The following is a 53,950-nucleotide window of genomic DNA, read 5'->3' as shown; positions in this document are numbered from 1 at the left end:
ACCGAACCGCCCCTGCAGCCCAGCTGCAGGGGCGGTTCTCTTTGTGCGTGAGAAAAAGTCGTGCTCGGCAAGAGTCGTGTGCGAGACAAAAGCTGCGCTGAGTAAAGAGTGCTGAGCCGGGCGTGCTGGGAACACGCGATGAGAAAAGGTCACGCGTCCCTAGGGTAGCGTTTCTCCCGGACGGCCGCCCCACGGATGGCCGCCCCACGACCGTCATGAAAAGCTCGTCAGGCACTTATACTGAACCGCCCCTGCAGCCCAGCTGCAGGGGCGGTTCTCTTTGTGCGTAGGAAAAAGTGGTGCGCAGGAAAGTGATATGCAGATCGGGGTGGCGTGCACCCCGCTGAGTCATCCATACGAGAGTTCTGTCCCTGTCGCCTCGACGTGAAGCCCGATTCCTTCTGGAGTCGGGCTTTTTCGTGGGTTGACCTTGATTGTGCAAAGACGGTGCTTTGCCCCTCGTGGCATGAGCCGACGATCAAAATGCCGTAGTCTCTAGGCATATCTCTTTGATGACAGGGAAGGCAATGGACGAGTTGATCGTGGTCGGTGCCGTGTTTGCGGTTCTGGTCATCGGTGGGGCGCTGACGGGTTGGCTCAGTCTGCTCAAGATCAAGGGGCTGGAGCAGCGTGTTCTCAAGCTGGAAGCACAGCTGCGAGAGGTCGGGCCACAGCTTATGCACAGCACCTCAAGGCGCCAGGGTGTGGATAAGTCGAGTGATGGCTCTACCGCGAATGACGATGCCGAGGGGGACTTGTCACCTGATGGGAAGAGGGCTGCAGCGAGCCGAAGTCCTATTGACGAGGCATCCTCTCATCAGGCGGATGCGGATGCGGGTGCCGCTCCCTTGAAGCTACTCGAGTCGCTATGGACACGCTTGCTGCATGGTGCGTCTGGCAGGCCCAGGGGGGAGGGGCGTGAGACCGGCAGCACGGAGCGCGCCGGTGGCACCCCCATGGCGCGGAGCTTCGCGGTAATGCGCGAGCATTGGATGATACTTGTCGGTGCCCTGTCTCTGGTCATGGCGGGCGTGATGCTGGTGGGTTACTCCCTTGAGCAGGGGCTGCTGGGGCCGGGCATGCGACTGGCGCTGGGGCTGGGCTTCGGCATCGGCATGATCGTGCTGGCTGAATGGCTACGTTGGCGCACGACGCAATCTCCCAGCTTGACCGGAGCCGTGAGCGGTGCGGGAAGTCTGGTCACCGCAGCAAGTCTATTGGCCGGTCACTACCTGCTGTCGTTGGCTTCTCCACTCGTCACCTTCGTGCTGTTGGCTCTGCTGAGCCTGTGGACGCTGGAGCGTGCCCGCCATCATGGCCCATGGCTGGCCGCGCTGGGCATGCTGGGTGGTTACGCCCTCCCGCTTGCCTTGCCCCTTCAGGCACAGTTGGGAGGAGCCGCCAGCCTGATGCTGCTGGGGCATCTAGGGGGCATCGCCCTGGCATGCCGCCTTCTGCACCGGAAGATCGGACTGAACTGGCTGTATTGGGGGGGATTGTGCGGTGCCTTGCTATGGTGGATGGCGCTGCTCCCCCTGGAGGCGGGAACTGTTGACCTGCGACCTGTCTCGGGCGAGCTGGAGCGCGGACTTGCGGGTCTCTGGTTGTGCCTGTTGGCTATTGCGTACCTCCATACCTGGCGAGACGAGTCTGGACGATCCGAAGGCCGGGTGGTGGCAGATGGCGCGCAGGGTGGCGTGAGTGCCACCGGGGAGGCCATGACCTGGTGGCCATGGCGTGCCACCCCGCGGGTGCAGCGTCATTGGATCGCGGGTCTGCTGCTGGGGGCCGTCAATGCCATGAGCCTGTTGCTGCCCCATGTTGGGGGACTGGAGGCTGCCAACGACATCGCGCCCGGTGACTGGTTGCCGAGTGTCCTGCTGCTGTGGGTCACGGGATGGACCGCACGACACATGGCGGCTAGCTGGTCGATGATGGTGGGGGCGGTAGCGTTCTGGTTGTTGGCATGGAGATGGAGCCCACTGACGGCGAGCGGGATCTGGGTGATGACAGGGCCGATGGCGCTGTGTGTCGGGTTGGTTGGCCTTGCCTGCTGGAAACCGCAGGCCTCGCAGGCACCTGCCAAGCAGGCGCACATGCTGTCTGCCTGCTGGTGGGCCATGGCGACTCTGGTACCGCTGGTCGCGTGGGGACTGGCCGTCTGGAACGGCACCATCCCTGTCGAGGCGGAGGGTGGAGCGGCCCCATGGCTGAACACCGCCATGCCACCCTTGATCTGGGGGCTGGTATGTTGGATTGGCGCCAACCGTTTCCATTCGCGAGAAGGAGTGCGTCTGGCTGCCGGCCTGTGGCTGCCCGCTCAATTCGGGATTGCGCTGGCGCTGGTGATCGCGCTTGACGGTCCATCGCTGACACTGGCGTTGGCATTGCAACTGCTTGGGTTGACGGGGTGTGAGTGGCGTTGGTGGCGACTCCAGGCTGATGAGGATGGCGCCGGACGCTCCCTGTTTGCCGAGTTGGCGCGCCTGCTTGCCTGGGGGTTGGCCCTGCGTCTGGCCTGGGGTGTCGTCACTGGCACGTATGACGACATCAGTCACTGGCCGTTGCAGGTCTTTCTGCCGGTGCTTGTCTGTGTCGCCCTCAGCAGTCATGGCATGCGACACCGCAAGTCTATCCAGCGCTGGCTGGAAGGGGTCGTGGTTCAGCTTGCGCTCGCCACGACAGTGCTGGAGATTCGTTATCTGCTGACAGACGGTCAGCCTTTCTCCGGCCCTCTTTCACTGGCGGAACTCTCCCTGCAGGTGTTGGCGCTCGCTGGTGTGGCGGCGGGCTATGCCTGGCGCGGGCGTGGTTCGGCGACGAATGTCGCGCTATACCGCCTGCTGGCCTCCGTCGTGGGCGGCCTGGCAGGAATCATCTGGCTTGCCGGCATCGTTCTGGCATTCAATCCGCTGTGGCAGGACGGTGATGTCGGTCGCTGGCCATTGTTGAACTGGCTATTGCCCGCTTATGCGCTGCCGGCGCTGGGAGCCGCCCTGGTATGGCGTCTTTCGCAGCATGCTGCCTTGCTGCGTCGTCTCTGCGAGGTGGTGGGTCTGCTGGCTGTCGGGCTATGGATTGGGCTCAGCTTGCGCCATGTCTGGCATGGTGGCGCGCTCGGGCTCTGGCTCGGGGTCGAGCAGGCGGAGCTTTATGCCTATAGTCTCGCCTTGCTGGCCGTTGCGGCGAGTCTCGTGATCGGTGGTGCCAGAATGGGGCAACCGCACTGGCAGCGCGTCGGACAGGGGCTGTTGGTCGTGACGATTCTCAAGGTCGGACTCTGGGACACGGCGACTCTGGATGGCCTGTGGCGAGTGGGGTCATGGCTCGGGCTTGGAACCGTGCTGATGCTGCTGTCAGCGTTGTTCAAGCGCCTGGCAGGGGCCGGTACGCGAAGGGAGGAGCAGGAATGAGTGAAAAGCCCCCGAACTTTGGTCGTTGTTCTTGGCTCGCAAGCCCATGAATCCGATAGAATGTGCCCTTTTGCACAGGGACGCTCCCCGCATGACCATCCGTGATCTCATTCGCCTGCTCGGAGATGGTGACTACCACTCCGGAGAGGCCCTGGGCGAAGAGCTCGGGGTGTCGCGTACGGCGGTCTGGAAGCAGCTCAAGAAACTTGAGGCGCTTGATATCCCGCTTGAGGCTGTGAAGGGGTTGGGCTATCGACTGGCCAACCCTATCGAGTTGCTTGATGGACAGCGGATCATCGAAGCGCTGCCACGCGAGACTCGCAAGCATCTGAAGCGCCTGTTCATCGAGGAATCGCTGGATTCCACCAATACCTTCATCCGTGAGCGCTTTCGCCAGGGAGCGGGTCATGCAGAGGTCTGCCTGGCTGAGGTGCAGTCTGCCGGGCGGGGTCGTCGTGGTCGCGAGTGGCAGACGCCATGGGGCCGCAGCCTGGTCTTCTCACTTGGTTGGCGCTTCGAGTCAGGTGCCGCGTCACTGGAAGGCTTGAGCCTGGCGATCGGCGTGGCAGTCGCCGAGGTGCTGGAGGCGGATGGGTTGCCTGCGCGCCTGAAGTGGCCGAATGATGTCCTGCTTCAGATACAGAAGGACCAGCCGAAGATTGCCGGCATTCTGGTCGAGGTGACAGGTGATGTCTCCGGGCCTTGTGATGTCGTGATCGGTATCGGGTTGAACATCGAGTTGCCGGCGAGTCATCGCGAGGATATCGGGCAATCGGTCGCGGCGGTACGTGACATCATCCCGGGCGCTTCACGCAACGCTTATGCGGCTCGCCTGATGGAGTCGCTGCTGGCCCTGTTGCCTGAGTTCGAAGCTGAAGGGTTCTCTGCCTGGCAGCAGCGCTGGAATGAGCGCAATGCGTTCAAGGGGCGCGATGTGGTGATTCTGCGAGGCGACAAGCGGGAGGAAGCCATCGCTGAAGGTGTGGATATCAACGGAAATCTCGAGGTGCGCATGAATGGCGAAACCATCACACTCGCCGGTGGCGAGATCAGTCTGCGCGCTGTCTCATGATTCTGGATCTTGATATCGGCAACACCTTGTCCAAGTGGCGTCTCAAGGACACTGTCTCCAGCGAGATCCGCTCACGCGGCGCAGTATGGACACGTGAAGAGTGGCGTCCAGGGGAGGATATTCCCGATCTGGACGTCGTCACGGCAGTGCGCATTTCCAGCGTGGCGCGCAAGCAGGTATTGGATGAGACCGTCGAGCTGCTGCGCAAGCAGGTCGGGGCAGTGCATGTGGCACGCTCGACACGTGAGGCGCTGGGGGTCACCTGCGGGTATGAAGAGCCGCAGCGATTGGGGGTGGATCGCTGGCTTGGTGCGCTTGCCGGGCATCATCTGACCGGCGGATGTTGCAGTGTGGACTGTGGAAGCGCCATTACCGTGGACTTCGTGTTGCCGGGCGGGAAGCATCTCGGGGGCTATATCATTCCCGGGCTACGCCTGATGAAGGAGAGCCTCAAGCTGGGGACGCGCAACGTGGCCATCGACCCGGACAGTGAGGTGGACAGCCTGCTGGCGCCGGGACGCAATACGGTGGAGGCGGTCAATCACGGGATCTACATGGCGGCGGTCAGTGCCGTCAATCGGTTGTATGCCGAGGTGTGTGATCGTGAGGGGGTCGCGCTGCCGCTGTTGCTGACAGGAGGGGATGCACGCGTGGTAGCGAGAGGCCTGCGGGTTCCTCATGCATTATGGCCGGACATGGTCTATGCCGGTCTCGAGGCGCTTTTCCCGCTGACAGCGGCGGAGCGTGCCGGACGCCTGTCAGGCGCGCCGGAGCAGCCGCGCGTTGCTGATCTGGAAAAACTTCGCTCAGGGCTTGCACTTACCCAGATGCTTTGACATACTACGCCCCGTTCTGAGGAGATACATTCCCTCAAGTGCTTGAAGTCAAAAGAAATCAAGCGCTTGACAGCGTATCCCAAGCGACGTAAGATTTGTCGCCATAGAAGAGGTGGGGTTCCCGAGTGGCCAAAGGGAGCAGACTGTAAATCTGCCGCGAAAGCTTCGAAGGTTCGAATCCTTCCCCCACCACCAGATTCGCTCATGATGGCATGTTCATCTGGGCAGCAAGAGTTGGAAAGCGGGCATAGTTTAATGGTAGAACCTCAGCCTTCCAAGCTGATGACGCGGGTTCGATTCCCGCTGCCCGCTCCAGTTCATCTCGTCTGACGAGATTGCGCAAAGGTTTTGCTCGTGTAGCTCAGGGGTAGAGCACACCCTTGGTAAGGGTGAGGTCGGCGGTTCAAATCCGCCCACGAGCTCCATACAACGGAAAGGCGAGTCGCAGTTTGGCTCGTCTTTTTCGTTTCCGACGACCTCCCAGGTCGCGGTCAAAGATAAGGCTTGTCAGTATGGGTTGTCTCAGCTATGATGGCGCCCGCTGTTAATTCAGCCTTGTTTTTAGTCTCTGGAACACGCAAGTGTTACAGGCCAGTAGCTCAATTGGCAGAGCAGCGGTCTCCAAAACCGCAGGTTGGGGGTTCGATTCCCTCCTGGCCTGCCATCCTTCCCCAGGATGGTATTCGACTTCTTACCGATTCTCGATTCTAGCGATCGCTGCACCCTTGAGGAGTCTCTTTGATGAAACAGAACGCCGAGGTGCAGGAAGCGCGCCACGACGGATTCAAGTGGTCGGTCGTTGTCATTCTTCTTGTGCTGGCTGTTGCTGGCAACGCCTATTTTGCTGACCAAGCGCTGCTTTATCGCGTGCTTGGCGTCGTCGTGCTTGGCGTTGCAGCGGCTGCTCTGGCCATCACGACCAACAAGGGTCGTGATGTCGTCGAGCTGGCAAGCAGTGCGCGCCGCGAGATCCAGCGCGTCGTTTGGCCGACCCGACAGGAAACTGTCCAGACAACTGCCATCGTGCTGGGTGCCGTGCTTATCGTGGGCCTGTTGCTATGGCTCATCGATACCACCCTCGGCTGGCTGATGTCCGGCATCGTCAGTTAACGGAGTTTCCATGTCCAAGCGTTGGTATGTCATACACGCCTATTCCGGTTTCGAAAAGCAGGTCATGCGCTCCCTGAATGAGCGTGTGAAGCTGTATGCCATGGAAGAACACTTCGGTGAGATCCTGGTGCCTGTGGAAGAAATCGTCGAGATGCGTGACGGCAAGCGCCGCAAGAGTGAGCGCAAGTTCTATCCAGGCTACGTGCTGGTCGAGATGGACATGAATGATCAGTCCTGGCACCTGGTGAATGAAACCCCGCGCGTCATGGGGTTCATCGGTGGCACGCCGGAGAAGCCGGCTGCGATCACCCAGAAAGAAGCCGACGCCATGTTGCGTCGCGTTCAGGACGGTACTGACAAGCCGCGTCCGAAGACTCTCTTCGAGCCGGGCGAGACAGTGCGCGTCACCGACGGTCCTTTCGCCGATTTCAATGGCGTCGTCGAAGAAGTGAATTACGAAAAGAGCCGTCTGCAGGTCAGCGTGCTGATCTTCGGGCGTGCTACGCCAGTGGAGCTCGAGTTCTCGCAGGTCGAGAAGGACTGATCTCTGGATCACCTTTCCTGTCTGGATACGAGCATCACGGCAACACGACGGGTCGCCTGAGGCGGCCCGGTTTCACGGGGAGCCGCAAGGCGCTACCACCCAAAATGGAGTCCTATCATGGCCAAGAAAGTACAGGCTTACATCAAGCTGCAGGTCGCAGCCGGTAAAGCTAACCCGAGCCCGCCCGTGGGTCCTGCCCTCGGTCAGCACGGTGTCAACATCATGGAGTTCTGTAAAGCGTTCAACGCCGCTACCCAGAACGTCGAGCCGGGCCTCCCGACTCCTGTGGTCATCACCGTGTATTCCGACCGCAGCTTCACCTTCGTCACCAAGACGCCGCCTGCCGCCGTCCTGCTGCTGAAGGCTGCTGGTCTGAAGTCCGGTTCTGGCGAGCCGAACAAGAAGAAGGTCGGTACCGTGACTCGCGCTCAGCTCGAAGAGATCGCGACCACCAAGGAACCGGATCTGACAGCTTCCAATCTGGACGCTGCTGTTCGCACCATCGCCGGTACTGCCCGTAGCATGGGCCTGAACGTGGAGGGTCTTTGATCATGGCCAAGATTTCAAAGCGCGCCCAGGCGATCAACGCAAAAGTCGAATCCGGCAAGGTCTACAGCGTCGAAGAAGCTGTCGCCCTGCTGTCCGAGCTGTCCACCGTCAAGTTCAAGGAGACTGTTGAAGTCTCTCTGAACCTGGGTGTCGATCCGCGTAAATCCGACCAGGTCGTTCGCGGCGCTACCGTCATGCCGAACGGCACCGGTAACGACGTGCGTGTCGCTGTCTTCACCCAGGGCGCCAACGCTGAAGCAGCGAAGGAAGCCGGTGCAGACGTCGTCGGCATGGACGATCTGGCTGAGCAGGTCAAGAAAGGCGTGATGGACTTCGACGTCGTCATCGCTTCTCCGGACGCCATGCGCGTCGTCGGTCAGCTGGGTCAGATCCTCGGCCCGCGCGGCCTGATGCCGAACCCGAAAGTCGGTACCGTGACGCCGGACGTCGCGACTGCCGTGAAGAATGCCAAGGCAGGTCAGGTGCGTTTCCGTACTGACAAGAACGGCATCATTCACGCCGGTATCGGCAAGATCGACTTCAGTGCAGACGCGATTCAGGGTAACATCGACGCCCTGGTCGCCGAAGTGAAGAAGCTGAAGCCGAGCACTTCCAAAGGTATCTACCTGAAGAAGATCACCCTGTCCAGCACCATGGGCCCGGGTCTGACCGTCGATCACGCCAAGTACGCGTAAGGCAGTCACAGAATGTTTCACTTTGCGGTCCCCGTGCTCAGCCGCGGGGCGCCGTCAAAGACCGCAGGTGCCAGCCTTGTCGCTTCGGTGGCAGGGCTGGCTTAATCGCGACGTGATGCCTGCATCGCGCGCAGCCTGCGCAGATGGTGTCCCAGCCTCGCTGGTGGCAGCCATCCTCCAAGACTCTCCCGCGCAGTTCAGGTGAGAGAGATGGTAAACCACTGGGGAATTCGTTCCCCGGCACGAAATGGAGTCAACACCGTGGCTTTAGGTCTCGAAGACAAGAAGGCAATTGTTGCTGAGGTCAGCGAAACCGCCAAGGGTGCTCTCTCCGTAGTCGCTGCCGACTCTCGTGGTGTAACTGTTGGCGCAATGACCGAATTGCGCAAGCAGTGCCGCGAAGCGGGCGTCCAGCTGCGTGTTGTTCGCAACACCCTGGCTCGCCGTGCGCTGTCCGGTACCTCTTATGAGGTGCTGAACGAGTCCTTCGTCGGCCCGACCCTGCTTGCATTCTCCATGGAACACCCGGGCGCTGGCGCTCGTCTGTTCAAGGAATTTGCCAAGAAGGTCGAGGCATTCGAAGTCAAGGCACTGGCCTACGAAGGCGAGTTCATCCCGGCGGCCAACATCGACCGTCTGGCATCTCTGCCGACCCGCGACGAAGCACTGTCCAAGCTGCTGTCTGTCATGAAGGAAGCTTCTGCAGGCAAGCTGGTCCGTACTATCGCAGCACTGCGCGATCAGAAGCAGGAAGCCGAAGCCGCCGCGTAAGCGTCGCTTCTTCCTCCTGGCTGTCTCGTGCAGCCTGAATCGATTTCCGTTTGACCGAGCATCTTTGCTCCGCAAAGTTTAGGATTGCTAAAATGGCACTGACCAAAGAAGACATCATCAACGCCGTCGCTGACATGACCGTCATGGAAGTGGCTGAGCTGATCGAAGCAATGGAAGAGAAGTTCGGCGTTTCTGCCGCTGCCGCCGTCGTTGCTGGCCCGGCCGCTGCAGGTGAAGCCGCTGAAGAACAGACCGAGTTCGACATCGTTCTGACTGCTGCTGGTGACAAGAAAGTCAACGTCATCAAGGCTGTTCGCGAACTGACTGGCCTGGGCCTGAAAGAAGCCAAGGCAGCTGTTGACGGCGCTCCGGCCACCCTGAAAGAAGGCGTGAGCAAGGAAGACGCTGAAGAAGCGAAGAAGAAGCTGGAAGAAGCTGGCGCGTCCGTGGAACTCAAGTAACTCGTGTTCCAGGCTACGCACGCTGCGTAAGCTTCCTGGCTGGTGGCGGACTCCGCCACCAGCCTTTTTCTGTTGCAAGACGAATTATGACGGCGAGCCAGCCCGCAAGGGAGGCTTGCCGTCCGCGCCTGATGGACATCGCCGCGCCATCAGGTATGAGCCGACCACGCATCGGTCACCCAAGGTGAACAAGCTGGGGAATACAGATGGCTTACTCATACACTGAGAAAAAACGCATCCGCAAGGATTTTGGCAAACTGCCCCAAGTGATGGATGTGCCTTACCTGCTGGCCATCCAGCTTGATTCCTACCACGACTTTCTCCAGCAGGACAGGGCGCCAGAACAGCGCCTGGAAGTCGGCCTTCACGCTGCCTTCAAGTCCGTGTTCCCGATTGCCAGTTTCTCTGGCAACGCAGCGCTCGAGTATGTCAGCTACCGTTTCGGTACGCCGGCGTTCGACGTAAAGGAATGTCAGCTGCGCGGAGTGACCTACTCTGCACCGCTGCGCGTGAAAGTGCGCCTGATGATCTACGACAAGGAATCGTCCAACAAGGCGATCAAGGACATCAAGGAGCAGGAAGTCTACATGGGGGAAATCCCCCTGATGACAGAGAACGGTACCTTCGTCATCAATGGTACTGAACGTGTCATCGTGTCTCAGCTGCATCGCTCGCCGGGTGTGTTCTTCGATCACGACAAGGGCAAGAGCCACTCGTCCGGCAAGTTGCTGTACTCCGCACGTGTGATTCCTTACCGCGGTTCCTGGCTGGACTTCGAGTTTGACCCGAAGGACAACGTCTACGTCCGTATCGACCGTCGTCGCAAGCTGCCGGCCTCCGTGCTGCTGCGTGCCATGGGCATGACCAGCGAAGAGATCCTCGGTACCTTCTTCGATACCACCATGTACCACATCGAGCGCAGCGGCTTCTCCGTTGAGCTGGTGCCGTCACGCCTGCGTGGCGAGACTGCCGCCTTCGACATCAAGGATGCCGATGGCAGCGTGATCGTGGAAGAAGGTCGTCGCATCACCCAGAAGCACGTCCGTCAGATGGAAAACTCCGGCCTTGAGCGTCTCGAAGTGCCGATGGAGTACCTCTACGGCAAGGTGCTGGCCAAGGATCAGATCGATCCGGCCACCGGTGAGCTGGTGTGCGAATGCAACAGCGAGATCACCCCGGAACTGCTGGAGAAGATGGCCCAGGCCAAGATCACCCAGTTCGAGGTCATCTACACCAACGATCTGGATTGCGGTCCGTTCGTGTCTGACACATTGAAGCTGGATACTACGCGTAACCAGCTCGAGGCACTGGTCGAGATCTACCGCATGATGCGTCCGGGTGAGCCGCCCACCAAGGACGCGGCAGAATCACTGTTCCAGAACCTGTTCTTCAGCGAAGACCGCTACGACCTGTCGGGCGTGGGTCGCATGAAGTTCAACCGTCGCCTGCGTCGCGAAAGCGATACCGGCAGCGGCGTGCTCGATCAGGACGATATCCTGACCGTCATGCAGGAACTGATCAGCATCCGTAACGGCAATGGCGATGTCGATGACATCGACCACTTGGGCAACCGTCGTATTCGCTCTGTGGGCGAAATGGCGGAAAACCAGTTCCGTGTCGGTCTGGTCCGTGTCGAGCGTGCGGTCAAGGAGCGTCTCTCCATGGCCGAGAGCGAAGGCCTGATGCCGCAGGATCTCATCAACGCCAAGCCGGTTGCGGCGGCGGTGAAGGAATTCTTCGGTTCCAGCCAGCTCTCCCAGTTCATGGATCAGAACAACCCGCTGTCCGAAGTGACGCACAAGCGCCGTGTCTCCGCGCTTGGTCCGGGTGGTCTGACCCGTGAGCGCGCCGGCTTCGAAGTTCGTGACGTTCACGCCACGCACTACGGCCGTCTGTGCCCGATCGAGACGCCGGAAGGCCCGAACATCGGTCTGATCAACTCCCTGGCGACCTACTCCAAGACCAATAGCTATGGCTTCCTCGAGACGCCGTACCGCAAGGTCGTGGATTGTCAGGTCACCGACGACGTCGTCGATCTGTCCGCGATCGAGGAAGGCGATTTCATCATCGCCCAGGCCTCCGCGACCGTCGACGAGAACAACCGTCTGGTCGACGACCTGGTTCAGGTGCGTCACCGTGGCGAGACTACCTTCATGGCGCCGGAAAAGGTCACCATGATGGACGTGTCTCCGCGTCAGGTCGTCTCCGTCGCTGCGGCATTGATCCCGTTCCTCGAGCACGATGATGCCAACCGCGCCCTGATGGGTGCGAACATGCAGCGTCAGGCCGTTCCGACCCTGAAGGCTGACAAGCCGCTGGTCGGTACCGGCATGGAGCGCTTCGTGGCGCGTGACTCCGGCGTCTGCGCCGTGGCACGTCGTGGCGGCGTCATCGACTCCGTCGATGCCAAGCGTATCGTCGTGCGTGTGCGGGAAGAAGAGATCATCGGCGGTGAAGCCGGCGTTGATATCTACAACCTGACCAAGTACGTCCGCTCGAACCAGAACACCTGTCAGAACCAGCGTCCGATCGTGCGCCCGGGCGACGAAGTCGCCATCGGCGATATCCTGGCCGACGGCCCGTCCGTCGACATGGGGGATCTGGCACTGGGTCAGAACATGCGTCTGGCGTTCATGCCCTGGAACGGCTTCAACTTCGAGGACTCCATCCTGTTCTCGGAGCGTGTGGTGCAAGAAGATCGCTTCACCACCATCCACATCCAGGAACTGACCTGTGTCGCGCGTGACACCAAGCTCGGGCCGGAAGAAATCACGTCCGATATCCCGAACGTCGGCGAGTCCGCACTCTCCAAGCTGGATGAGTCCGGTGTCGTCTACATCGGTGCCGAGCTGAATCCGGGCGACATCCTGGTCGGCAAGGTCACGCCAAAGGGCGAGACCCAGCTGACGCCGGAAGAGAAGCTGCTGCGTGCCATCTTCGGCGAGAAGGCGTCCGACGTGAAGGACACCTCTCTGCGTGCCCCGACCGGTATGAAGGCCACCGTCATCGACGTTCAGGTCTTCACCCGTGACGGCGTCGAGAAGGATCAGCGTGCGCTCTCCATCGAGCAGATGCAGCTGGCCGAGGTCCGCAAGGACCTGCAGGAAACCTACCGCATCGCGGAAGAGGCGACCTTCGAGCGTCTGCAGCGCAACCTGGTCGGTCAGGCGGTCAACGGTGGTCCGAAGCTCAAGAAGGGCGACGTGCTGACCGATGACTACCTCGAGGCCCTGCCGCGTCAGGAGTGGTTCAAGCTGCGTCTGCAGGACGAATCTCTCAACGAGCTGCTGGCCCAGGCCGATGAGCAGCTCGAGATCCGTCGTCGCGAGATGGACGAGCGCTTCGAAGACAAGAAGCGCAAGCTCACCCAGGGCGATGATCTGGCGCCGGGCGTGCTCAAGATCGTCAAGGTATACGTCGCCGTGAAGCGCCGTATCCAGCCGGGTGACAAGATGGCCGGTCGTCACGGTAACAAGGGTGTCATCTCCGCGATCATGCCGGTGGAAGACATGCCGTTCGATGGTTACGGCGAGCCGGTAGATGTCGTGCTGAACCCGCTGGGTGTTCCGTCGCGCATGAACGTCGGTCAGATCCTCGAGACCCACCTCGGCATGGCCGCGCGTGGTCTGGGCGTGAAGATCGAGCACATGCTGCGCGAAGAGCGTGCCGAGCAGGTCAAGCAGATCCGCGAGTTCCTCGACAAGGTGTACAACACCGTCGGTGGCCGCCAGGAAGACCTCTCCGTGCTCAGTGATGACGAGATCATCACCATGGCGCACAACCTGAAGAAGGGCGTGCCGATGGCGACGCCGGTCTTCGATGGTGCCAAGGAACACGAGATCAAGCAGTTGCTCACGCTGGCCGGTATCCCCGATTCCGGACAGATGGACCTCTACGATGGCCGCACCGGCGAGAAGTTCGATCGCAAGGTGACCGTCGGTTACATGTACATGCTCAAGCTCAACCACCTGGTGGATGACAAGATGCATGCGCGTTCGACCGGCTCCTACTCCCTCGTCACGCAGCAGCCGCTGGGTGGTAAGGCGCAGTTTGGTGGTCAGCGCTTCGGTGAGATGGAGGTCTGGGCCCTCGAGGCGTACGGCGCTGCCTACACCCTCCAGGAGATGCTCACGGTCAAGTCCGATGACGTGGAAGGCCGTACCAAGATGTACAAGAGCATCGTAGATGGCGATCACACCATGCAGGCGGGCATGCCCGAATCCTTCAACGTGCTGGTGAAGGAAATCCGCTCGCTGGGTATCGACATGGAGCTGGAAGGCTGACGCCGAAAAGCCACAAGTATTGACGGTCCGCAAAGCCTGGTGTCAGCAGCCAGGCTTTGCCCATGACAACTCCGCAACGGAGCGACCCATGAAAGATTTGGTGAAAGTTCTCAAATCGCAGGCGCAGTCCGAAGAATTCGACGCCATCAAGATTACCCTGGCGTCTCCGGACATGATTCGCTCGTGGTCTTTTGGTGAAGTGAAGAAGCCTGAAACCATCAACTACCGGACATTCAAGCCGGAACGTGATGGTCTTTTCTGTGCCAAGATCTTTGGCCCGGTGAAGGACTACGAGTGCCTGTGTGGCAAGTATAAGCGGATGAAGCATCGCGGCATCATCTGTGAGAAGTGTGGCGTTGAAGTGACCAAGGCGGCAGTGCGTCGTGAGCGTATGGCTCACATCGAACTGGCCAGCCCGGTCGCGCACATCTGGTTCCTGAAGTCGCTGCCGTCCCGTATCGGCATGCTGCTCGACATGACTCTGCGTGATATCGAGCGTGTGCTGTACTTCGAAAGCTTCGTGGTCATCGATCCGGGCATGACGACCCTCGAGAAGGGTCATCTGCTCAATGATGAGCAGTACTTCGAGGCGCTGGAAGAATTCGGCGATGACTTCGATGCCCGCATGGGTGCCGAGGCCATCAAGGCGCTGCTCGAGGATATCGAGCTGGAAGAAGAGGTCGAGCGCCTGCGTGAAGAGATTCCGCAGACCAACTCCGAGACCAAGATCAAGAAGCTGTCCAAGCGCCTCAAGCTGCTGGAAGCCTTCTACTATTCCGGCAACAAGCCGGGTTGGATGATCATGGAAGTGCTGCCAGTGCTGCCGCCGGACCTGCGTCCGCTGGTACCGCTGGACGGCGGCCGCTTCGCGACCTCGGATCTGAACGATCTGTATCGCCGCGTGATCAACCGCAACAACCGCCTCAAGCGTCTGCTCGACCTCAATGCGCCGGACATCATCGTGCGCAACGAGAAGCGCATGCTTCAGGAATCCGTGGATGCTCTGCTCGACAACGGTCGTCGCGGTCGCGCCATCACCGGTTCCAACAAGCGTCCGCTGAAGTCACTGGCCGACATGATCAAGGGCAAGCAGGGTCGTTTCCGTCAGAACCTGCTGGGCAAGCGTGTCGACTACTCCGGTCGTTCCGTCATCACCGTCGGCCCGACCCTGCGTCTGCACCAGTGTGGTCTGCCGAAGAAGATGGCGCTTGAGCTGTTCAAGCCGTTCATCTACGCCAAGCTGCAGGCCTCCGGTCACGCCAGCACCATCAAGGCCGCCAAGAAGATGGTCGAGCGTGAAGCCCCGGAAGTCTGGGATTTCCTCGCCGACGTCATCCGCGAGCACCCGGTGCTGCTGAACCGTGCCCCGACTCTGCACCGTCTGGGTATCCAGGCGTTCGAGCCGCTGCTGATCGAAGGCAAGGCCATCCAGCTGCACCCGCTGGTCTGCGCGGCGTACAACGCCGACTTCGATGGTGACCAGATGGCCGTCCACGTACCGCTGACGCTGGAAGCCCAGCTGGAAGCGCGTGCGTTGATGATGTCGACCAACAACGTGCTGTCGCCGGCCAACGGCGAGCCGATCATCGTGCCGTCCCAGGACGTCGTGCTGGGTCTGTACTACATGACCCGCGAGAAGATCGGTGCCAAGGGTGAGGGCATGGCCTTCGCGAACCTGGGTGAAGTCGAGCGCGCCTTCGGCACGCACAGCGCTCACCTGCACGCGATGGTCAAGGTCCGTCTGACCGAGACGCTCAAGGATGAAGAATCCGGCGAGCTGTACGAGAAGACGTCCCTGCACGACACCACCATCGGTCGCGCATTGCTGTTCCGCATTCTGCCGAAGGGCATGCCGTTCGAGCTGATCAACCAGGTGATGAAGAAGAAAGCCATCTCCGGTCTGATCAACGAGGCGTACCGTCGCGTCGGTCTGAAGGACACCGTCATCTTCGCTGACCAGCTGATGTACACCGGCTTCCGTCTCGCGACCTGGTCCGGCGCCTCCATCGGCGTCAACGACTTCGTCATTCCGGACGCGAAGAAGGTCATCATCGACGCGGCCGAAGACGAAGTGAAAGAGATCGAAGACCAGTTCTCCTCCGGTCTCGTGACCGCGGGCGAGAAGTACAACAAGGTCATCGATATCTGGGCGCGTGCCAACGACCGTGTCGCCAAGGAGATGATGGCGGGTATCTCGAAAGAGACCGTCGTCAACTGGAAGGGCGAAGTGGTCAACGGCGAAGACGGCAAGCCGATGGAGCAGGAGTCGTTCAACAGCGTCTTCATCATGGCTGACTCCGGTGCTCGTGGTTCCGCGGCCCAGATTCGTCAGCTGGCCGGCATGCGTGGCCTGATGGCCAAGCCGGATGGCTCGATCATCGAGACGCCGATCACCGCCAACTTCCGTGAAGGTCTGAACGTACTCCAGTACTTCATCTCCACCCACGGTGCCCGTAAGGGTCTGGCGGATACGGCACTGAAGACCGCCAACTCCGGTTACCTGACGCGTCGTCTGGTCGATGTTGCCCAGGATCTGGTCATCACCGAAGCGGATTGTGGCACTCAGGAAGGTCTGATCCTGCACCCGGTCATCGAAGGCGGTGACATCATCGTCCCGCTGTCTCAGCGTGTGCTGGGTCGTGTCGTGGCACAGGATGTCGTCGATCCGGTCTCTGATGAGGTCCTGATCGCACGCGGCACCCTGCTGGATGAAGCCTGGTGTGCACAGCTCGATACCATGGGCGTCGATGAGATCATCGTGCGTACCACCATCGGCTGTGAAACCGTGCACGGTGTCTGCTCGGCCTGTTATGGCCGTGATCTGGCGCGTGGCCATCAGGTCAACGTCGGTGAAGCCATCGGTGTCATCGCGGCACAGTCCATCGGTGAGCCGGGTACCCAGCTGACCATGCGTACCTTCCACATCGGTGGTGCCGCCTCGCGTGCTTCTGCCGTGGATAGCGTCCAGGTCAAGCACGGCGGCCACGTGCGTCTGCACAACATCAAGTCGGTCGAGCGCGCGGATGGCAAGCTAATCGTCGTCTCGCGTTCCAGTGCGCTGGCTGTCGCTGACGATCACGGTCGTGAGCGTGAGTTCTACAAGCTGCCGTATGGTGCCGAGCTGTCCGTACGTGACGGTGACAAGGTCGAGTCCGGTCAGTCCGTCGCCAAGTGGGATCCGCACACTCACCCGATCGTCGCCGAAGTGGCGGGTCAGGTGCAGTTCACGGACATGGAAGATGGTCAGACCATCAACCGTACCACCGACGAGATGACAGGCCTGTCCTCCATCGAAGTCATCGAGAGCGCCTCACGTCCGTCCGCGGCACGTGACAAGCGTCCGATGATCATGCTGGTGGATTCCAGTGGCAAGCACGTGACACTGCCGGGCTCCAACACGCCGGTCCAGTACCTGCTGCCGGGCAATGCCGTCGTGTCCGCCGAGAATGGCGCAGCCGTCGGTGTGGGTGACGTCATCGCACGTATCCCGATGGAAGCGTCCGGTAACAAGGACATCACCGGTGGTCTGCCGCGCGTTGCCGACCTGTTCGAAGCACGTCGTCCGAAGGAACCGGCCATCCTGGCCGAGATCTCCGGTACCGTGACCTTCGGCAAGGAAACCAAGGGCAAGCGTCGCCTGACCATCACGCCGGCCGAAGGTGACCCGTTCGAGCTGTTGATCCCGAAATGGCGCCAGATCAGCGTCTTCGAAGGGGAAACGGTCGAGAAGGGTGAGGTCATCTCCGATGGCCCGAGCAATCCGCACGATATCCTGCGTCTGCTCGGCGTCGCGGAAATGACCAAGTACATCACCACCGAAGTCCAGGAGGTCTATCGCCTCCAGGGTGTCGGCATCAACGACAAGCACATCGAAGTCATCGTGCGTCAGATGCTGCGCAAGGTGGAGATCACCGATTCCGGCGATTCCAGCTTCATCACCGGCGACCAGGTGGAATACGCCCGTGTCGTCGAAGAGAACATGCGTCTCGAGGCCGAAGGCAAGTTCCCGGCCAAGTTCGACCGCATCCTGCTCGGTATCACCAAGGCGAGCCTGGCGACAGAATCGTTCATCTCGGCGGCCTCCTTCCAGGAGACCACACGAGTTCTGACCGAAGCCTCTGTCACCGGCAAGCGCGATTATCTCCGTGGTCTGAAGGAGAACGTCGTGGTGGGTCGCCTGATCCCGGCGGGTACTGGCCTGGCTTATCACGATGAGCGTCGCCGCCGTCGTGATGGCCTGCCGCTCGCACCGGCCCCGTCGGCACAGGACGTCGAGCAGGAGCTGGGTGCCCAGCTGACCGCTCTCGACGCGGACGACGACGACCTCTGAGGTCTTGAGCCCCGCCGTCGCTGACGGCGGGGTTGACGCCCTTGTGGCCCAAGCCCTAGAATATGCAGCCTTTAACAGTAGGGCAGGTGCATCCTGTCCGATTGTTGGAAGGCAGTACAACCCATTGGAGCAAGCAAATGGCAACCGTAAACCAGCTCGTGCGCAAGCCGCGCAAGCGTCAGGCGTCCAAGAGTGACGTCCCTGCGCTGCAGGCATGCCCGCAGAAGCGTGGCGTGTGTACTCGCGTATACACCACTACCCCGAAGAAGCCGAACTCCGCACTCCGTAAGGTCTGCCGTGTTCGCCTGACCAACGGCTTCGAAGTCTCTTCCTACATCGGCGGTGAAGGTCACAACCTTCAGGAACACTCTGTTGTTCTGATCCGTGGCGGTCGTGTGAAGGATTTGCCGGGTGTCCGTTACCACACCGTTCGTGGTGCACTGGATACCTCTGGCGTGCAGAACCGTAAGCAGGGCCGTTCCAAGTACGGCGCCAAGCGTCCGAAGGCGTAATTCAAAGTTTAATATCGGTCTGATAAGAGTAAGGTCGGGTGTCGCGTCCATCGCGAGGCATCCCGGGTTTACCTGAAGGACCCTTCTACTGAGGGCTTATCATGCCTAGAAGACGTGTAGCAGCTAAGCGCGAAATCCTGCCGGATCCGAAGTTCGGAAGCGAGCGCCTGGCCAAGTTCATGAACCACCTGATGATCAGCGGCAAGAAGTCTGCAGCCGAGCGCATCGTTTACGGTGCCCTCGACCGTGTTGCCGAACGCTCCAATGATGAGCCGCTGGATCTCTTCGACAAGGCGTTGGAAGCCATCCAGCCGATGGTTGAGGTGAAGTCCCGTCGTGTCGGTGGTGCTACCTACCAGGTGCCGGTCGAAGTTCGTCCGTCCCGTCGCCAGGCACTGGCCATGCGTTGGCTGGTGGACGCTGCACGCAAGCGCGGCGAAAAGACCATGGTGCAGCGCCTCTCTGGCGAGATCCTGGATGCCGCTGAAGGCAAGGGTTCTGCTGTGAAGAAGCGTGAAGACGTGCACCGCATGGCAGAAGCCAACAAGGCCTTCTCCCACTACCGCTTCTAAACAACGGGGATACTCACCGTGGCACGCAAGACTCCACTTAAGCGTTACCGCAACATCGGTATCTGTGCCCACGTCGACGCCGGTAAGACTACCACTACCGAGCGCGTCCTGTTCTACACCGGCCTGTCCCACAAGGTCGGCGAAGTCCACGATGGTGCTGCCACCATGGACTGGATGGAGCAGGAACAGGAACGTGGCATCACGATCACCTCTGCGGCGACCACCTGCTTCTGGCAGGGCATGAACAAGCAGTTCGACGAGCACCGTATCAACATCATCGATACTCCGGGGCACGTTGACTTCACTGTTGAAGTCGAGCGTTCACTGCGTGTTCTCGATGGCGCGGTCGTGGTGCTGTGTGGTTCTTCCGGTGTCCAGCCGCAGACAGAGACTGTCTGGCGTCAGGCCAACCGTTACGAAGTTCCGCGCATGATCTTCGTCAACAAGATGGACCGCGCTGGCGCGGACTTCTTCATGGTCGTCGAACAGGTGCGCAAGCGCCTGGGCGCGAACGCCGTGCCGATCCAGATCAACTGGGGCGCGGAAGACGAGTTCAAGGGCGTCATCGACCTGATCAAGATGAAGGCGATCGTCTGGGACGAAGACAATCACGGCATGAACTATGAGCTGATCGACATTCCGGCTGAGCTGCAAGACACAGCTGCCGAATGGCGTGAGCACATGCTCGAGTCTGCTGCTGAAGCGTCCGAAGAACTGATGGACAAGTACCTTGAAGAAGGCGACCTGACCGAGGAAGAAGTCAAGGCTGCGCTGCGTCAGCGTACCCTGGCCAACGAAATCTGCCTCGTGACCTGTGGTTCTGCCTTCAAGAACAAGGGTGTCCAGGCGGTTCTGGATGCGGTCATCGAATACATGCCGTCTCCGCTTGAAGTCAAGGCCATCGAAGGTGAGCTTGACGACAAGGACGGTACCATCGAGACCCGCGAAGCTGACGATAAGGCTCCGTTCGCGGCGCTGGCGTTCAAGATCGCGACCGACCCGTTCGTGGGTACCCTGACCTTCATCCGCGTCTACTCGGGCGTGCTGAAGTCTGGCGATGGCGTCTTCAACTCCGTCAAGAGCAAGAAGGAGCGTGTCGGTCGTATCGTCCAGATGCACTCCAACTCTCGTGAGGAGATCAAGGAAGTCTATGCTGGCGATATCGCCGCATGTATCGGTCTGAAAGACGTGACCACCGGGGATACCCTGTGTGATCCGGACAACAAGATCGTGCTTGAGCGCATGGAATTCCCTGAGCCGGTCATCTCCGTCGCCGTCGAGCCGAAGTCCAAGGCCGACCAAGAAAAGATGGGTGTCGCACTGGGCAAGCTGGCCCAGGAAGATCCGTCCTTCCGCGTCGAGACCGACGAAGAGTCTGGTCAGACCATCATCTCCGGTATGGGTGAGCTTCACCTGGACATCCTCGTTGACCGCATGCGTCGCGAGTTCAATGTCGAGGCGAACATCGGCAAGCCGCAGGTGGCTTACCGTGAGACCATCCGCACCAAGGTCGAGCAGGAAGGCAAGTTCGTTCGTCAGTCCGGTGGTCGTGGTCAGTTCGGTCACGTCTGGCTTCGCATTGAGCCTCTGACTGCAGAGGACAAGGGCGACGACGAAGAAATGACCTTCAAGTTCGAGTCCGAGATCGTCGGTGGTGCGGTTCCGAAGGAATACGTGCCGGCCGTCGAGAAGGGTGCCGCTGAGCAGCTCAAGAATGGTGTCATCGCCGGTTATCCGATGATCGACGTCAAGGTCACGCTGTTCGATGGTTCCTACCACGACGTCGACTCCAACGAGACCGCGTTCAAGGTTGCCTCTTCCATGGCGATCAAGGCCGGTGCCCCGAAAGCGGGTGCAGTGCTGCTTGAGCCGCTCATGAAAGTCGAAGTCGTCACGCCTGAAGATTTCATGGGTGACGTCATGGGCGACCTGAACCGTCGTCGTGGCCTCGTTCAGGGCATGGATGATTCTTCCACTGGCAAGATCATCAATGCACTGGTGCCGCTGGGTGAGATGTTCGGTTATGCGACCGACCTGCGCTCACAGACCCAGGGCCGCGCAAGCTACTCCATGGAGTTTGCGAAATACGACGAAGCGCCGAACAGCATCGTCGAAGCCGTCATCAACCAGAAGTAACCGATTAGCTAACGAAAGAGGTTATAGCAGTGGCTAAGGAAAAATTTGAGCGTTCGAAGCCGCACGTCAACGTCGGCACCATTGGTCACGTCGATCACGGCAAGACCACTCTGACTGCGGCACTGACTCGTGTCTCTGCAGAAGTTTTCGGTGGTGACGCGCGTGCGTTTGACTCCATCGATAACGCCCCGGAAGAGCGTGAGCGTGGTATCACCATCTCCACCGCTCACGTGGAATACCAGTCCGAAGTGCGTCACTACGCGCACGTCGACTGCCCGGGTCACGCTGACTACGTCAAGAACATGATCACCGGTGCTGCCCAGATGGACGGCGCTATCCTGGTCTGTTCCGCAGCTGACGGCCCCATGCCGCAGACTCGCGAGCACATCCTGCTGTCCCGTCAGGTCGGCGTTCCGTTCATCGTTGTCTTCCTGAACAAGGCTGACATGGTCGATGACGAAGAACTGCTCGAGCTGGTCGAGATGGAAGTGCGCGAACTCCTGAGCGAGTACGACTTCCCGGGTGACGACACTCCGATCGTCATCGGTTCTGCTCTGATGGCTCTGGAAGGCAAGGACGACAACGGCATGGGTACTACCGCCGTTGCCAACCTGATCAAGGCCCTGGATGCGTACATCCCGGAGCCGGAGCGTGCTATCGACCAGCCGTTCCTGATGCCGATCGAAGACGTCTTCTCCATCTCTGGCCGTGGTACCGTCGTGACTGGCCGCATCGAGCGTGGTCTGGTCAAGACTGGCGAAGAGATCGAGATCATTGGCGTGCGTGACACCACCAAGACTACCGTTACCGGTGTCGAGATGTTCCGCAAGCTGTTGGACGAAGGTCGTGCTGGTGAGAACGTCGGCGCTCTGCTGCGTGGCACCAAGCGTGATGACGTCGAGCGTGGCCAGGTTCTGGCCAAGCCGGGCTCCATCAAGCCGCACACCAAGTTCGAAGCAGAAGTCTACGTTCTGTCCAAGGAAGAAGGCGGTCGTCACACTCCGTTCTTCAAGGGCTATCGTCCGCAGTTCTACTTCCGTACCACTGACATCACTGGTACCTGTGAGCTGCCGGAAGGCGTCGAGATGGTCATGCCGGGCGACAACGTCCAGATGGTCGTGTCTCTGATCGCTCCGATCGCCATGGAAGATGGTCTGCGCTTCGCTATCCGTGAAGGCGGTCGTACCGTCGGCGCTGGCGTCGTGGCCAAGATTGTCGAGTAAGGTTCTCCTTACCTGACACAGAAGGGGGCCCTGTTGGGCCCCCTTTTCTCGCATGTTTGACACCTGATGTCAGTCTGCCTATAATGCGCATCCTTTGAATGCGTGGGTGACGGCCTACGCCGTCGACATCCATTGGAGTTTTGGGCAATGCAAAACCAGAAGATTCGCATCCGGTTGAAAGCATTCGACCACCGTCTGATCGACCAGTCCTCTGCAGAGATTGTTGAAACTGCAAAGCGTACCGGTGCTCAGGTTCGTGGCCCGATCCCGCTGCCGACCCGTCGCGAGCGTTACACCATCCTGGTCTCTCCGCACGTCAACAAGGACGCGCGTGACCAGTATGAGATTCGTACCCACAAGCGCGTTCTCGACATCGTCGAGCCGACAGAGAAGACTGTCGACGCGCTGATGAAGCTTGACCTGGCCGCCGGTGTGGACGTCCAGATCAAGGTTGACTGATACCTCACTAGTCACTGCGGCCCAGCGCTCTCAATGATGGAGCAGCAGCCGCCACGCCGGGATGGCGTCATACAATGTGCTAGTGGAATGCTCTGGAAAGGGCAGCCATAGCGGGTGACAGCCCCGTACACTAAAGGAGACTGAACATGTCTATCGGTTTAGTCGGTAAGAAGGCCGGGATGACCCGCGTCTTCACCGAAGCTGGCGCATCCGTGCCGGTTACCGTGATTGAAGTTGAGCCGAACCGCATCGTGACCATCAAGTCCGTCGAGACTGATGGCTACAATGCGATTCAGGTGACAACTGGTTCCCGCAAGGCCAAGCACCTCACCAAGGCAACTGCTGGTCAGTATGCCAAGGCGGGTGTTGAGGCTGGTCGTTCCCTGATGGAGTTCCGCCTGGAAGAAGGCGATGAAGCTCCTGCAGTGGGCGGCGAACTCACCGTATCCCTCTTTGAAGCTGGTCAGAAGATTGACGTGACTGGCACCTCCAAGGGTAAAGGTTTCCAGGGCGCAGTTAAGCGCTGGAACTTCCGCACCCAAGACGCTACCCACGGTAACTCACTGTCGCACCGCGCGCCGGGTTCCATCGGTAACTGTCAGACCCCGGGCCGCGTCTTCAAAGGTAAGAAGATGGCTGGCCAGATGGGCAACGTCCGTTCCACCGTCCAGAGCCTGGAAGTGGTCCGCGTCGACGCTGAGCGCAATCTTCTGTTGGTCAAGGGTGCCGTTCCAGGTGCTCCGGGCGGCGAAGTGATCGTGCGTTCCGCTGTGAAAGCTCGCTGAGGGGAATTAACCGATGAATCTTAATCTTGCAGGTGCAGGCGGCGCAGTAGACGTCTCCGATGCTACCTTTGGTAAGGACTTCAACGAGGCTCTGGTTCACCAGGTCGTCACCGCCTATCTGGCTGGTGCGCGTCAGGGTACCGTGGCTCAGAAGACCCGTTCTGACGTGTCCGGCGGTGGCAAGAAGCCGTGGCGTCAGAAAGGTACTGGCCGCGCTCGTGCCGGTACCATCCGTTCCCCGCTGTGGCGTTCTGGCGGTGTGACCTTTGCAGCGCGTCCGCAGGACCACTCGCACAAGGTCAACCGCAAGATGTATCGCGCTGCCATGCGTTCCATCCTGTCCGAGCTGGTCCGTCAGGATCGCCTGGTCGCGGTCGACGCAATCACTGTCGATGCTCCGAAGACCAAGCTGCTGATCGCCAAGCTCCAGGAACTGGGCCTTGAGAAAGCGCTGATCGTCACAGAAGAGCAGGACGTCAATCTGTACCTGGCTGCGCGCAACATCCCGTATGTTGACGTCGTCAATGTCGCTGGCGCTGACCCGGTCAGCCTCGTCGGTTACGACAAGGTGCTGATGACTGTCGCTGCCCTGCGCAAGTTCGAGGAGAACCTGGGATGAATCAGGAACGCGTATTCAAGGTCCTGCTTGGTCCTCACATGACCGAGAAGGCCGCGGTCGCTGCCGAGAACAACCAGTACGTGTTCAAGGTTGCCAGCGACGCGACAAAGCCCGAAATCAAGAAAGCCGTCGAAGAGCTGTTTGGCAAGAAAGTCGATCGTGTTCAGGTTCTGAACATGAAAGGCAAGACCAAGCGCACCGCTCGCGGTGTTGGTCGTCGCGCTGGTTATCGCAAGGCCTATGTAACTCTGGCCGCCGGCGAGACCATCGAAGACTTCTCTGGCGCCGAGTAAGGCAGGAGTACGGAACATGGCAATTGTTAAGACAAAACCTACCTCCGCCGGTCGCCGCCACCTGGTAAAAGTCGTCAATGACGAACTTTTCAAAGGTCGCGCGTACGCTCCGCTGCTTGAAAAGCAGTCAAAGTCCGGTGGTCGTAACAATAATGGTCGCATCACTACTCGCCACATCGGCGGTGGTCATCGTCACCATTACCGTCTGGTCGACTTCAAGCGCAACAAGGATGGCATTCCGGCCATCGTCGAGCGCCTGGAATACGATCCGAACCGTAGCGCGAACATCGCGCTGGTGAAGTACCTCGATGGCGAACGTCGCTACATCATTGCACCGAAAGGTGTCTCTGCTGGCGACCGTCTCGAGTCCGGTGTCAACGCACCGATCAAGAAAGGCAACGCTCTGCCGCTGCGCAATGTCCCGGTGGGTTCCACCGTTCACTGTGTAGAGCTGAAGCCGGGCAAGGGCGCTCAGATCGCTCGTAGTGCAGGTACCAGTGCCCAGGTCGTGGCACGTGACGGTAACTACACCACGCTGCGTCTGCGCTCTGGCGAGATGCGTAAGGTGCTGTCCGAATGCCGTGCAACACTCGGCGAAGTGGGCAACTCCGAGCACAGCCTCCGTCAACTGGGCAAGGCCGGTGCTAAGCGTTGGAGAGGCGTGCGCCCGACCGTTCGCGGTGTCGCGATGAACCCTGTCGATCACCCGCATGGTGGTGGTGAAGGTCGTACCTCTGGTGGCCGTCACCCGGTCAGCCCGTGGGGCGTCCCGACCAAGGGTCACAAGACTCGCAAGAACAAGCGCACCGATAAGCTTATCGTCCGTCGCCGCAAGGCCAAGTAACAGATATTGAGAGGTAACGGCTGTGCCACGTTCACTGAAGAAAGGTCCATTTATTGACCTTCATCTGCTGAAGAAGGTTGAGACAGCAGTGGAAAAGAACGACCGCAAACCGATCAAGACCTGGTCGCGTCGTTCCATGATCCTGCCGAACATGGTCGGGCTCACCATTGCCGTCCATAACGGTCGCCAGCATGTCCCGGTTCTCGTTTCTGAGGAAATGGTCGGTCACAAGCTCGGCGAGTTTGCTGCCACCCGCACATACCGCGGGCACGCTGCAGATAAAAAAGCCAAACGGTAAGCCAGAGAGGATTTAAGAGATGGAAGTAGCTGCTAAGCTGCGCGGCGCTCGTTTATCCGCCCAGAAGGCCCGTTTGGTGGCTGACCAGGTGCGCGGTAAGCCGGTCGCCGAGGCGCTGAATCTGCTCGCTTTCTCACCGAAGAAGGCCGCGAAGATTGTTCGCAAGGTTCTGCAGTCCGCGATCGCGAATGCGGAAGAAAACAACGGCATGGACATTGACGAGCTTCGCGTCTCGACTATCTGTGTCGACGAGGGCATGACGCTCAAGCGCATCCAGCCACGTGCCAAAGGCCGTGCGGATCGCATCTTGAAGCGCACTTGTCATATCACCGTCAAGGTAGCCGAGAAGTAGGAGACGACCAATGGGTCAGAAAGTTAATCCGACAGGTTTCCGACTGGGTATTGTCAAGGATCATACCTCTGTCTGGTACGCCGAAGGCGCTACCTATGCCGACAAACTGAACAACGATCTGCAGGTGCGTGGATTCCTGGAGGAGCGTCTGAAAAGCGCTTCCGTGAGCCGCATCAGCATCGAGCGTCCGGCAAACAACGCCCGTATTACCATTCACACTGCCCGTCCGGGTATCGTGATCGGTAAGAAAGGTGAAGATGTCGATCGCCTTCGTCGTGAAGTTTCCGAGATGATGGGCGTTCCCGTCCACATCAACATCGAGGAGATTCGCAAGCCGGAACTCGATGCCAAGCTGGTCGCTGCCAATGTGGCAGGTCAGCTCGAGCGTCGTGTCATGTTCCGTCGTGCGATGAAGCGTGCTGTGCAGAACGCAATGCGTCTGGGCGCCAAGGGCATCAAGATTCAGCTCTCCGGTCGTCTCGGCGGTGCCGAAATCGCCCGTACCGAATGGTACCGCGAAGGCCGCGTTCCGCTTCACACCCTGCGTGCTGACATTGATTACTCCACCTTCGAAGCTCACACCACCTACGGCATCATTGGTGTCAAGGTCTGGATCTTCAAAGGCGAGATCCTCGGTGGCATCGAAGAGGTGCGAGCCAAGGCGAAGCAGCCCGCGTCCGCACCCAAGAAGAAAGGCAAGTAAGGGGGTAATCGATGTTACAGCCCAAGCGTATGAAATTCCGCAAGATGCAGAAAGGTCGCAATCGTGGCCTGGCGCATCGCGGAAGCAAGGTAAGCTTTGGTGAGTTTGGCCTGAAAGCCACCGGCCGTGGTCGTATCACCGCTCGTCAGATCGAAGCTGGCCGTCGTGCCATCACTCGTCACGTCAAGCGTGGCGGTAAGATCTGGATCCGCGTCTTCCCAGACAAGCCGATTTCCAACAAGCCGTTGGAAGTTCGTATGGGTAAAGGTAAGGGTTCTGTCGAGTACTGGGTCGCACAGATCCAGCCCGGCAAGGTCCTTTACGAGATCGAAGGTGTATCCGAAGAGCTGGCCCGTGAAGCATTCAGTCTGGCCGCTATGAAGATGCCGATCTCCACCACCTTTGTTAAGCGGACGGTGATGTGATGAAAGCCCAAGAACTCCGTGAAAAGTCAGTCGAGGCGCTCCAGGAGCAGTTGTTCGAACTGCTGCGTGAGCAATTCAATCTGCGCATGCAGAAGGCTACCGGTCAGCTGAGCCAGGTTCACCTGCTCAAGCAGACTCGTCGCCAAATTGCTCAGGTTAAGACTGTGCTCAACCAGAAGTCAGGTGAGTAAAATGGCCGAAGAAACTAAAGCACGCACACTCACCGGCAAGGTGGTGAGTGACAAGATGGAAAAATCCATCGTTGTCATGGTCGAGCGCCGTGAGCGTCACCCGATCTATGGCAAGTACCTGAGACGCTCCACCAAGCTGCACGCCCATGATGAGGCGAATCAGGCTCGGATCGGTGACACCGTCTCTATCGCCGAGACTCGTCCGCTGTCCAAGAAGAAAGCCTGGACCCTGGTCGAGGTGGTTGAACAGGCCAAGGGTTGATCCCTAGGCCAGTTCCCACCAGGCAGTCAGATTAGGTTTGGAGAAAACCGATGATTCAGACTCAGACAATGCTGGATGTCGCCGACAACAGTGGCGCGCGCCGGGTGCAATGCATCAAGGTGCTGGGTGGTTCACACCGCCGTTACGCTCGTGTTGGAGACATCATCAAGGTCACCGTCAAAGAAGCTATCCCGCGTGGCAAGGTCAAGAAAGGCCAAGTCATGAAGGCAGTGGTCGTTCGTACCAAAGCCGGTGTCCGTCGTAATGACGGTTCCGTGATCCGCTTCGACGGTAATGCGGCCGTTCTGTTGAATAACACCAACGAACAGCCGATCGGTACCCGTATCTTCGGCCCGGTTACCCGTGAACTTCGCAGTGAGAAGTTCATGAAGATCATTTCCCTGGCGCCCGAAGTGCTGTAAGGAGCGGAAGCGGATATGCAAAAGATCAAACGTGACGATGAAGTCATCGTCATCGCCGGGAAGGACAAGGGCAAGCGCGGTACCATCAGCAAGGTGCTGAAAGGTGAGCGTCTGCTAGTGTCCGGTGTGAACATGATCAAGCGTCACACCAAGCCCAACCCGATGCTGGGCACCCAGGGGGGTATCGTCGAGCGCGAGGCTCCGATTCACGCGTCCAACGTGGCCATCTTCAACCAGGAGACCGGCAAGGCGGATCGTGTCGGTATCCAGGTTCAGGAAGACGGTACTAAGGTACGCATCTTTAAGTCGACTCAGAAGCTGATCGACGCCTAACGCGAGTCGGGTACAACATGGCGAACTTGAAAGAACGTTATCAGAACGAAGTGGCCGCCCAGCTTAAAGAGCAGTTCGGCTACGCCAACGTGATGCAGGTGCCGCGTATCACCAAGGTGACCCTGAACATGGGCATCGGTGAAGCCACCGCTGACAAGAAGCTGATCGACAACGCGTTTGCCGATCTCCAGATGCTGTCTGGTCAGAAGCCGATCATCACCAAGGCACGCAAGTCCATCGCTGGCTTCAAGGTCCGCGAAGGATGGCCGATCGGTGTCAAGGTGACCCTGCGCAGCGATCGTATGTGGGACTTCCTGGACCGTCTCGTGAACGTGGCTATCCCGCGCGTTCGTGACTTCCGCGGTCTGAACCCGAAGTCCTTCGATGGCCGTGGAAACTACTCCATGGGTGTGCGTGAGCAGATCATCTTCCCGGAGATCGAGTATGATAAGATCGACCGGATTCGTGGCCTGGACATCACCATCACCACTAGCGCCAACACCGATGATGAAGGTCGTGCGTTGCTGGGCGCGCTGAACTTCCCGTTCAAGAAATAAGGGTGGATCATGGCAAAGAAAAGCATGGTTGAGCGTGAGCTCAAGCGCACCAAGCTGGTCGCAAAGTACGCCGCCAAGCGCGACGCACTGAAGACCATCATCAATGACGTCAACGCTTCTGAAGAAGAGCGCTTCGACGCACAGCTGAAACTGCAGCAGCTGCCGCGTGATGCCAGCCCGGTCCGTCAGCGTAACCGCTGCCGTATCACTGGCCGTCCGCACGGCTACTACAACAAGTTCGGCCTGAGCCGCAACAAGCTGCGTGAAGCCGCTATGCGTGGTGACGTGCCTGGTCTGACCAAGTCCAGCTGGTAACACCACTGCAAGAATTCAGGAGCGCAACGTAAATGAGCATGCAAGACACTCTGGCGGATATGTTCACTCGTATCCGCAATGCGCAGATGGCCACCAAGGAGACGGTTACCATGCCGTCTTCCAAGCTCAAGGTTGAAGTGGCCCGCGTATTGAAGGAAGAGGGTTACATTTCCGAGTTTGCTGTCGCAGAAGGCGCGAAGCCGGAACTGACCGTGACCCTCAAGTACTTTGAAGGCAAGGCGGTTATCGAGAACATCAAGCGTGTTTCCAAGCCGTCCCTGCGCCAGTACAAAGGCAAGGGCGAGCTGCCGAAAGTCGCAGATGGCCTGGGTATTGCGATCGTTTCCACCTCCCGGGGCGTGATGACCGATCGTGCGGCCCGTCAAGCTGGTGTCGGCGGCGAAGTCCTCTGCACCGTATTCTAGGAGTTTGGAATGTCCCGCGTAGCCAAGTATCCGGTTAAATTGCCGAACGGCGTCGAGGTAAAACTCGATGGCGACAAGCTGACCGTGAAGGGCAGCAATGGCCAGCTGGAACTGACCGTCCACCAGGACGTGGTCATCAACCTGGAAGAAGGTCAGATGACCTTCGCCCCGGCTGAGACTGCCAAGAACTGGGCAATGGTTGGTACCACACGTGCTCTGGTCAACAACATGGTGTCTGGTGTTTCCGAAGGCTTCACCAAGTCTCTGGAAATCAATGGTGTGGGTTATCGTGCCCAGGCCAAAGGCCAGACAATCAACCTGACACTGGGCTTCTCACACCCGGTCGACTATGAACTGCCGGCAAGTGTTACGGCTGAAACGCCGAAGAACACTCAGATCGTCCTGAAATCTGCTGACAAGCAGGCTTTGGGTCAGGTCGCCGCAGAGATTCGCGCGTTCCGTCCGCCGGAGCCCTACAAGGGCAAAGGTATTCGGTACAGCGACGAAGTCGTCCGTCGTAAAGAAGCCAAGAAGAAGTAAGGCAGGGTTATGAACGCGAAGAAAGAATCTCGTCTCCGTCGTGCCCGCCGCGCTCGTGCGAAAATCCGCGAGCTGGGCGTGTTTCGCCTGTGCGTGAACCGCACCCCGCGTCACATCTACGCGCAGATCATCTCGCCGGATGGCGGCCAGGTCTTGGCCACCGCATCCACGCTCGACAAGAGCCTGCGCGAAGGTTCTACCGGTAACTCGGACTCCGCCGCCAAGGTGGGTGCTCTGATTGCCGAGCGCGCGAAGGAAGCGGGTATCAAGCAAGTGGCTTTCGATCGCTCCGGGTACAAGTACCACGGTCGCGTGAAGGCCCTGGCCGATGCCGCACGTGAAGGCGGCCTGGAATTCTAAAGGGTTTTACGATGGCGAATATCGAACAGAAGGGCGGTGACCTGCAAGAGAAGCTCGTGCAGATCAACCGCGTCGCCAAGGTAGTCAAGGGCGGCCGTATCTTCGGTTTCACCGCTCTGACTGTCGTTGGTGACGGCAATGGTCGTGTTGGCTTCGGTCGTGGCAAGGCGCGTGAAGTGCCGGTCGCGATCCAGAAGGCAATGGACCAAGCTCGTCGCAACATGATCAAGGTTGACCTGAAGGGCCACACCCTGCAGTACCCGGTGAAGGCTCGTCACGGCGCATCCAAGATCTACATGCAGCCAGCATCCGAAGGTACCGGCATCATTGCCGGCGGTGCGATGCGTTCCGTGCTCGAACTGGCAGGCGTCCATGACGTCCTGGCCAAGTGCTACGGTTCCACCAATCCGGTCAACGTGGTGCGCGCGACCATCAACGGTCTCGCTGCCATGAAATCTCCGGAAGACATCGCCGCCAAGCGTGGCCTGTCTGTCGACAAGATTGCGGGGTAAGGCACCATGGCAGCTAAGATCACGGTAACCCAGATCCGCAGCACCATCGGCGTCCTCGAAAAGCACAAGGCCACCATGAAAGGCCTTGGGCTGCGTCGCATCGGTCACACTGTCGAGCTGGAAGACACCCCCGCGGTACGCGGCATGATCAACAAGGTTCATTACCTTGTCCGTGTTGAGGGAGAGTAATCCATGAAATTGAATACCCTGAGTCCGGCCCCGGGCTCCAAGCACGCTGCAAAGCGTGTCGGTCGTGGTATCGGCTCCGGTCTTGGTAAGACCGGCGGTCGTGGCCACAAGGGCCAGAAGTCCCGTTCCGGTGGCAGCGTCAAGCCGGGCTTCGAAGGCGGTCAGATGCCTATGCAGCGTCGCCTGCCGAAGTTTGGTTTCACTTCCGCGAAATCTCTGGTTTCCGAAGAAGTGCGCCTGAGCGAGCTGGCACTGGTAGACGGTGATATCGTCGACCTCGAAACGCTGAAGAAGGCCAACGTGCTTCGTGATTCCACGAAGTTCGCGAAGGTCATGCTCTCCGGCGAACTGGACAAGGCAGTCACGGTCCGCGGCATCAAGGTCACCAAGGGTGCCCGTGCTGCGATCGAAGCTGCCGGTGGCAAGGTAGAGGACTAAATGGCTAAGTCAGGAAACGTACCGGCGATGCAGGGAAGTGGGTTGAGCGAACTCTGGGCGCGTTTGCGCTTCGTGTTCATCGCCATCGTGGTGTACCGAATCGGTGCACACATCCCCGTTCCCGGTATCAATCCTGACCAGCTTGCTGCCTTGTTCAGGGAAAACCAGGGCACCATCCTGAGCATGTTCAACATGTTCTCCGGTGGTGCACTGGAGCGAATGAGTATCTTCGCGTTGGGCATCATGCCCTACATATCCGCGTCGATCATCATGCAGCTCCTGACGGTGGTCTCGCCTCAGCTAGAGCAGTTGAAGAAGGAAGGTGAGGCCGGTCGTCGCAAGATCAGCCAGTACACGCGCTACGGCACGGTCGTACTGGCCCTGGTCCAATCGATCGGCATGGCAGTCGGACTGGTCGGAAACGGTGTCGCCTATTCCGCTGACTTCAGCTTCTACTTCACCGCCGTGAGTACGTTCGTGGCTGGTGCAGTGTTCCTGATGTGGCTGGGAGAGCAGATCACCGAGAAGGGTATCGGCAACGGGATCTCACTGATCATCTTTGCTGGTATTGTCGCCGGGCTGCCGAGTGCCATCGGCCAGTCTTTCGAACTGGCGCGCAATGATGGTGCCTGGAATGTGCTTCCGCTGCTGGCGCTGACGCTGCTCGCAGTCGTTACCGTTGCCTTTGTGGTGTTCATCGAACGCGGTCAACGCCGCATCACGGTGAACTATCCGCGCCGTCAGGTGGGCAACAAGATGTATGCCGGTCAGAGCAGCTACTTGCCGATGAAGGTCAACATGGCCGGGGTCATCCCGCCGATCTTCGCGTCAAGCATCCTGCTGTTCCCTGCATCGATGGGCCAATGGTTTGGCCAGAGTGAAAGCATGCAATGGTTGCAGACGGCTTCTCAGGCTCTCGGGCCGGGCCAGCCACTGTACATCTTGCTTTTCGCTGCCGCTGTAGTATTCTTCTGCTTCTTCTACACGGCGCTGGTCTTCAATCCCAAGGATGTTGCTGACAACCTCAAGAAGTCAGGAGCTTTCCTGCCGGGGATTCGCCCAGGCGAACAGACGGCCCGTTACATCGATAAGGTGATGACTCGCCTGACGCTGTTCGGCGCCCTCTACATCACCCTCGTCTCCCTGATGCCGCAATTCCTCGTTGTCGCCTGGCAGGTTCCGTTCTATTTCGGCGGTACCTCTCTGCTTATCGTGGTTGTGGTGGTCATGGACTTCATGGCCCAGGTGCAGTCGCATCTGATGTCAAATCAGTATGCGTCGGTGATGAAGAAGGCCAACCTCAAAGGCTATGGCAGCGGTGGCATGATGCGCTGATTGCGCAGCCCCTGTTAGCAAACTGGAGAGAACGATGAAAGTTCGAGCTTCCGTCAAGAAAATTTGCCGTAACTGCAAGATCATTCGGCGTCGTGGCGCAGTGCGGGTCATCTGCACTGAGCCGCGCCACAAGCAGCGTCAGGGTTAATCCCTCGACCCCGCTTAGCTGAATACAAGCTCGGGTGCTGGCATACCCCCTTGTTCCCAACGGGATCAAGGGGTATGCTATTGCGCCCTTTGTGGATGTAAAATCCGCCGCTAACCTTTCGGAGAAAACTGATGGCCCGTATTGCTGGCGTCAATATCCCGGACAACAAGCACGCGGCGATCTCGCTGACTTATATCTTCGGGATTGGCCGTACGCGTGCACAGCAGATCTGCGCCGCTCTCGGTTTAGAACCGAGCGTCAAGATCGCTGATCTGTCTGTTGAACAACTGGACCTGGTTCGTGCCGAGGTGGGTAAGTACACCGTCGAAGGCGACCTGCGTCGTGAGATCACGCTGAACATCAAGCGTCTCATGGACCTCGGTTGCTATCGTGGCCTGCGCCATCGTCGTGGTCTTCCGTTGCGCGGTCAGCGCACCAAGACCAACGCACGTACACGCAAAGGTCCGCGTAAACCGATTCGCAAGTAAACGAACTGGCGTTTAGACAGGAAACATCTAATGGCTAACCCGAGTAAGCGCAAGAAGGTTAAAAAGCAGGTAGTGGATGCCATCGCGCATATCCATGCCTCTTTTAACAACACTATCGTGACGATCACAGACCGCCAGGGCAATGCTCTCTCCTGGGCAACTGCCGGTGGTTCGGGTTTTCGTGGTTCTCGCAAGAGCACCCCGTTCGCTGCGCAAGTCGCAAGTGAACGTGCAGCGACCGCTGCAGCCGAATATGGTGTGAAGAACGTCGACGTGCTGGTCAAGGGCCCGGGTCCGGGTCGTGAGTCCGCCGTGCGTGCTCTCAATGCCGCAGGCTTCCGCGTGCAAAGCATCACCGACGTGACCCCCATCCCGCATAATGGGTGCCGTCCGCCGAAGAAACGCCGCGTTTAAGGAGACAGACTCATGGCTCGTTATATTGGACCGAAGTGCAAACTGTCTCGTCGTGAAGGCACCGACCTCTTCCTGAAGAGTGGCGTGACTCCGTTCGAGAAGAAGTGCAAATCCGAACAACCCCCGGGTGTTCATGGCCAGCGCCGTCAACGTCTTTCAGACTACGGCCTGCAGTTGCGTGAAAAGCAGAAGGTTCGTCGCATGTACGGCGTTCTGGAAAAGCAATTCCGCAATTACTACAAAGAAGCCGCTCGCGTGAAAGGCGCGACTGGTGAGGTTCTGCTCCAGCTCCTCGAGGCTCGCCTCGACAACGTCGTCTACCGCATGGGCTTCGGCTCCACGCGTTCCGAGGCACGTCAGCTGGTCAGCCACAAGGCGATCGCCGTGAACGGCCGTACCGTCAACGTCGCTTCCTTCAATGTGAAGGCCGGTGATGTGGTTACCGTTCGTGAGAAGGCCAAGAACCAGGCTCGCATCCAGCAGTCTCTGGCACTCGCTGCCAACCGCGGTGATGTCTCCTGGGTCGACGTCGACTCCAAGAAGATGGAAGGCACTTTCAAGGCTGTCCCCGAGCGTGGCGACCTGTCTGCCGATATCAACGAAAACCTGATCGTCGAGCTGTACTCCAAGTAATGTGATGCCGGGCTGATTCGTCGGCCCGGCTGGAGTACCCAGATTATCCGTTTGGCAGCCTTAAAGGTGTTCTTATGCAGCGCTCAGTGACAGAGTTTCTCCGTCCTCGCGATATCAAGGTCGAGGAAGTCAGCGCCCATCATGCGCGGATCGTCCTCGAGCCCTTCGAGCGTGGTTTCGGCCACACCCTGGGGAATGCTCTGCGTCGCATCCTGCTGTCTTCCATGCCCGGCTGTGCCGTCGTGGAAGCTGAGATCGAAGGCGTTCTGCACGAGTACAGCGCCATTGAAGGGGTACAGGAGGATGTCATCGAAATCCTGCTGAACCTCAAGGACGTGGCCATCAAGATGCATGGTCGCGACGAAGCTGTGCTGGCGCTGAACAAGAAGGGCCCGGGCATCGTGACTGCTGGCGACATCGCCGGTGACCATGATCTCGAAATCGTGAATCCGGATCACGTCATCGCTCACCTGAATGATGGTGGCGAGCTGAAGATGCAACTCAAGATCGCTCGTGGCCGCGGCTACGAACCGGCTGACGCGCGTCTCTCTGCAGATGACGAATCACGTGCCATTGGCCGTCTCCAGCTGGATGCGACCTTCACGCCGGTTCGCCGGGTCTCCTATGCTGTCGAGGCGGCGCGTGTTGAACAGCGCACCAACCTTGACAAGCTGGTGATTGACCTGGAAACCGACGGCACGCTGGATCCGGAAGAAGCGATCCGCCGCTCCGCAACCATCTTGCAGGAGCAGCTGGCCGCCTTCGTTGATCTGGAAGCAGACAAGGAACAGGAAGTCGAAGAAGAGGAAGATCAAATCGATCCGATCCTTCTCCGTCCCGTAGACGATCTTGAGCTGACCGTTCGCAGTGCGAACTGTCTCAAAGCCGAGAATATCTATTACATCGGTGATCTCATTCAGCGCACCGAAGTTGAGCTGCTGAAGACCCCGAATCTCGGCAAGAAGTCCTTGAATGAAATCAAGGACGTGCTGTCCGCGCGTGGTCTGTCCCTCGGCATGCGGTTGGAAAACTGGCCGCCCGCAAGCCTGAAGGACGACAAGGCTTCCGCTTAAGGAAGCCCGGTCGGCTCAAGCCCCAGACTGGTAAGGAATCACAACCATGCGTCATCGTAAGAGTGGTCGTCACCTGAACCGTACCAGCTCTCACCGTGAAGCCATGTTCAAGAACATGTGCATCTCTCTGGTAGAGCACGAAGTCATCAAGACTACCCTGCCGAAAGCCAAGGAACTGCGTCGTCATATCGAGCCGCTGATCACCCTGGCCAAGCAGGATTCCGTTGCGAACCGTCGTTTGGCGTTCTCTCGTACCGGTTCCAAGGAAGCGGTCGGCAAGCTCTTCAATGAGCTCGGCCCGCGCTACACCACCCGTCCGGGCGGTTACCTGCGTATCCTGAAGTGTGGCTATCGTGCCGGTGACAATGCCCCGATGGCATTCGTCGAGCTGGTCGATCGTCCGGCTGCCTCCGAGGCAGCGGGCGAAGAGTAAGCTTCGGCTTGCTTCGTCCACAAGAAAAGGCCAACCCTTCGGGGTTGGCCTTTTTTTATGCCTGATAGACAGGCCTGTCGGTTGGGCAGCCCATGCGGCCAGGCGTCATGGGCAAGCCTGACTCGTCACGTCCCGCAAGGAAACGGTACGAGAGGAGTCAGGGGTGTCGCTGGGCATCTGACGAAGGTCAGTTGCTGGTTTCTGCCTTCTTCTTGCTGCCGGGCTTTCCGCCATTGGACGGCTTGCTGTCCGCTGACGTGTCTTGAGCGCCTGTCTTGGCGTTGGAGGCTCTCTGGCGCTTCAGCAGCGGTGCCAGGAAGCGACCGGTATGCGAGACCTCCTGCGTTGCCAGTTGCTCCGGTGTCCCCTCGGCGATGATCTGGCCCCCGCCTGAGCCGCCTTCCGGCCCCAGATCGATCAACCAGTCAGCGGTCTTGATCACATCCAGGTTGTGCTCGATGACGACGACGGTGTTGCCGTGATCGCGCAGGCGGTGCAGGACCACCAGCAGTTGTCGGATATCCTCGAAGTGCAGGCCGGTGGTCGGCTCATCGAGGATGTAGAGCGTCTTGCCGGTGTCCCGCTTGGCCAGCTCGCGCGCCAGCTTGACGCGTTGGGCTTCCCCGCCGGAGAGCGTGGTCGCGCTCTGGCCGAGGCGGACATAGGACAGGCCGACATCCATCAGTGTCTGTAGTCGACGCGCGATGGCGGGTACCGGCGAGAAGAACTCCAGTGCCTCCTCGATGGTCATCTCCAGCACTTCATGGATGTTCTTGCCCTTGTACTGGACCTCGAGCGTCTCACGATTGTAGCGCTTGCCCTTGCAGACATCGCAGGGCACGTACATGTCAGGCAGGAAGTGCATCTCGACCTTGATCAGGCCATCGCCCTGACAGGCTTCGCAGCGCCCACCCTTGACGTTGAAGCTGAAGCGGCCCGGCTTGTAGCCGCGCGCGCGCGCTTCCTGGGTCCCGGAGAACAGCTCGCGGATCGGCGTGAAGATCCCGGTATAGGTGGCGGGGTTGGAGCGAGGTGTACGCCCGATGGGACTCTGATCGATGTCCACCATCTTGTCGAACAGATCCAGCCCCTCGATCTTGCCGTAGGGCGCCGGGGTCAGCGTGGTCGCACGATTGAGCTCACGGGCGGCCAGCGGCATCAGCGTGGCGTTGATCAGTGTCGACTTGCCTGAGCCGGAGACGCCGGTGATGCAGGTCAGCAGGCCTGTCGGCAGCGTCAGCGTCACGTTCTGCAGGTTGTTGCCTGTGGCACCTGTCAGGCGCAGCACCTTTTCGGGATTGGCGGGCAGGCGATAGGGCGGCACGGCGATCTCACGCTCGCCACTCAGGTACTGTCCGGTCAATGAGCCGGGCGTCGCCTCGATCTGCGCCGGGGTGCCCTGGGCGACGATCTCACCGCCGTGCACGCCAGCCCCGGGGCCGATATCGAGCACGTGGTCCGCGGCGCGGATGGCATCTTCATCATGCTCGACCACGATCACGGTGTTGCCCAGATCACGCAGGTGAATCAGTGTCTTGAGCAGGCGATCATTGTCACGCTGGTGCAGGCCGATGGAGGGCTCATCGAGGATGTACATCACGCCGACCAGGCCGGCGCCGATCTGGCTGGCAAGACGGATGCGCTGTGCCTCACCCCCGGAAAGGGTATCGGCGCTGCGCTCCAGCGTCAGATAGTCGAGGCCGACATTGACGAGGAACTCGAGGCGCGCCTGGATCTCGTTGACGATCTTGGCAGCGATCTCGCCCTTGCGCCCCGGCAGGCTCAGCTTGCCGAACTCTTCCCACGCTTCGCCGATCGGCTGGCGCACGACCTCGGCGAGGGTGCGATTGTCGACGTAGACATTGCGTGCCTCGCGGCGCAGACGCGAGCCATCGCAGCTCGGGCAGGGTTGAACGGCCAGATAGCGGGCGAGATCCTCGCGCACCATGTTGGATTCGGTCTCACGGTAGCGCCGCTCCATGTTGGGCAGTACGCCCTCGAAGGGATGTTCGCGCGTCACCTTGCGGCCGCGGTCATTGACGTAGCTGAACGCGATGTCCTCACGTCCGCTGCCATTGAGCACGGCATCACGCGCTTCATCACTGAGTGATTCCCAGGCGGCTTCCAGAGCGAAACCATAGTGCTCGGCGACGGCCTGCAGCTGGCTGAAGTAATAGACGCTGCGACGGTCCCAGCCCTTGATCACGCCTTCGGCCAGCGACAGCTCCGGATGGCTGATCAGCTTCTCCGGGTCGAAGTATTGCTTCACCCCGAGACCGTCACAGGTCGGGCAGGCGCCAGCCGGGTTGTTGAAGGAGAACAGGCGTGGCTCCAGCTCGGCCAGGGCATAGCCACACACCGGGCAGGCGAAGCGCGACGAGAACACCAGGTCTTCCTGTTCGCCGTCCATGAAGTGCAGCCGGGCGCTGCCATCGGCCAGGTTCAGTGCGGTCTCGAAGGACTCGGCCAGACGCTGCTTGAGGTCCTCGCGCACCTTGAAGCGATCGACGACGACGTCGATATCATGCTTCTTGTTCTTCTCCAGCGGCTTGAGGTCATCCAGCTCGACGATGAGGCCATCGATACGCGCGCGGACGAAGCCCTGGGCGCGCAGCTCGGAAAGCAGTTGCAGGTGCTCGCCCTTGCGCCCGCTGACTACCGGTGCCAGCAGCATCAGCTTGCTGCCCTCGGGCAGGGCCAGCGCCTGATCAACCATCTGCGAGATGGTCTGGGCTTCCAGATCGATGTCGTGGTCCGGGCAACGCGGCGTCCCGGCGCGAGCGTAGAGAAGGCGCAGGTAGTCGTAGATCTCGGTAATGGTACCGACGGTGGAGCGGGGGTTGTGCGATGTCGATTTCTGTTCGATGGAAATCGCCGGTGACAGACCCTCGATGTGGTCGATGTCCGGTTTTTCCATCATCGACAGAAACTGGCGAGCATAGGTGGACAGTGATTCGACGTAGCGCCGCTGTCCCTCGGCATAGAGTGTGTCAAAGGCAAGTGACGACTTGCCGGAACCGGAGAGCCCGGTCACCACGATCAGCTTGTCACGCGGCAGTTCGACATCGATGTTCTTGAGGTTGTGGGTGCGCGCACCCCTGACCTGAATCCTGTCCATTGCCACCTCGGGCTGCGTCGATAAAAGCAACGATTATAAGGCGCGGGCGAAACGCCCGGCAAAGGCTGCATGCTTTCAAAGCCGACAGGCGAGCCTTAGAATGTGCAGTCCATCGGTGATCAGCACCCATGGAGTCTACTCTCTGGCGACCCGCGTGGTCGGCCTCCCTTTCTTGACTGTCCTGCTCCGGAGCCCGCCGCCATCCATGAAGACCTCTCGACTGCTAGCGCCGGAACGTCGCGCCATCGTCGGCCTTGCCAGCCTGTATGCCACCCGCATGCTCGGGCTGTTCATGGTGTTGCCGGTGCTGGCGCTCTACACCCGTGATCTGGCTGGCGCGACGCCGACGCTGGTCGGCGTCGCGTTGGGCGGGTATGGCCTGACCCAGGCACTGCTGCAGATCCCCTTCGGCTGGTTGTCCGATCGCCTCGGGCGCAAGGCCGTGATCGGCTTCGGACTCGGGCTGTTCATCCTTGGCTCGTTGGTCGCGGCAAATGCCGACAGCATCGAGATGATCATCCTTGGTCGTTGCCTGCAGGGCAGCGGTGCCGTGGCAGGTGCGATCATGGCGCTGCTGGCCGATCAGACGCGAGAGGAGGTGCGCACCATGGCGATGGCCTCCATCGGCATGTCGATCGGCGTCGCCTTCGCGCTGGCGATGGTCGCGGGACCCCTGACCGCGGATGCGTTCGGACTTTCGGGCGTCTTCTGGCTGACGGCCATCATGGCCGTGGCGAGCGTGTTCGTACTCTGGAAACTGGTGCCTGCTGCACCCAGGCGTCAGCATCAAGATGTGGGGCTTGATCGTCGCCAGCTCAAGGGCATTCTTGCGAATTCCGCATTGTTGCGCATGGATGTGTCGATCTTTGCGCTGCACATGATCCTCACGGCCTGTTTCGTGGCCATTCCGCAGCAGCTGGTCAACTTCGGCATCGCGCCCGCCCATCATGGCTGGGTCTATCTGCCCTTGATGGGCCTGGCGTTTGTCGCCATGCTTCCGCTGGTCATCGTGGCCGAGAAGTACCGCCGCATGAAGCCGGTCTTCCTGGGCGCCGTGGCGACCATCGCGACAAGCCTGTTGCTGCTGGGGGTGGATGGCATCGAGCACGCAGGTCTCGTGCCCTTCCTTGGCCTGCTGTGGCTGTTCTTCGTGGCCTTCAATTTGCTGGAAGCCACCTTGCCGTCGATGATCTCCAAGCTGGCGCCGGCCGGTGCCAAGGGCACCGCGATGGGGGTGTATTCGACCAGCCAGTTCCTCGGTGCCTTCGTGGGGGGTGTCGGCGGCGGCTGGCTGACGGGCCATTTCGGGCTGAGTGGCGTCTTCTTCGGCATGGGGTTGCTGGCGCTGCTGTGGCTGGCTGTGGTCTGGAACATGCAGCCGCCGCGACATCTTGGCAGTGAAGTGGTCGGCCTGTCGCCAGAAGCCGCGAGGCTTCCGGCCGTCGAGTTGCAGACGCGCCTGCTGGCCATTGCCGGCGTGGAAGAAGCTCTGGTCGTGCGTGAGGAACAGGTCGCCTATCTGAAGGTCACACGCGATACACTGGATGACAAGGCGCTGGCGACTTTCACTCGTCAGCGTGATGGCGAAACTCCGGCAGGTGCCGAGGCACCTGCCAGCTGAACCCTGACACTGGCAGATCACTGTCAGTGCACTCGATACCTTCGCCGGTGCCTGATGTGCACCGGTCTATTTTCAGGAGTAATCTTCATGGCTCGCGGCGTAAACAAGGTCATTCTGATCGGTAATCTCGGTCAGGATCCGGAAGTCCGTTTCACTCCGTCCGGTAGTGCGGTGTGCAACCTCAACCTCGCCACCACGGATACCTGGAATGACCGTCAGAGCGGTCAGCGTCAGGAACGTACCGAATGGCACCGTGTGGTGATGTTCAACAAGCTGGCGGAAATCGCTCAGCAATACGTCAAGAAAGGCTCACGCCTCTATATCGAAGGTCGTCTGCAGACGCGCAAGTGGCAGGATCAGAACGGCAACGACCGCTACAGCACCGAAATCGTCGCCAATGACATGCAGATGCTGGATACCCGTGGTGAAGGCGGCGGCGGTGGCGGCTTCAGTGGCGGCGGTCGTCCCCAGCAGGCACCTCAGCAAGGTGGTCAGTATGGTGGCCAGCAGCAGGCCGCGGCAGCTCCGCAGCAGGGTGGCCAGTTCGGCGGCCAGCCGCCGGCACCGCAGCAGGGTGGCAACTTCGGTGGTCAGCCGCCGGCCCCGCACACTCCGCCTCCGGCTCAGCAGCCCGCTCATCAGCCTCCTCAACAGAACTCGCAGAACAACAATTTCGGCGCGCCGCCGGCTGGCAGCTTTGACGATTTCGATGATGAGATTCCGTTCTGATCATCAGCTCCATGGTCATCCATATTGTCTTGAACCCCCGCTCAGCGGGGGTTTTTCGTTTCTGGAGGCCAAGGAAACCTCTCGAGGTATCGAGGGTGCTGCGTGAGAGGGCGGGGAGGTTTTCAGGCATTCCCCCTCCATCTGCCAGGATATCGGCCGATACATCCAAAGTCGCTCTGCGAGCGTAAGGGAGGAAGCCCCGAGTCCGATGATCGGGCCATCACGCTGTCGTCTCGCTTGAGGACACTGAGCGTGGAGGAAAAAATCAGGCAGTTCCGTACCTTGCAGGTAAACTATCGTTTCAAGTGTATGTCCACTTTCAGCTCGTTCCCCTTGGCAGGCCCCCGATGATTGAGGTCATTCATGCATGGTAGCTATTCCCCCTCACTGGTATTGCTTTCCATTCTGGTCGCGGTACTGGCATCTCATGCTGCCTTGCAGCTGATTCGGCAGGTCGCGCTGTCGGTGTCGCGTGCCAGTCGCCTGGGGTGGCTGCTGGGTGGGGCTCTGGCGATGGGCCTGGGCATCTGGTCAATGCATTTCATCGGCATGCTGGCCTATGACATCGGTACGTCGGTCACCTATGAGTGGGGCTTGACGCTACTCTCGATGATGGTGGCCGTGCTCTCTTCCGGACTGGCGCTGTGGGCCAACACGCTGTCGCGCTTGACGCTGCCATGGCTGTTTGGCAGCGGGGCGGTGATGGGGGGCGGGATCGCTTCGATGCACTATCTCGGCATGGCGGCGATGCAGATGCCGATGGCGTATCGCTACGATGCCCCGTTGTTGGGACTGTCGATTCTGGTGGCCGTCATCGCCTCGACGGCTGCGCTGTGGCTTGGAGGGCTCTTTCTGCATCAACGCCGGCCGCGTCGCAGTTATCAGGCCCTTGCTGCGTTGCTGATGGGGGGAGCGATCGCAGGGATGCACTATCTGGGCATGGCGGCGATGGAAGTGGTGCCTGACTCGGTGATGCCGGCTCCCCCGCTTCGTTCGGGGGAAGGGCAGCATGTCTGGCTGGCAGTGATACTCGGGGTTGCCTCACTGGCCGTGCTGGGACTGACGTTGCTGGCGCTGAAGGCAGAAAGTCGTGTGCGGCGCAGTCGACACTATCGGGCGCGGTTGAGCGGTCTGCTGGAGTACCGCACCCGGGAATTGCGTCACGAACGGGATCAGGTAACCGTAATGCTGGATTCCATCGATGAAGGGGTGATCAGCCTTGATCGGGAGGGAATGATCCGCCACATCAATCCCATCGCGGCAGAATTGTGTGGCTGGGATCCCGCGCTGGCCCGGGGCCGCCCTTGGGCGCGCATTCTGCAATTGCGCCATGAGGGTTCGCTCCACATGATGGATACCCACCTGGATGTCGTGCTCAGCCGCGGGGAGGTCGTGCACATGGCGAACCAGACCCTGCTGGTCGCCAGGGATGGCAGTGAGTGTGCGATAGAGCTCAAGGCGTCTCCGGTACGCGCTCGCAATGATGAGGTGGAAGGTGCCGTGCTGGTCTTCCGTGACATCAGTTATCGCCAGGCGATGATTCGTCGGCTCGATTTCCAGGCCCATCATGACAGCCTGACGGGGCTGCAGAACCGCAGTGCCTTCGATGATGCTCTGGGGGCCTCGCTGGAAGACGGCGATCTGCATCAATTGCTGTATCTGGATCTCGACTTCTTCAAGGTCATCAACGACACCTGCGGTCATGCAGCGGGGGATACCGTGCTGCGCGAGATTGCGCATCTGATGCGCGAGCAGATCCGGGATTCTGATGTGCTCGCCCGTCTGGGAGGCGATGAATTCGCGGTCATCCTCTACCGATGCAATCGTGAACAGGCACTGGAGCGCGCCTCGAGACTCTGCTCGACCATCGCGGATTATCGTTATCTCGAGGATGGGCGTCAGTTCCAGCTGGGTGTCAGCATCGGCCTGGCGTCCATCACGGGGAGTGCACCGGCCACGGAAGTGCTGCGTCAGGCCGACGCGGCCTGTTACATGGCCAAGCAGAATGGTCGCAACCAGGTGCATGCCTATCACGAGGAAGATGCCGGGCTCGAGCGTGCCCAGCGCGAGCTCCAATGGTTGCCTCTGTTGCAGGAAGCGCTGGAGAAACGTTTCTTCACGCTCTATATCCAGCCGATTGAATCGTTGTGCCGTCCGTCCAGTAGGCCTTACTACGAAGTATTGCTGCGCTACGTCAATGCCGAGGGCGAGCATATGACCCCGGCCCACTTCATGGGCACTGCCGAGCGCTTCGGGCTGATGCCTGCCATTGATGTCTGGGTCGTCACTGAAGCGCTGCAGGTGCTGAAATCCAATGACGGGCGCATTGAAGACGACGCCATCCTGGCCATCAATCTCTCGGGGCAAAGCCTGAGTGACATGCCATTGCGCGATCAGCTGATCACCATGATCGAGGAGAGTGGCGTGGCGCCTGAGCGATTGTGCTTCGAGATCACCGAGACGGCCGCCATCAGCAATCTGGCGCAAGCACGCGAATTCATTCGTGGCATTCGTCGCCTTGGCTGCAGCTTCTCGCTGGACGATTTCGGCAGCGGAATGTCCTCTTTCGCCTATCTCAAGGAGTTGCCCGTCAATCAGCTCAAGATCGATGGCGCCTTCGTGCGCAATCTGACCCGTGACAGCCTGGACGCTGCCATCGTCTCGGCCATCTGCCGCATCTGTGCCCAGATGGGCATCGTCACCATCGCCGAATACGTGGAGCGACGTGACTTGCTGCCGGCACTTGAGCAGATCGGTGTCGATCTCGTTCAGGGCTATGGTATCGGTCGCCCCCAGCCGCTGGGAGGGGTGCTGCTCACTTCTGGTCCCCGGCGCGACAACGGGCCTGCAGCCAGCCTGCAAGGTTGATAGAATGTCGCCTTTGCATCGGCACGCTTCGTGCCGATGCGTCTGTTTGCCGGAGTGTGCCTGTGAAACTCTTGCTGCTGGATGCCGGGCATTGCCTGAGCCTCGGCCTGGCCCGAGTGGCCAACACCCGTACGGATCTCGAGCTTCAAGTGCTCGATGCCGTGCGTATCGACGCCAGTGATATTCGCTCGCATCGCGCGGATGTGGTGATCGTGCCTCCCTTCGTCAGTCCTGCGGACTCGGCACCGGCAGACGTCACGGCGCATGCCGAGCACGTGGAAGCCGTGCTGGCGGCCTGTGTCGAGACAGACACGCCGCTGGTGTGGTGCGTGGCGGACCAGATGTTCGAGCAGGGCGGGGAAGGCTTGCTCGATGAGGAAGAGGTGCCGTCCCCCATCGATACGGCATTGCGTCGGGTCATCGCCACGGGCGACCGTATCCGCGCCGAATTGCCGAGCCATCTGATCGTGCGTCTCGGGCCGTTGTTCGGCCCCGATGGCCGTGATGCCTGGCTGCCGACGCTGATCGAGTCGTTGCTCGCGGGTCAGGAAGTCCGGGCTGCGGAAGACGTCATTTTGTGCCCGACCAGTGTCGACGCCGTGGCCATGGCGCTGGTCGGCATGCTGCAACAGCAACGTTGCGGTGCGGGTTCCTGGGGCGCCTATCATCTGGCGGGTACCGAGCCTGTCAGCAGTTACGCCTTCATCAGCGTGGTGCGGACTCAGCTGATCACTCGGCTCGAGGGGATCGGGGAGGAGGTATCACCCGGCCCGATCAAGGCGTTGACGCTCAACTCGGGAACTCCGCTGCGCCGAGTGCTCAACTGTCGACGAGTGCTGGAGACCTTCGGGGTGCATCAGAAACCCTGGCGGCTGGAGCTGTCCCGTCTGCTGGACGATTGGGTGGCACAGCGCACCCCGGTGACCTCACCTCAAGAGGATGTCTGACGTGCGGAGATCTTTACTGTGAATGCACTGCGTAGTGTGTTGTTTTACTTCGGTTATTTCATGGCGTTGCTGCTCAGTGCCCTGGTGCTGGTACCCGTGGCAGCCTGCTTGCCGCTCAAGGCACGTTATCGCGTTCTGCATAGTTACAACCACCTTGTGCTCTGGTGGTTCCGTCTCACCTGTGGCGTCAGGGTAGAGGTCAGCGGACGTGAGCAGCTGCCCGAAGGGGCATGCGTTCTGCTCTCCAACCACCAGAGTGAGTGGGAAACCATCTATCTGCAGGTGGTCAAGCGGCCGCTATGCACCGTGCTCAAGCAGGAGTTGCTCAAGATTCCCGTCTTCGGCTGGGGTCTCAAGCTGCTTGAGCCGATTCCGCTGGACCGCAAGCAGCCCGCCAAGGCGCTCAAGCAGGTATTGAGCGTGGGTACGCAGCGGCTCAAGGATGGCTTCACGGTGCTGATCTTCCCGGAAGGGACGCGCCTGGCACCGGGGACGCGCAAGAAGTTCAACAAGTCAGGTGCCGCGATTGCCTGTCGTGCTGGAGTGCCGGTCGTCCCGGTGGCCCACAATGCAGGCGAGATTTGGCCCAATGACAGCTGGATCAAGCGTTCTGGCACCCTGCATGTCGTCTTCGGGCCTGCGATCGAGACCACCGGCCGCAAGCCGGATGCGGTGATCGCGGATGTCGAGGGGTGGGTGGAAGACACCTTGCAGCGGATATCCCGCACTCCACGTCCGCCACTCGAGGAGAAGGCACCGGCAGACAGCGTGGGCGTCTGAGCGCTCCGATTGGAGGAAGTCGGGCGATGAAGTGATGTGAAAGCCAGCCGATAGCTCGCCACCAGCAAAAAGGCCGCCCCATGGGGCGGCCTTTTCGTGTCATGCATCACCGGTCAGAGATCCATGATCTCAGTCCTGGAAGCGCTCCAGGATCAGACAGGCGTTGGTGCCACCGAAGCCGAAGCTGTTGGAGAGCACACGCTCGATCTTCACGCCATCACGGCGAGTGGTGACGATATCGAGGCCGTCGGCGCGTTCATCCAGTTCGCTGACGTTGGCGGAGGCGGCAATGAAGTCGTTCTCCATCATCAGCAGCGAGTAGATGGCTTCCTGCACGCCAGTGGCGCCCAGAGAGTGGCCGGTCAGCGACTTGGTGGAGCTCATCGCCGGGCTGTCCGCACCGAAGACTTCCTGGATGGCCTTGAGTTCGGCGACATCCCCCACTGGCGTCGAGGTGCCGTGAGTGTTGATGTAGTCGATCTTGCCGTTCACGGTTGCCATCGCCTGACGCATGCAGCGTGCGGCGCCTTCACCGGACGGTGCCACCATGTCGTGGCCGTCTGACGTTGCGCCGTAGCCTGTCACTTCGGCGTAGATCTTGGCGCCACGTGCCTTGGCGTGCTCCAGCTCTTCCAGGACCAGCATGCCGCCACCGCCAGCGATGACGAAGCCGTCACGGGTGGTGTCGTACGGACGAGACGCGGTTTCCGGCGAGTCGTTGTAACTGGTGGAGAGCGCGCCCATGGCATCGAACAGGCAGGACAGTGTCCAGTGTTCTTCTTCACCGCCACCAGCGAAGACCACGTCCTGCTTGTTCAGCTGGATCTGCTCGACAGCGCTGCCGATGCAGTGAGCCGATGTCGCACAGGCCGAGGAGATCGAGTAGTTGATGCCCTTGATCTTGAACGGCGTGGCCAGACACGCGGAGACGGTGGAGCCCATGGTGCGGGTGACGCGGTACGGTCCGACGCGGCGCAGGCCCTTGGCACGCATGATGTCAGCGGCCTCGACCTGGTTGGCGGAAGATGCGCCACCGGAACCGGCGATCAGGCCGGTACGCTCGTTGGAGACCTGCTCCGGGCTCAGGCCGGAATCAGCGATCGCCTGCTCCATGGAGATGTAGGCATACGCCGCGGCATCTCCCATGAAGCGCAGTTGCTTGCGATCGATATGGTCTTCGAGGTTGATGTCGACTACGCCCGCGACCTGGCTACGGAAGCCAAGCTCGGCGTATTCCTCTTTGCGGCGGATACCGGAACGTCCCTCTTGGAGGGATTCCAGGACCTGCTGGCGATCATTGCCCAGGCAGGAAACAATGCCCAGCCCGGTGACTACCACTCTACGCATGGGAGCCTCCCGTTCAGAAGTTCGCAGTGGAGGTGAACAGACCGACGCGCAGGTCGTTGGCCTGATAGATGTCGCGGCCATCAACGGTGACTGTGCCATCGGCGATGCCGAGGATCAGCTTGCGAGTGATGACCCGCTTGATGTTGATGGTGTAGGTCACCTTCTTGGCGGTCGGCAGGACCTGACCGGAGAATTTCACTTCTCCGCAGCCCAGCGCACGACCGCGGCCCGGGTTGCCAAGCCAGCCGAGGTGGAACCCGACCAGTTGCCACATGGCATCGAGGCCCAGGCAGCCCGGCATGACCGGATCGCCCGGGAAGTGGCAGTCGAAGAACCACAGGTCCGGAGTGATATCGAGCTCAGCGATCAACTGCCCCTTGCCGTGGCTACCGCCTTCCTCACTGATGTGAGTGATGCGATCCAGCATCAGCATGTTGGGAGCAGGCAGTTGCGCATTGCCCGGGCCGAAGAGTTCGCCCTGGCCGCAGGCCAGCAGCTCGTCGCGAGTAAAGGAGTGTTGCTTGGTCACTGAGTCATTCCGAGTAGCGGGATGGTTATGCCGTACGGGGCGTAACAACGCCCGAATGGGGCTAGTCTAATGGCTGGCCCCACTGAATGCACGTGGGGGGCAGACTAAAGGGCACCATGGGGCGGTGCAAATATCTGCTTCAGCTTTTGGCGTGCCAGTCGATAAGACGATGGGTGTCAGCGGGCTGGCATGACATTTCCGTGGAGAATGGGCAGCATTGGTGCGCGGGCCAGCCTGGCTGTGAAGTGGCCATTTGCATGATGAAACCGTGTAGTGGATATCGTCATCTCGACCGAGGGTCCGGTATGTGGCCGAATGCTTCCTTCAATCGCCCCCTCATCTGGGGGGGAGTCATTGCCCTGTGCCTGATGCCGTGGCTGCCAGGCCTCGAACTGCGACTGTGCGCGCTGATACCGGTCACCCTGGCAGGCGCGGACATCCTGCGGTTGATGCGCCGACTGCATCTTCGGCGCGAGTTGCTGGAGGCGGCCGTGCACCTCAGCAGCGATGGACTCCTGATCAGTGATAGTCAGAACAAGGTATTGGCGGTGAATGCCGCCTTCAGTCGGATCACCGGCTACGCGCCGGAGGAGATCATCGGGCGCAACCCCTCCCTGCTGTCCTCGGGTCGCCATGACGAGGACTTCTATCGCCGCTATTGGCAGGCCCTGGCGGTGCATGGCTATTGGGAGGGCGAGGTCTGGAACCGGCGCAAGCAGGGCGATGAGTACCCTGAGTGGCTGAGGGCGCGACGCATGGAGCGCGCAGGAGAGGTCTTCCACATCGCGCTGTTTTCGGATATCTCGCGCCACAAGGCGCGGGAGGAAGACCTGCAGCGCATCGGGCTGGAGGACACTCTGACCGGCCTGCCCAATCGACGTCGTCTGAGTGACCTGATGGTGAGTCGTCTGGGCAGCTTGCGGGCCGGGGAAGCCCTGGACTTGGCGCTGATCGACATCGACGCCCTCAAGAGCATCAACGACTCGCTGGGCACCGAGGGGGGAGACCGTCTGCTCAAGCTGTTCGCGCGGCGCCTCACGGAGCTGGCACGCGGCGGTGTCGCAGGACGCATCGGCGGTGACGAGTTCGTGATTCTGCGAACCACGGCGGGGGGAGACCACGGTGAGTGGATCGAAGAGCTGCGCTCGACGCTGACCCAGCCACTGGAAGTGGACGATCAGATTCTCCACCTGGCACTCTCGATCGGCAGCTGTCGTGCACCGGAGGACGGGCGTGATCCCGAAGTGGTGATGCAGCGCCTGGAAAGCGCGCTCTACGCCGCCAAGCGCCACGGTCGCAATATCGACATGCGCTTCCAGCCGGCGCTGGACTCCGGTGCCGATCTCCAGTTGGGATTGGCCAACGATCTACGGGCAGCGCTCGAGAGCCATGGCCAGTTGCAGCTGCACTACCAGTGTCAGCATCAGGCCAGTACCGGCAAGGTGAGCAGTGTCGAGGCGCTGCTGCGCTGGCAGCATCCATTGCGTGGGCCGGTGTCACCTGCTGATTTCGTTCCGCTGGCCGAGCGCCATGGCCTGATGCTGCGACTGGGCAACTGGGTGCTGCGCGAGGCCGTGCAGCAGCAGGCGAACTGGCGACGTGCGGGACACCGCCTGTGCATCTGGGTGAATGTCTCGGCACTGCAGCTGATACAGGGCAATTTCGAGGCCTCGCTGGCCGCGCTGCTGCTGGAGTATGACGTGCCGGCGGACAGCATCGGCCTGGAGTTGACCGAGTCGGTGTTGCTGGATGAGCGCGCCGGTGACATCTCGCGCCGGCTGGCGACCCTGCGCAGCAGAGGCCACCAGATCGCGGTGGATGATTTCGGGACCGGTTATTCGTCGCTGTCCTATCTGAAGGATCTGCCAGTGGACAAGCTCAAGCTGGATCGGGCCTTCATTCGCAGCTTGCCGGGGGAGCGCTCCGATGCGGCCATCACCATGGCGGTATTGGCGATGGCCAAGGGGCTGGGCATGGAGATGATCGCGGAGGGTGTCGAGACGGCAGAGCAGCGTGAATACCTGGTATCGCACGGTTGTGGCTGGATTCAGGGCTTCTACTTCTCCCGTCCCGCGCCGGCGGCGGACGTCATCGAGCGTCTCAATGGCTATGAATCCGGCCAGTTGTCCATGGCCATGGCCTGAAGCCGCCTCGATGCACGGACATCATGTGCCTGGCTGGGCCAGCTTCCAGCGCGAGATGGCCAGGCATAGCCCGCCCCAGATGAGGGCCTGTGCCGGCAACAGCCAATCGGCGAGCGTGACGTCAGCGAGCTGAGCGCCGCCGTAATAGGACAGGGGCGCGCTTGTCGCCCCGCCGATGGCGGCGAGCCATGGGCGCTGCCATAGCCAGTGCAATGCATGATGTACGGTACTGGCGAACAGCGGCCACAGGCACCACATCCACACGGGCAGCGGCAGCCAGTGTGTCCAGTCCGGCGCGGTGGCTGGCAGCGAGTAGCCACCGGCCAGGGTCAGACCGCCGTCCACCACCATGCCCAGTGCCAGAAAGCCCCCCAGCCATCGCAGCTCTCGTGCGTGCCGGGCCTGTGGGACGACCCAGCCCAGATGCGCGGCCAGAATGAGCGGGGTGATCAGCAGTGCGACCCAGGCGCCCCCCAGCACGCAGCTGAACCAGCCAAGCTGAAACAGCCCGGCATTCAGCAGTGGGGTGATGCGTGGAGAGAGCACGTTCAGGCGTTCCAGTCCTTGAGTCCCATCTGCACCGGGCGCGCGCCCGGGCCTCCCAGCAGCAGCTGACAGGTGCCGATGGTGCGCTCCCGGAAGCCCCCTTCACAGTAGGCCAGGTAGTAGCGCCACATCCGCACGAAGCGTTCGTCATACCCCTGTGCATAGACATCGTCGAGGCGTGCCTCGAAACGCTGCCCCCACGCCTTGAGCGTGGCCGCGTAATGCAGGCCGATATCCTCGAGTGTCAGCAGGTTCAGCTGGGTATCACGTTGCATGGCACCCAGTATGGCGCCATGTGAGGGCAGGAAGCCGCCCGGGAAGATGTAGCGCTTGATGAAATCCATCTCGCGGCTGGCGGCCGCGAAACGTTGATCACGGATCGTGATGGCCTGCAGGGCGATCAGGCCTTCGGGCTTGAGGAGTCGCTCGAGAGTCTTCAGGTAGGTCGGCAGATACTGATGCCCGACCGCCTCGATCATCTCCACCGAGACGATACGGTCGAAGCGGCCTTCGAGGGCACGATAATCCTGCTTGAGCAGCGTGATGCGATCTTCCAGTCCTTCCTCGGCGATGCGTGCCGCCGTATAGGCATGCTGCTCATCGGAGATGGTGGTGGTGGTCACGTGACAGCCGCGCGTTCGGGCAGCATGGATGGCAAGGCCGCCCCAGCCGGTACCGATCTCCAGCAGGTGATGCTGTGGCCCCAGCTCCAGCAGGTCGAACAGTCGCTCCAGCTTGTGCGTCGAGGCTTCCTCGAGGTCTGCCTGGGGATGCGGAAAGACCGCCGCGGAGTACATGCGGTGCTCGCGATCGAGGAACAGCGCGAAGAGGTCGTTGCCAAGATCGTAGTGCGCCGAGATATTGCGCTTCGAGCCCGCCAGGGTATTGCGCGCCAGCGCGTAGGCGACACTCAGCGCCCACTTGGAAAGGCGCGATGTCCCGCTGTCCACCGAGTCATTGACCTGTTCCAGATTGAAGGCGAACAGACGCACCAGCCCCACCAGATCATCCGTCTCCCACTGACCGTCCATGTAGGCTTCCGCCGCCGCGACGGTGCCCCCCAGTGCCATGCGCCGCCAGGCGCGCGAATCGTGGATGCGCAGCGTGATGTCACGTGGCCCCCCTTGCCCCAGCACATGGCGCTCACGACCTTCCAGCACGGTCAGGCTGCCGCCCTCGAGTCTGTCGAGCATGCGCAGCAGCCGAGGGCGCAGCAGGCGGGTCAGGCGGTCATCGTGACGGGGGATTGCCACCGGACTGGGGGGAACGGGTTCAAACTGGCTCATGGTGATGTCCTCATGACGGATGCCGAGTCTCTGGCTGAGGGCGCGGATGATCGAAGATCGGCACGCGCTTGAGCGCCAGACGCAGCGCCTCGTAATGGATGCCTGCCACGGTCTTGAGCGTCATCCACGGGAAGCGCAGCAGCAGGCGGGTCATGGCGCGTGGAGTCGCGGGTTCCAGATGCAGGCTCAGGCTGGCATCGAAGAGTGATTCCCCGGGCTTGCGTGTCACTTCCTCGCCCAGTGGATGATTTTCCATGTGCAACAGGAGCTCATCGTTGCTGGGGTCATTGAAGCGCCAGTGATAGCGCATGCCCATCGGCATGAAGGGAGAGACATGCAGGCGCTTGTCGAAATGCGCCGAATGCATGCGCCGTCGCGAATCGGTGCGCGAGGCATACAGCACACGCTCGCCCCAGGGAATGTTGGTCACCTCACCGAGCACGGCGCCCAGCTGGCCCGTCGCGTGGTAGAGGTAATAGAGTCGGATCGGATTGAAGCCCACCCCGAAATGCCGCAGCTGGGTCAGCAGGAAGATGCGGCCTTGCGGCAGGGGCGCATGATCGCCCGCCATGGCGAGCTCGCGTCGACAAGCCTCATGGACACGCTCGATCAATGGGCCATCCGTCAGACCGTGCAGGGCTGCCGGGAGATGGTCGCGCTGGCGAAAGGCCAGCGGTGCCGCCCGGCTGGCGCTTGCCAGACGTCGGCCTGCCATCAGGTCCGGCAGCTCATCCAGCGCCAGCCACGCCATCGCGACGCGATAGCGAAAGGCATGCTGGCGCGGCGCATGGCGGCGATGGCGCAGCGTGCCGTAGCCGATACGGCTGGCGGGCGCCTTCAATCGTCTGCCTCGCGGGCACCCAGTGCCTCGGCGACGCGCAATGCACTCCACACGCCATCTTCATGGAAGCCGTTGCGCCACCAGGCACCACAGAAATGGGTGCGTCCCAACGGGCCACCGGGCCGCGGCGAGACACCGGAGATCTCCATGAAGCGCTGCTTGGCGGCCTCGGCCTCAAGCGTGAAGCGCGGGTGATCATAGGCGTAACGGCCCAGTACGAGGGCGGGGTCGATGGCATCGCTGTCGTTGAGCGTGATGCAGAAGGTCTCTCGAGGCGGATAGTCGCGCTCATCGAGGCGCTGCAGGATGTTCATGTCGTAGGTGACGCTGGCTCGCTGGGCGTCATCCCGGCCATCGAGACGGTAGTTCCAGCTCGCCCAGGCCTCACGACGCCTGGGCAGCAGGGAGGTGTCGGTGTGCATCACCACATCATTGCGCTGGGTCGTGATCGCCGAGAGCACGTCCTGCTCACAGGCGCTGGCGTCTTTCAGCAGAGCCAGTGCCTGAGGCGCATGACAGGCCAGCACCACCTGATCGAAGCGTTCGCAGCGCCCATCGACGTGCTCCAGTGTCACGCCGTCGACATCGCGCCGTATCTGGCGGATCTCGCTGTTGAGGTGAATGCGCTCGGCATAGCCCTCGGTCAGCGGGGCGATGTAGCTGCGTGACCCACCGATCAGCGTGAACCACTGGGGACGATCGTTGATCGACAGTAGGCCGTGATGGCGGAAGAAGCGCACGAAGAACTGCAGCGGGAAGCGCTCGATGTCCGCGATGCTGGCGGACCAGATCGCCGCGCCCATCGGCAGCAGATAATGCTCACGAAACACCTGCGAGTAGC

Annotated in this window: 56 protein-coding genes and 4 tRNA genes (1 of these 60 cut by a window edge); 53 read left to right on the top strand and 7 right to left on the bottom strand. The window is 60.4% G+C overall.

Going from position 1 to position 53,950, the window contains the following annotated elements:
• The first annotated feature begins 527 nt into the window (after positions 1–527).
• The 47 genes from ACZYGA_RS15780 (at position 528) to rplQ (ending at position 36,353) form a co-directional block, all read left to right on the top strand.
• The gene (locus ACZYGA_RS15780) at positions 528–3,413 is read left to right on the top strand and encodes a DUF2339 domain-containing protein (protein ID WP_479399539.1); all 2,886 of its coding nucleotides are present in this window, start codon (positions 528–530) and stop codon (positions 3,411–3,413) included.
• Between the two features lie 91 nt (positions 3,414–3,504).
• Positions 3,505–4,485, top strand: a complete 981-nt coding sequence (locus ACZYGA_RS15775; protein ID WP_077373336.1) for a biotin--[acetyl-CoA-carboxylase] ligase — start codon at positions 3,505–3,507, stop codon at positions 4,483–4,485.
• Positions 4,482–5,321 (top strand): type III pantothenate kinase, encoded by an 840-nt coding sequence (locus ACZYGA_RS15770; RefSeq protein WP_077373339.1) that lies wholly within the window; start codon positions 4,482–4,484, stop codon positions 5,319–5,321. The genes ACZYGA_RS15775 and ACZYGA_RS15770 overlap by 4 nt, the downstream gene beginning before the upstream one ends.
• Positions 5,322–5,432: 111 nt before the next feature.
• Positions 5,433–5,516, top strand: a tRNA-Tyr gene (locus ACZYGA_RS15765).
• 46 nt (positions 5,517–5,562) lie between these two features.
• Positions 5,563–5,636 (top strand) — tRNA-Gly (locus tag ACZYGA_RS15760).
• Positions 5,637–5,671: 35 nt separating this feature from the next.
• A tRNA-Thr gene (locus tag ACZYGA_RS15755) sits at positions 5,672–5,746 on the top strand.
• A gap of 163 nt (positions 5,747–5,909) precedes the next feature.
• Positions 5,910–5,985, top strand: a tRNA-Trp gene (locus tag ACZYGA_RS15750).
• A 77-nt stretch (positions 5,986–6,062) separates the two neighbouring features.
• A complete protein-coding gene (secE, locus tag ACZYGA_RS15745; RefSeq protein ID WP_043334897.1) occupies positions 6,063–6,431 on the top strand; it encodes a preprotein translocase subunit SecE in 369 nt (122 codons plus the stop codon).
• Positions 6,432–6,441: 10 nt separating this feature from the next.
• Positions 6,442–6,975 (top strand): transcription termination/antitermination protein NusG, encoded by a 534-nt coding sequence (gene nusG, locus ACZYGA_RS15740; RefSeq protein ID WP_065392619.1) that lies wholly within the window; start codon positions 6,442–6,444, stop codon positions 6,973–6,975.
• 117 nt (positions 6,976–7,092) lie between these two features.
• Positions 7,093–7,524, top strand: a complete 432-nt coding sequence (gene rplK / locus ACZYGA_RS15735; protein WP_043334893.1) for a 50S ribosomal protein L11 — start codon at positions 7,093–7,095, stop codon at positions 7,522–7,524.
• Positions 7,525–7,526: 2 nt separating this feature from the next.
• Entirely contained in the window at positions 7,527–8,219 is a 693-nt protein-coding gene (gene rplA, locus ACZYGA_RS15730; RefSeq protein WP_065392620.1) for a 50S ribosomal protein L1, read from the top strand.
• A gap of 261 nt (positions 8,220–8,480) precedes the next feature.
• Positions 8,481–8,990 (top strand): 50S ribosomal protein L10, encoded by a 510-nt coding sequence (gene rplJ, locus ACZYGA_RS15725; RefSeq protein ID WP_065392618.1) that lies wholly within the window; start codon positions 8,481–8,483, stop codon positions 8,988–8,990.
• A gap of 92 nt (positions 8,991–9,082) precedes the next feature.
• On the top strand, positions 9,083–9,451 hold the full coding sequence (gene rplL / locus ACZYGA_RS15720) for a 50S ribosomal protein L7/L12 (RefSeq protein ID WP_043334886.1): 369 nt from the start codon (positions 9,083–9,085) through the stop codon (positions 9,449–9,451).
• A gap of 206 nt (positions 9,452–9,657) precedes the next feature.
• On the top strand, positions 9,658–13,734 hold the full coding sequence (rpoB, locus tag ACZYGA_RS15715) for a DNA-directed RNA polymerase subunit beta (RefSeq protein WP_077373342.1): 4,077 nt from the start codon (positions 9,658–9,660) through the stop codon (positions 13,732–13,734).
• Between the two features lie 88 nt (positions 13,735–13,822).
• Positions 13,823–18,064 (top strand): DNA-directed RNA polymerase subunit beta', encoded by a 4,242-nt coding sequence (gene rpoC / locus ACZYGA_RS15710; RefSeq protein WP_077373345.1) that lies wholly within the window; start codon positions 13,823–13,825, stop codon positions 18,062–18,064.
• Between the two features lie 137 nt (positions 18,065–18,201).
• Positions 18,202–18,576, top strand: coding sequence for a 30S ribosomal protein S12 (gene rpsL, locus ACZYGA_RS15705; protein WP_077373348.1), 375 nt, complete (start codon positions 18,202–18,204; stop codon positions 18,574–18,576).
• A 101-nt stretch (positions 18,577–18,677) separates the two neighbouring features.
• On the top strand, positions 18,678–19,148 hold the full coding sequence (gene rpsG, locus ACZYGA_RS15700) for a 30S ribosomal protein S7 (protein WP_043334878.1): 471 nt from the start codon (positions 18,678–18,680) through the stop codon (positions 19,146–19,148).
• An 18-nt stretch (positions 19,149–19,166) separates the two neighbouring features.
• Positions 19,167–21,284 (top strand): elongation factor G, encoded by a 2,118-nt coding sequence (fusA, locus tag ACZYGA_RS15695; RefSeq protein WP_065392571.1) that lies wholly within the window; start codon positions 19,167–19,169, stop codon positions 21,282–21,284.
• Between the two features lie 29 nt (positions 21,285–21,313).
• Positions 21,314–22,507, top strand: coding sequence for an elongation factor Tu (tuf, locus tag ACZYGA_RS15690; RefSeq protein ID WP_065392570.1), 1,194 nt, complete (start codon positions 21,314–21,316; stop codon positions 22,505–22,507).
• A gap of 147 nt (positions 22,508–22,654) precedes the next feature.
• The gene (rpsJ, locus tag ACZYGA_RS15685) at positions 22,655–22,966 is read left to right on the top strand and encodes a 30S ribosomal protein S10 (protein WP_024950650.1); all 312 of its coding nucleotides are present in this window, start codon (positions 22,655–22,657) and stop codon (positions 22,964–22,966) included.
• Positions 22,967–23,112: 146 nt separating this feature from the next.
• Entirely contained in the window at positions 23,113–23,751 is a 639-nt protein-coding gene (gene rplC, locus ACZYGA_RS15680) for a 50S ribosomal protein L3 (RefSeq protein ID WP_065392569.1), read from the top strand.
• Between the two features lie 13 nt (positions 23,752–23,764).
• On the top strand, positions 23,765–24,370 hold the full coding sequence (rplD, locus tag ACZYGA_RS15675) for a 50S ribosomal protein L4 (RefSeq protein ID WP_065392568.1): 606 nt from the start codon (positions 23,765–23,767) through the stop codon (positions 24,368–24,370).
• Positions 24,367–24,663: a 50S ribosomal protein L23 gene (rplW, locus tag ACZYGA_RS15670; protein WP_065392567.1), complete on the top strand. Its 297-nt coding sequence runs from the start codon at positions 24,367–24,369 to the stop codon at positions 24,661–24,663. The genes rplD and rplW overlap by 4 nt, the downstream gene beginning before the upstream one ends.
• Positions 24,664–24,679: 16 nt before the next feature.
• Positions 24,680–25,507: a 50S ribosomal protein L2 gene (gene rplB, locus ACZYGA_RS15665; RefSeq protein WP_043334862.1), complete on the top strand. Its 828-nt coding sequence runs from the start codon at positions 24,680–24,682 to the stop codon at positions 25,505–25,507.
• Positions 25,508–25,529: 22 nt separating this feature from the next.
• Positions 25,530–25,805 carry a 30S ribosomal protein S19 gene (gene rpsS, locus ACZYGA_RS15660; protein WP_024950655.1) on the top strand — a complete coding sequence of 92 codons (276 nt, stop codon included), beginning with the start codon at positions 25,530–25,532 and terminating at the stop codon, positions 25,803–25,805.
• A 19-nt stretch (positions 25,806–25,824) separates the two neighbouring features.
• Positions 25,825–26,157 (top strand): 50S ribosomal protein L22, encoded by a 333-nt coding sequence (gene rplV / locus ACZYGA_RS15655; protein ID WP_043334859.1) that lies wholly within the window; start codon positions 25,825–25,827, stop codon positions 26,155–26,157.
• Between the two features lie 10 nt (positions 26,158–26,167).
• Positions 26,168–26,860 (top strand): 30S ribosomal protein S3, encoded by a 693-nt coding sequence (rpsC, locus tag ACZYGA_RS15650; protein WP_043334856.1) that lies wholly within the window; start codon positions 26,168–26,170, stop codon positions 26,858–26,860.
• Between the two features lie 11 nt (positions 26,861–26,871).
• Positions 26,872–27,285 carry a 50S ribosomal protein L16 gene (gene rplP, locus ACZYGA_RS15645; RefSeq protein ID WP_043334854.1) on the top strand — a complete coding sequence of 138 codons (414 nt, stop codon included), beginning with the start codon at positions 26,872–26,874 and terminating at the stop codon, positions 27,283–27,285.
• Complete coding sequence (rpmC, locus tag ACZYGA_RS15640) at positions 27,285–27,476, top strand: 50S ribosomal protein L29 (RefSeq protein ID WP_024950659.1); 192 nt, start codon at positions 27,285–27,287, stop codon at positions 27,474–27,476. Before rplP ends, rpmC begins: the two co-directional genes overlap by 1 nt.
• A 1-nt stretch (position 27,477) precedes the next feature.
• A complete protein-coding gene (gene rpsQ, locus ACZYGA_RS15635; protein ID WP_043334852.1) occupies positions 27,478–27,738 on the top strand; it encodes a 30S ribosomal protein S17 in 261 nt (86 codons plus the stop codon).
• A gap of 50 nt (positions 27,739–27,788) precedes the next feature.
• On the top strand, positions 27,789–28,160 hold the full coding sequence (gene rplN / locus ACZYGA_RS15630; RefSeq protein ID WP_043334850.1) for a 50S ribosomal protein L14: 372 nt from the start codon (positions 27,789–27,791) through the stop codon (positions 28,158–28,160).
• A gap of 15 nt (positions 28,161–28,175) precedes the next feature.
• Positions 28,176–28,493: a 50S ribosomal protein L24 gene (gene rplX / locus ACZYGA_RS15625; RefSeq protein ID WP_043334846.1), complete on the top strand. Its 318-nt coding sequence runs from the start codon at positions 28,176–28,178 to the stop codon at positions 28,491–28,493.
• Between the two features lie 17 nt (positions 28,494–28,510).
• Positions 28,511–29,050 carry a 50S ribosomal protein L5 gene (rplE, locus tag ACZYGA_RS15620; protein ID WP_065392566.1) on the top strand — a complete coding sequence of 180 codons (540 nt, stop codon included), beginning with the start codon at positions 28,511–28,513 and terminating at the stop codon, positions 29,048–29,050.
• 9 nt (positions 29,051–29,059) lie between these two features.
• Complete coding sequence (gene rpsN / locus ACZYGA_RS15615) at positions 29,060–29,365, top strand: 30S ribosomal protein S14 (protein WP_043334842.1); 306 nt, start codon at positions 29,060–29,062, stop codon at positions 29,363–29,365.
• 32 nt (positions 29,366–29,397) lie between these two features.
• Complete coding sequence (gene rpsH / locus ACZYGA_RS15610; RefSeq protein ID WP_065392565.1) at positions 29,398–29,790, top strand: 30S ribosomal protein S8; 393 nt, start codon at positions 29,398–29,400, stop codon at positions 29,788–29,790.
• 9 nt (positions 29,791–29,799) lie between these two features.
• On the top strand, positions 29,800–30,330 hold the full coding sequence (rplF, locus tag ACZYGA_RS15605; protein ID WP_479399537.1) for a 50S ribosomal protein L6: 531 nt from the start codon (positions 29,800–29,802) through the stop codon (positions 30,328–30,330).
• A 9-nt stretch (positions 30,331–30,339) separates the two neighbouring features.
• A complete protein-coding gene (gene rplR / locus ACZYGA_RS15600) occupies positions 30,340–30,690 on the top strand; it encodes a 50S ribosomal protein L18 (RefSeq protein ID WP_024950667.1) in 351 nt (116 codons plus the stop codon).
• An 11-nt stretch (positions 30,691–30,701) separates the two neighbouring features.
• Positions 30,702–31,202 carry a 30S ribosomal protein S5 gene (rpsE, locus tag ACZYGA_RS15595; RefSeq protein ID WP_054556902.1) on the top strand — a complete coding sequence of 167 codons (501 nt, stop codon included), beginning with the start codon at positions 30,702–30,704 and terminating at the stop codon, positions 31,200–31,202.
• Between the two features lie 6 nt (positions 31,203–31,208).
• Positions 31,209–31,391, top strand: coding sequence for a 50S ribosomal protein L30 (rpmD, locus tag ACZYGA_RS15590; protein WP_024950669.1), 183 nt, complete (start codon positions 31,209–31,211; stop codon positions 31,389–31,391).
• 3 nt (positions 31,392–31,394) lie between these two features.
• Complete coding sequence (rplO, locus tag ACZYGA_RS15585; protein WP_065392563.1) at positions 31,395–31,829, top strand: 50S ribosomal protein L15; 435 nt, start codon at positions 31,395–31,397, stop codon at positions 31,827–31,829.
• The gene (secY, locus tag ACZYGA_RS15580) at positions 31,830–33,164 is read left to right on the top strand and encodes a preprotein translocase subunit SecY (protein ID WP_065392562.1); all 1,335 of its coding nucleotides are present in this window, start codon (positions 31,830–31,832) and stop codon (positions 33,162–33,164) included.
• A 34-nt stretch (positions 33,165–33,198) separates the two neighbouring features.
• A complete protein-coding gene (gene rpmJ / locus ACZYGA_RS15575; protein WP_077373351.1) occupies positions 33,199–33,312 on the top strand; it encodes a 50S ribosomal protein L36 in 114 nt (37 codons plus the stop codon).
• 131 nt (positions 33,313–33,443) lie between these two features.
• The gene (gene rpsM / locus ACZYGA_RS15570; RefSeq protein WP_024950672.1) at positions 33,444–33,800 is read left to right on the top strand and encodes a 30S ribosomal protein S13; all 357 of its coding nucleotides are present in this window, start codon (positions 33,444–33,446) and stop codon (positions 33,798–33,800) included.
• Positions 33,801–33,830: 30 nt separating this feature from the next.
• Positions 33,831–34,214: a 30S ribosomal protein S11 gene (gene rpsK, locus ACZYGA_RS15565; RefSeq protein WP_043334827.1), complete on the top strand. Its 384-nt coding sequence runs from the start codon at positions 33,831–33,833 to the stop codon at positions 34,212–34,214.
• Between the two features lie 12 nt (positions 34,215–34,226).
• On the top strand, positions 34,227–34,847 hold the full coding sequence (gene rpsD / locus ACZYGA_RS15560) for a 30S ribosomal protein S4 (protein WP_065392561.1): 621 nt from the start codon (positions 34,227–34,229) through the stop codon (positions 34,845–34,847).
• Positions 34,848–34,921: 74 nt separating this feature from the next.
• The gene (locus ACZYGA_RS15555) at positions 34,922–35,920 is read left to right on the top strand and encodes a DNA-directed RNA polymerase subunit alpha (RefSeq protein ID WP_065392560.1); all 999 of its coding nucleotides are present in this window, start codon (positions 34,922–34,924) and stop codon (positions 35,918–35,920) included.
• Positions 35,921–35,966: 46 nt separating this feature from the next.
• Positions 35,967–36,353 carry a 50S ribosomal protein L17 gene (rplQ, locus tag ACZYGA_RS15550; RefSeq protein ID WP_065392559.1) on the top strand — a complete coding sequence of 129 codons (387 nt, stop codon included), beginning with the start codon at positions 35,967–35,969 and terminating at the stop codon, positions 36,351–36,353.
• A 187-nt stretch (positions 36,354–36,540) separates the two neighbouring features.
• Here the strand turns inward: rplQ and uvrA are convergent, their stop codons facing one another.
• Positions 36,541–39,471 carry an excinuclease ABC subunit UvrA gene (gene uvrA, locus ACZYGA_RS15545; protein WP_136939721.1) on the bottom strand — a complete coding sequence of 977 codons (2,931 nt, stop codon included), beginning with the start codon at positions 39,469–39,471 and terminating at the stop codon, positions 36,541–36,543.
• Positions 39,472–39,676: 205 nt separating this feature from the next.
• On the opposite strand from uvrA, the gene ACZYGA_RS15540 reads away from it, so the two are divergent.
• From ACZYGA_RS15540 to ACZYGA_RS15520, 5 genes are all read left to right on the top strand, one after another.
• Entirely contained in the window at positions 39,677–41,092 is a 1,416-nt protein-coding gene (locus tag ACZYGA_RS15540) for an MFS transporter (RefSeq protein WP_084207746.1), read from the top strand.
• Between the two features lie 87 nt (positions 41,093–41,179).
• On the top strand, positions 41,180–41,821 hold the full coding sequence (locus ACZYGA_RS15535; protein WP_077373360.1) for a single-stranded DNA-binding protein: 642 nt from the start codon (positions 41,180–41,182) through the stop codon (positions 41,819–41,821).
• Positions 41,822–42,184: 363 nt separating this feature from the next.
• A complete protein-coding gene (locus ACZYGA_RS15530; protein WP_479399536.1) occupies positions 42,185–44,689 on the top strand; it encodes an EAL domain-containing protein in 2,505 nt (834 codons plus the stop codon).
• A 62-nt stretch (positions 44,690–44,751) separates the two neighbouring features.
• Positions 44,752–45,636, top strand: coding sequence for a sugar nucleotide-binding protein (locus ACZYGA_RS15525; protein ID WP_077373366.1), 885 nt, complete (start codon positions 44,752–44,754; stop codon positions 45,634–45,636).
• 18 nt (positions 45,637–45,654) lie between these two features.
• A complete protein-coding gene (locus ACZYGA_RS15520) occupies positions 45,655–46,416 on the top strand; it encodes a lysophospholipid acyltransferase family protein (RefSeq protein WP_240499633.1) in 762 nt (253 codons plus the stop codon).
• A gap of 129 nt (positions 46,417–46,545) precedes the next feature.
• Here the strand turns inward: ACZYGA_RS15520 and fabB are convergent, their stop codons facing one another.
• Both fabB and fabA read right to left on the bottom strand, forming a co-directional pair.
• Positions 46,546–47,763 (bottom strand): beta-ketoacyl-ACP synthase I, encoded by a 1,218-nt coding sequence (gene fabB / locus ACZYGA_RS15515; RefSeq protein ID WP_077373369.1) that lies wholly within the window; start codon positions 47,761–47,763, stop codon positions 46,546–46,548.
• A gap of 13 nt (positions 47,764–47,776) precedes the next feature.
• Positions 47,777–48,292, bottom strand: a complete 516-nt coding sequence (fabA, locus tag ACZYGA_RS15510) for a 3-hydroxyacyl-[acyl-carrier-protein] dehydratase FabA (protein ID WP_077373372.1) — start codon at positions 48,290–48,292, stop codon at positions 47,777–47,779.
• A 305-nt stretch (positions 48,293–48,597) separates the two neighbouring features.
• On the opposite strand from fabA, the gene ACZYGA_RS15505 reads away from it, so the two are divergent.
• A complete protein-coding gene (locus ACZYGA_RS15505) occupies positions 48,598–50,436 on the top strand; it encodes a putative bifunctional diguanylate cyclase/phosphodiesterase (RefSeq protein ID WP_176503960.1) in 1,839 nt (612 codons plus the stop codon).
• A 21-nt stretch (positions 50,437–50,457) separates the two neighbouring features.
• Here the strand turns inward: ACZYGA_RS15505 and ACZYGA_RS15500 are convergent, their stop codons facing one another.
• The 4 genes in view from ACZYGA_RS15500 to ACZYGA_RS15485 are tightly spaced (at most 10 nt apart) and all read right to left on the bottom strand, a layout consistent with a single transcriptional unit that may run on beyond the window.
• Positions 50,458–50,982, bottom strand: a complete 525-nt coding sequence (locus ACZYGA_RS15500) for a DUF2878 domain-containing protein (RefSeq protein ID WP_479399535.1) — start codon at positions 50,980–50,982, stop codon at positions 50,458–50,460.
• A gap of 2 nt (positions 50,983–50,984) precedes the next feature.
• Complete coding sequence (locus ACZYGA_RS15495; RefSeq protein ID WP_176494333.1) at positions 50,985–52,268, bottom strand: SAM-dependent methyltransferase; 1,284 nt, start codon at positions 52,266–52,268, stop codon at positions 50,985–50,987.
• 10 nt (positions 52,269–52,278) lie between these two features.
• Complete coding sequence (locus ACZYGA_RS15490; RefSeq protein WP_479399534.1) at positions 52,279–53,109, bottom strand: DUF1365 domain-containing protein; 831 nt, start codon at positions 53,107–53,109, stop codon at positions 52,279–52,281.
• Positions 53,106–53,950 carry the 3' portion of an NAD(P)/FAD-dependent oxidoreductase gene (locus ACZYGA_RS15485; protein WP_479399532.1) on the bottom strand. It continues 502 nt past the right edge of the window, so the window shows 845 of its 1,347 coding nt (coding positions 503–1,347); the start codon falls outside the window, past its right edge — the gene reads right to left on this strand; its stop codon occupies positions 53,106–53,108. The genes ACZYGA_RS15490 and ACZYGA_RS15485 overlap by 4 nt, the downstream gene beginning before the upstream one ends.

The sequence above is a fragment of the Cobetia sp. BL01 genome, from assembly GCF_056493605.1.
This window is presented reverse-complemented; position numbering and strand designations above follow the sequence as displayed.

Excerpts from the sequence above, each read along its gene's own strand:
- ACZYGA_RS15505 (WP_176503960.1), top strand. The coding sequence starts at position 48,598 with ATGTGGCCGAATGCTTCCTTCAATCGCCCCCTCATCTGGGGGGGAGTC.
- ACZYGA_RS15775 (WP_077373336.1), top strand. The coding sequence starts at position 3,505 with ATGACCATCCGTGATCTCATTCGCCTGCTCGGAGATGGTGACTACCAC.
- rplO (WP_065392563.1), top strand. The coding sequence starts at position 31,395 with ATGAAATTGAATACCCTGAGTCCGGCCCCGGGCTCCAAGCACGCTGCA.
- rpsJ (WP_024950650.1), top strand. The coding sequence starts at position 22,655 with ATGCAAAACCAGAAGATTCGCATCCGGTTGAAAGCATTCGACCACCGT.
- fabB (WP_077373369.1), bottom strand. The coding sequence starts at position 47,763 with ATGCGTAGAGTGGTAGTCACCGGGCTGGGCATTGTTTCCTGCCTGGGC.
- rplE (WP_065392566.1), top strand. The coding sequence starts at position 28,511 with ATGGCGAACTTGAAAGAACGTTATCAGAACGAAGTGGCCGCCCAGCTT.
- rpsC (WP_043334856.1), top strand. The coding sequence starts at position 26,168 with ATGGGTCAGAAAGTTAATCCGACAGGTTTCCGACTGGGTATTGTCAAG.
- rpsN (WP_043334842.1), top strand. The coding sequence starts at position 29,060 with ATGGCAAAGAAAAGCATGGTTGAGCGTGAGCTCAAGCGCACCAAGCTG.
- nusG (WP_065392619.1), top strand. The coding sequence starts at position 6,442 with ATGTCCAAGCGTTGGTATGTCATACACGCCTATTCCGGTTTCGAAAAG.
- ACZYGA_RS15780 (WP_479399539.1), top strand. The coding sequence starts at position 528 with ATGGACGAGTTGATCGTGGTCGGTGCCGTGTTTGCGGTTCTGGTCATC.
- rpsQ (WP_043334852.1), top strand. The coding sequence starts at position 27,478 with ATGGCCGAAGAAACTAAAGCACGCACACTCACCGGCAAGGTGGTGAGT.
- rpmJ (WP_077373351.1), top strand. The coding sequence starts at position 33,199 with ATGAAAGTTCGAGCTTCCGTCAAGAAAATTTGCCGTAACTGCAAGATC.
- secY (WP_065392562.1), top strand. The coding sequence starts at position 31,830 with ATGGCTAAGTCAGGAAACGTACCGGCGATGCAGGGAAGTGGGTTGAGC.
- ACZYGA_RS15530 (WP_479399536.1), top strand. The coding sequence starts at position 42,185 with ATGCATGGTAGCTATTCCCCCTCACTGGTATTGCTTTCCATTCTGGTC.
- rpsG (WP_043334878.1), top strand. The coding sequence starts at position 18,678 with ATGCCTAGAAGACGTGTAGCAGCTAAGCGCGAAATCCTGCCGGATCCG.
- rpmC (WP_024950659.1), top strand. The coding sequence starts at position 27,285 with ATGAAAGCCCAAGAACTCCGTGAAAAGTCAGTCGAGGCGCTCCAGGAG.
- rplP (WP_043334854.1), top strand. The coding sequence starts at position 26,872 with ATGTTACAGCCCAAGCGTATGAAATTCCGCAAGATGCAGAAAGGTCGC.
- rpsM (WP_024950672.1), top strand. The coding sequence starts at position 33,444 with ATGGCCCGTATTGCTGGCGTCAATATCCCGGACAACAAGCACGCGGCG.
- rplR (WP_024950667.1), top strand. The coding sequence starts at position 30,340 with ATGAACGCGAAGAAAGAATCTCGTCTCCGTCGTGCCCGCCGCGCTCGT.
- rplB (WP_043334862.1), top strand. The coding sequence starts at position 24,680 with ATGGCAATTGTTAAGACAAAACCTACCTCCGCCGGTCGCCGCCACCTG.
- ACZYGA_RS15555 (WP_065392560.1), top strand. The coding sequence starts at position 34,922 with ATGCAGCGCTCAGTGACAGAGTTTCTCCGTCCTCGCGATATCAAGGTC.
- rpsK (WP_043334827.1), top strand. The coding sequence starts at position 33,831 with ATGGCTAACCCGAGTAAGCGCAAGAAGGTTAAAAAGCAGGTAGTGGAT.
- rpsL (WP_077373348.1), top strand. The coding sequence starts at position 18,202 with ATGGCAACCGTAAACCAGCTCGTGCGCAAGCCGCGCAAGCGTCAGGCG.
- rplD (WP_065392568.1), top strand. The coding sequence starts at position 23,765 with ATGAATCTTAATCTTGCAGGTGCAGGCGGCGCAGTAGACGTCTCCGAT.
- secE (WP_043334897.1), top strand. The coding sequence starts at position 6,063 with ATGAAACAGAACGCCGAGGTGCAGGAAGCGCGCCACGACGGATTCAAG.
- rplX (WP_043334846.1), top strand. The coding sequence starts at position 28,176 with ATGCAAAAGATCAAACGTGACGATGAAGTCATCGTCATCGCCGGGAAG.
- rpsE (WP_054556902.1), top strand. The coding sequence starts at position 30,702 with ATGGCGAATATCGAACAGAAGGGCGGTGACCTGCAAGAGAAGCTCGTG.
- rplF (WP_479399537.1), top strand. The coding sequence starts at position 29,800 with ATGTCCCGCGTAGCCAAGTATCCGGTTAAATTGCCGAACGGCGTCGAG.
- rpsH (WP_065392565.1), top strand. The coding sequence starts at position 29,398 with ATGAGCATGCAAGACACTCTGGCGGATATGTTCACTCGTATCCGCAAT.
- ACZYGA_RS15535 (WP_077373360.1), top strand. The coding sequence starts at position 41,180 with ATGGCTCGCGGCGTAAACAAGGTCATTCTGATCGGTAATCTCGGTCAG.
- rplA (WP_065392620.1), top strand. The coding sequence starts at position 7,527 with ATGGCCAAGATTTCAAAGCGCGCCCAGGCGATCAACGCAAAAGTCGAA.
- rplK (WP_043334893.1), top strand. The coding sequence starts at position 7,093 with ATGGCCAAGAAAGTACAGGCTTACATCAAGCTGCAGGTCGCAGCCGGT.
- ACZYGA_RS15540 (WP_084207746.1), top strand. The coding sequence starts at position 39,677 with ATGAAGACCTCTCGACTGCTAGCGCCGGAACGTCGCGCCATCGTCGGC.
- rplW (WP_065392567.1), top strand. The coding sequence starts at position 24,367 with ATGAATCAGGAACGCGTATTCAAGGTCCTGCTTGGTCCTCACATGACC.
- rplC (WP_065392569.1), top strand. The coding sequence starts at position 23,113 with ATGTCTATCGGTTTAGTCGGTAAGAAGGCCGGGATGACCCGCGTCTTC.
- rpoC (WP_077373345.1), top strand. The coding sequence starts at position 13,823 with ATGAAAGATTTGGTGAAAGTTCTCAAATCGCAGGCGCAGTCCGAAGAA.
- ACZYGA_RS15495 (WP_176494333.1), bottom strand. The coding sequence starts at position 52,268 with ATGAGCCAGTTTGAACCCGTTCCCCCCAGTCCGGTGGCAATCCCCCGT.
- rplL (WP_043334886.1), top strand. The coding sequence starts at position 9,083 with ATGGCACTGACCAAAGAAGACATCATCAACGCCGTCGCTGACATGACC.
- rplV (WP_043334859.1), top strand. The coding sequence starts at position 25,825 with ATGGAAGTAGCTGCTAAGCTGCGCGGCGCTCGTTTATCCGCCCAGAAG.
- rpsD (WP_065392561.1), top strand. The coding sequence starts at position 34,227 with ATGGCTCGTTATATTGGACCGAAGTGCAAACTGTCTCGTCGTGAAGGC.
- rpoB (WP_077373342.1), top strand. The coding sequence starts at position 9,658 with ATGGCTTACTCATACACTGAGAAAAAACGCATCCGCAAGGATTTTGGC.
- uvrA (WP_136939721.1), bottom strand. The coding sequence starts at position 39,471 with ATGGACAGGATTCAGGTCAGGGGTGCGCGCACCCACAACCTCAAGAAC.
- ACZYGA_RS15770 (WP_077373339.1), top strand. The coding sequence starts at position 4,482 with ATGATTCTGGATCTTGATATCGGCAACACCTTGTCCAAGTGGCGTCTC.
- rplQ (WP_065392559.1), top strand. The coding sequence starts at position 35,967 with ATGCGTCATCGTAAGAGTGGTCGTCACCTGAACCGTACCAGCTCTCAC.
- rplN (WP_043334850.1), top strand. The coding sequence starts at position 27,789 with ATGATTCAGACTCAGACAATGCTGGATGTCGCCGACAACAGTGGCGCG.
- rpmD (WP_024950669.1), top strand. The coding sequence starts at position 31,209 with ATGGCAGCTAAGATCACGGTAACCCAGATCCGCAGCACCATCGGCGTC.